Source organism: Dactylosporangium maewongense (assembly GCF_039531485.1).
Lineage (GTDB): Bacteria > Actinomycetota > Actinomycetes > Mycobacteriales > Micromonosporaceae > Dactylosporangium > Dactylosporangium maewongense.
In genome coordinates, this window is sequence record NZ_BAAAQD010000010.1 from 288,357 (window position 1) to 344,749 (window position 56,393).

General features: G+C 72.4%; 56 protein-coding genes (2 of these 56 cut by a window edge). 31 read left to right on the forward strand and 25 right to left on the reverse strand.

Annotated elements, in window-relative coordinates; all coding sequences use genetic code 11:
- Both ABD332_RS25735 and ABD332_RS25740 read left to right on the forward strand, forming a co-directional pair.
- Nucleotides 1-166, forward strand: the 3' end of a protein-coding gene (locus ABD332_RS25735) for a dihydrofolate reductase family protein (protein WP_344504671.1). Its footprint begins 416 nt before the window's first position; the window shows 166 of its 582 coding nt (coding positions 417-582); the start codon falls outside the window, past its left edge; its stop codon occupies nt 164-166.
- Nucleotides 163-1,137 carry a GNAT family N-acetyltransferase gene (locus tag ABD332_RS25740; RefSeq protein WP_344504672.1) on the forward strand — a complete coding sequence of 325 codons (975 nt, stop codon included), beginning with the start codon at nt 163-165 and terminating at the stop codon, nt 1,135-1,137. Before ABD332_RS25735 ends, ABD332_RS25740 begins: the two co-directional genes overlap by 4 nt.
- 348 nt (nt 1,138-1,485) lie before the next feature.
- Here the strand turns inward: ABD332_RS25740 and ABD332_RS25745 are convergent, their stop codons facing one another.
- From ABD332_RS25745 to ABD332_RS25805, 13 genes are all read right to left on the reverse strand, one after another.
- On the reverse strand, nt 1,486-1,959 hold the full coding sequence (locus ABD332_RS25745) for a hypothetical protein (RefSeq protein ID WP_344504673.1): 474 nt from the start codon (nt 1,957-1,959) through the stop codon (nt 1,486-1,488).
- 11 nt (nt 1,960-1,970) lie between these two features.
- Complete coding sequence (locus ABD332_RS25750) at nt 1,971-2,282, reverse strand: hypothetical protein (RefSeq protein WP_344504674.1); 312 nt, start codon at nt 2,280-2,282, stop codon at nt 1,971-1,973.
- A complete protein-coding gene (locus ABD332_RS25755) occupies nt 2,279-2,962 on the reverse strand; it encodes a hypothetical protein (RefSeq protein WP_344504675.1) in 684 nt (227 codons plus the stop codon). The genes ABD332_RS25750 and ABD332_RS25755 overlap by 4 nt, the downstream gene beginning before the upstream one ends.
- Before the next feature lie 726 nt (nt 2,963-3,688).
- Nucleotides 3,689-4,660 carry an L-histidine N(alpha)-methyltransferase gene (gene egtD, locus ABD332_RS25760; protein WP_344504810.1) on the reverse strand — a complete coding sequence of 324 codons (972 nt, stop codon included), beginning with the start codon at nt 4,658-4,660 and terminating at the stop codon, nt 3,689-3,691.
- Nucleotides 4,661-4,662: 2 nt separating this feature from the next.
- On the reverse strand, nt 4,663-5,403 hold the full coding sequence (egtC, locus tag ABD332_RS25765; protein WP_344504677.1) for an ergothioneine biosynthesis protein EgtC: 741 nt from the start codon (nt 5,401-5,403) through the stop codon (nt 4,663-4,665).
- Nucleotides 5,403-6,698, reverse strand: a complete 1,296-nt coding sequence (gene egtB, locus ABD332_RS25770; RefSeq protein ID WP_344504678.1) for an ergothioneine biosynthesis protein EgtB — start codon at nt 6,696-6,698, stop codon at nt 5,403-5,405. The genes egtC and egtB overlap by 1 nt, the downstream gene beginning before the upstream one ends.
- 72 nt (nt 6,699-6,770) lie before the next feature.
- Nucleotides 6,771-7,973, reverse strand: a complete 1,203-nt coding sequence (gene egtA / locus ABD332_RS25775) for an ergothioneine biosynthesis glutamate--cysteine ligase EgtA (protein WP_344504679.1) — start codon at nt 7,971-7,973, stop codon at nt 6,771-6,773.
- A gap of 149 nt (nt 7,974-8,122) precedes the next feature.
- The gene (locus ABD332_RS25780) at nt 8,123-8,806 is read right to left on the reverse strand and encodes a TetR/AcrR family transcriptional regulator (RefSeq protein WP_344504680.1); all 684 of its coding nucleotides are present in this window, start codon (nt 8,804-8,806) and stop codon (nt 8,123-8,125) included.
- Nucleotides 8,784-9,173 (reverse strand): thiol-disulfide oxidoreductase DCC family protein, encoded by a 390-nt coding sequence (locus ABD332_RS25785; protein ID WP_344504682.1) that lies wholly within the window; start codon nt 9,171-9,173, stop codon nt 8,784-8,786. Before ABD332_RS25785 ends, ABD332_RS25780 begins: the two co-directional genes overlap by 23 nt.
- Nucleotides 9,170-9,697 (reverse strand): hypothetical protein, encoded by a 528-nt coding sequence (locus ABD332_RS25790; RefSeq protein ID WP_344504683.1) that lies wholly within the window; start codon nt 9,695-9,697, stop codon nt 9,170-9,172. The genes ABD332_RS25785 and ABD332_RS25790 overlap by 4 nt, the downstream gene beginning before the upstream one ends.
- An 81-nt stretch (nt 9,698-9,778) precedes the next feature.
- On the reverse strand, nt 9,779-10,936 hold the full coding sequence (locus ABD332_RS25795) for a hypothetical protein (RefSeq protein WP_344504684.1): 1,158 nt from the start codon (nt 10,934-10,936) through the stop codon (nt 9,779-9,781).
- On the reverse strand, nt 10,929-11,423 hold the full coding sequence (locus ABD332_RS25800; protein WP_344504685.1) for an RNA polymerase sigma factor: 495 nt from the start codon (nt 11,421-11,423) through the stop codon (nt 10,929-10,931). The genes ABD332_RS25795 and ABD332_RS25800 overlap by 8 nt, the downstream gene beginning before the upstream one ends.
- A 42-nt stretch (nt 11,424-11,465) precedes the next feature.
- Nucleotides 11,466-11,903 carry a DUF3307 domain-containing protein gene (locus tag ABD332_RS25805; protein ID WP_344504686.1) on the reverse strand — a complete coding sequence of 146 codons (438 nt, stop codon included), beginning with the start codon at nt 11,901-11,903 and terminating at the stop codon, nt 11,466-11,468.
- 558 nt (nt 11,904-12,461) lie between these two features.
- On the opposite strand from ABD332_RS25805, the gene ABD332_RS25810 reads away from it, so the two are divergent.
- Together ABD332_RS25810 and ABD332_RS25815 are read left to right on the forward strand one after the other, a co-directional pair.
- A complete protein-coding gene (locus tag ABD332_RS25810; RefSeq protein WP_344504687.1) occupies nt 12,462-13,121 on the forward strand; it encodes a hypothetical protein in 660 nt (219 codons plus the stop codon).
- A gap of 11 nt (nt 13,122-13,132) precedes the next feature.
- Nucleotides 13,133-15,304, forward strand: coding sequence for a GmrSD restriction endonuclease domain-containing protein (locus tag ABD332_RS25815; RefSeq protein ID WP_344504689.1), 2,172 nt, complete (start codon nt 13,133-13,135; stop codon nt 15,302-15,304).
- Nucleotides 15,305-15,371: 67 nt separating this feature from the next.
- Here ABD332_RS25815 and gndA read toward each other — a convergent pair whose 3' ends face one another.
- Together gndA and ABD332_RS25825 are read right to left on the reverse strand one after the other, a co-directional pair.
- Nucleotides 15,372-16,808, reverse strand: a complete 1,437-nt coding sequence (gene gndA, locus ABD332_RS25820; RefSeq protein WP_344504690.1) for an NADP-dependent phosphogluconate dehydrogenase — start codon at nt 16,806-16,808, stop codon at nt 15,372-15,374.
- Nucleotides 16,809-16,985: 177 nt separating this feature from the next.
- Nucleotides 16,986-17,411: a hypothetical protein gene (locus ABD332_RS25825; RefSeq protein ID WP_344504691.1), complete on the reverse strand. Its 426-nt coding sequence runs from the start codon at nt 17,409-17,411 to the stop codon at nt 16,986-16,988.
- Between the two features lie 73 nt (nt 17,412-17,484).
- On the opposite strand from ABD332_RS25825, the gene ABD332_RS25830 reads away from it, so the two are divergent.
- The 5 genes from ABD332_RS25830 to ABD332_RS25850 all read left to right on the forward strand — a co-directional run bounded on the left by ABD332_RS25830 (nt 17,485) and on the right by ABD332_RS25850 (nt 24,757).
- A complete protein-coding gene (locus ABD332_RS25830) occupies nt 17,485-18,453 on the forward strand; it encodes a sulfotransferase (RefSeq protein ID WP_344504692.1) in 969 nt (322 codons plus the stop codon).
- Nucleotides 18,454-18,484: 31 nt separating this feature from the next.
- Nucleotides 18,485-19,591: an LCP family protein gene (locus ABD332_RS25835; RefSeq protein ID WP_344504693.1), complete on the forward strand. Its 1,107-nt coding sequence runs from the start codon at nt 18,485-18,487 to the stop codon at nt 19,589-19,591.
- A 98-nt stretch (nt 19,592-19,689) separates the two neighbouring features.
- Complete coding sequence (locus ABD332_RS25840; protein WP_344504694.1) at nt 19,690-21,015, forward strand: pectate lyase family protein; 1,326 nt, start codon at nt 19,690-19,692, stop codon at nt 21,013-21,015.
- Nucleotides 21,016-21,207: 192 nt separating this feature from the next.
- Nucleotides 21,208-23,892 carry a glycoside hydrolase family 3 N-terminal domain-containing protein gene (locus ABD332_RS25845; protein ID WP_344504695.1) on the forward strand — a complete coding sequence of 895 codons (2,685 nt, stop codon included), beginning with the start codon at nt 21,208-21,210 and terminating at the stop codon, nt 23,890-23,892.
- Between the two features lie 196 nt (nt 23,893-24,088).
- A complete protein-coding gene (locus tag ABD332_RS25850) occupies nt 24,089-24,757 on the forward strand; it encodes a hypothetical protein (RefSeq protein ID WP_344504696.1) in 669 nt (222 codons plus the stop codon).
- Between the two features lie 6 nt (nt 24,758-24,763).
- Here the strand turns inward: ABD332_RS25850 and ABD332_RS25855 are convergent, their stop codons facing one another.
- Nucleotides 24,764-26,008: an outer membrane protein assembly factor BamB family protein gene (locus ABD332_RS25855; protein WP_344504697.1), complete on the reverse strand. Its 1,245-nt coding sequence runs from the start codon at nt 26,006-26,008 to the stop codon at nt 24,764-24,766.
- A 10-nt stretch (nt 26,009-26,018) separates the two neighbouring features.
- Nucleotides 26,019-27,332: an MFS transporter gene (locus tag ABD332_RS25860; RefSeq protein WP_344504698.1), complete on the reverse strand. Its 1,314-nt coding sequence runs from the start codon at nt 27,330-27,332 to the stop codon at nt 26,019-26,021.
- Between the two features lie 62 nt (nt 27,333-27,394).
- On the opposite strand from ABD332_RS25860, the gene ABD332_RS25865 reads away from it, so the two are divergent.
- The 7 genes from ABD332_RS25865 to ABD332_RS25895 all read left to right on the forward strand — a co-directional run bounded on the left by ABD332_RS25865 (nt 27,395) and on the right by ABD332_RS25895 (nt 34,541).
- Entirely contained in the window at nt 27,395-27,775 is a 381-nt protein-coding gene (locus ABD332_RS25865; RefSeq protein WP_344504699.1) for a MerR family transcriptional regulator, read from the forward strand.
- Between the two features lie 31 nt (nt 27,776-27,806).
- Complete coding sequence (locus ABD332_RS25870) at nt 27,807-28,307, forward strand: SigE family RNA polymerase sigma factor (RefSeq protein ID WP_344504700.1); 501 nt, start codon at nt 27,807-27,809, stop codon at nt 28,305-28,307.
- Entirely contained in the window at nt 28,304-29,149 is an 846-nt protein-coding gene (locus tag ABD332_RS25875) for a hypothetical protein (RefSeq protein ID WP_344504701.1), read from the forward strand. The genes ABD332_RS25870 and ABD332_RS25875 overlap by 4 nt, the downstream gene beginning before the upstream one ends.
- Nucleotides 29,146-29,706: a GNAT family N-acetyltransferase gene (locus ABD332_RS25880; protein ID WP_344504702.1), complete on the forward strand. Its 561-nt coding sequence runs from the start codon at nt 29,146-29,148 to the stop codon at nt 29,704-29,706. The genes ABD332_RS25875 and ABD332_RS25880 overlap by 4 nt, the downstream gene beginning before the upstream one ends.
- Nucleotides 29,707-29,997: 291 nt before the next feature.
- The gene (locus tag ABD332_RS25885; protein WP_344504703.1) at nt 29,998-32,106 is read left to right on the forward strand and encodes a discoidin domain-containing protein; all 2,109 of its coding nucleotides are present in this window, start codon (nt 29,998-30,000) and stop codon (nt 32,104-32,106) included.
- Nucleotides 32,103-33,404, forward strand: coding sequence for a DUF1996 domain-containing protein (locus ABD332_RS25890; RefSeq protein WP_344504704.1), 1,302 nt, complete (start codon nt 32,103-32,105; stop codon nt 33,402-33,404). Before ABD332_RS25885 ends, ABD332_RS25890 begins: the two co-directional genes overlap by 4 nt.
- A gap of 96 nt (nt 33,405-33,500) precedes the next feature.
- Nucleotides 33,501-34,541: a LacI family DNA-binding transcriptional regulator gene (locus ABD332_RS25895; RefSeq protein ID WP_344504705.1), complete on the forward strand. Its 1,041-nt coding sequence runs from the start codon at nt 33,501-33,503 to the stop codon at nt 34,539-34,541.
- A 13-nt stretch (nt 34,542-34,554) separates the two neighbouring features.
- Here the strand turns inward: ABD332_RS25895 and pdxR are convergent, their stop codons facing one another.
- Nucleotides 34,555-35,940, reverse strand: coding sequence for a MocR-like pyridoxine biosynthesis transcription factor PdxR (gene pdxR, locus ABD332_RS25900; RefSeq protein WP_344504706.1), 1,386 nt, complete (start codon nt 35,938-35,940; stop codon nt 34,555-34,557).
- A 46-nt stretch (nt 35,941-35,986) separates the two neighbouring features.
- Between pdxR and ABD332_RS25905 the strand changes: the two genes are divergently transcribed.
- Entirely contained in the window at nt 35,987-37,279 is a 1,293-nt protein-coding gene (locus ABD332_RS25905) for an FAD-binding oxidoreductase (RefSeq protein WP_344504707.1), read from the forward strand.
- Between the two features lie 8 nt (nt 37,280-37,287).
- Complete coding sequence (locus ABD332_RS25910; RefSeq protein WP_344504708.1) at nt 37,288-39,567, forward strand: HEAT repeat domain-containing protein; 2,280 nt, start codon at nt 37,288-37,290, stop codon at nt 39,565-39,567.
- A gap of 172 nt (nt 39,568-39,739) precedes the next feature.
- Here the strand turns inward: ABD332_RS25910 and ABD332_RS25915 are convergent, their stop codons facing one another.
- On the reverse strand, nt 39,740-40,228 hold the full coding sequence (locus tag ABD332_RS25915) for a GNAT family N-acetyltransferase (protein ID WP_344504709.1): 489 nt from the start codon (nt 40,226-40,228) through the stop codon (nt 39,740-39,742).
- 178 nt (nt 40,229-40,406) lie between these two features.
- Here ABD332_RS25915 and ABD332_RS25920 point away from each other — a divergent pair, with 178 nt between their 5' ends.
- The 10 genes from ABD332_RS25920 (at nt 40,407) to ABD332_RS25965 (ending at nt 49,407) form a co-directional block, all read left to right on the forward strand.
- Entirely contained in the window at nt 40,407-41,774 is a 1,368-nt protein-coding gene (locus ABD332_RS25920) for a TrpB-like pyridoxal phosphate-dependent enzyme (protein ID WP_344504711.1), read from the forward strand.
- Entirely contained in the window at nt 41,771-42,769 is a 999-nt protein-coding gene (locus ABD332_RS25925) for a DMT family transporter (protein ID WP_344504712.1), read from the forward strand. The genes ABD332_RS25920 and ABD332_RS25925 overlap by 4 nt, the downstream gene beginning before the upstream one ends.
- Complete coding sequence (locus tag ABD332_RS25930) at nt 42,766-44,250, forward strand: AMP-binding protein (RefSeq protein WP_344504713.1); 1,485 nt, start codon at nt 42,766-42,768, stop codon at nt 44,248-44,250. The genes ABD332_RS25925 and ABD332_RS25930 overlap by 4 nt, the downstream gene beginning before the upstream one ends.
- Complete coding sequence (locus ABD332_RS25935; protein WP_344504714.1) at nt 44,247-44,528, forward strand: hypothetical protein; 282 nt, start codon at nt 44,247-44,249, stop codon at nt 44,526-44,528. Before ABD332_RS25930 ends, ABD332_RS25935 begins: the two co-directional genes overlap by 4 nt.
- 4 nt (nt 44,529-44,532) lie before the next feature.
- Nucleotides 44,533-44,907 (forward strand): ectoine synthase, encoded by a 375-nt coding sequence (locus tag ABD332_RS25940; protein WP_344504715.1) that lies wholly within the window; start codon nt 44,533-44,535, stop codon nt 44,905-44,907.
- 1 nt (nt 44,908) lies between these two features.
- Nucleotides 44,909-46,066: an acyl-CoA dehydrogenase family protein gene (locus ABD332_RS25945; RefSeq protein WP_344504716.1), complete on the forward strand. Its 1,158-nt coding sequence runs from the start codon at nt 44,909-44,911 to the stop codon at nt 46,064-46,066.
- The gene (locus ABD332_RS25950; RefSeq protein ID WP_344504717.1) at nt 46,063-46,734 is read left to right on the forward strand and encodes a transglutaminase-like domain-containing protein; all 672 of its coding nucleotides are present in this window, start codon (nt 46,063-46,065) and stop codon (nt 46,732-46,734) included. The genes ABD332_RS25945 and ABD332_RS25950 overlap by 4 nt, the downstream gene beginning before the upstream one ends.
- Nucleotides 46,735-46,833: 99 nt before the next feature.
- Nucleotides 46,834-47,838, forward strand: a complete 1,005-nt coding sequence (locus tag ABD332_RS25955) for an ABC transporter ATP-binding protein (protein ID WP_344504718.1) — start codon at nt 46,834-46,836, stop codon at nt 47,836-47,838.
- A complete protein-coding gene (locus tag ABD332_RS25960) occupies nt 47,835-48,620 on the forward strand; it encodes an ABC transporter permease (protein ID WP_344504719.1) in 786 nt (261 codons plus the stop codon). The genes ABD332_RS25955 and ABD332_RS25960 overlap by 4 nt, the downstream gene beginning before the upstream one ends.
- A gap of 1 nt (nt 48,621) precedes the next feature.
- Nucleotides 48,622-49,407 (forward strand): ABC transporter permease, encoded by a 786-nt coding sequence (locus ABD332_RS25965; RefSeq protein ID WP_344504720.1) that lies wholly within the window; start codon nt 48,622-48,624, stop codon nt 49,405-49,407.
- Here the strand turns inward: ABD332_RS25965 and ABD332_RS25970 are convergent.
- Nucleotides 49,386-50,066, reverse strand: a complete 681-nt coding sequence (locus ABD332_RS25970; protein WP_344504721.1) for an NUDIX hydrolase — start codon at nt 50,064-50,066, stop codon at nt 49,386-49,388. The genes ABD332_RS25965 and ABD332_RS25970 overlap by 22 nt on opposite strands.
- Before the next feature lie 79 nt (nt 50,067-50,145).
- Between ABD332_RS25970 and ABD332_RS25975 the strand changes: the two genes are divergently transcribed.
- The 3 genes from ABD332_RS25975 to ABD332_RS25985 all read left to right on the forward strand — a co-directional run bounded on the left by ABD332_RS25975 (nt 50,146) and on the right by ABD332_RS25985 (nt 53,424).
- A complete protein-coding gene (locus tag ABD332_RS25975; RefSeq protein WP_344504722.1) occupies nt 50,146-51,261 on the forward strand; it encodes an SPFH domain-containing protein in 1,116 nt (371 codons plus the stop codon).
- 169 nt (nt 51,262-51,430) lie between these two features.
- Nucleotides 51,431-52,336 (forward strand): hypothetical protein, encoded by a 906-nt coding sequence (locus ABD332_RS25980; RefSeq protein WP_344504723.1) that lies wholly within the window; start codon nt 51,431-51,433, stop codon nt 52,334-52,336.
- A gap of 26 nt (nt 52,337-52,362) precedes the next feature.
- Nucleotides 52,363-53,424: a hypothetical protein gene (locus tag ABD332_RS25985; RefSeq protein ID WP_344504724.1), complete on the forward strand. Its 1,062-nt coding sequence runs from the start codon at nt 52,363-52,365 to the stop codon at nt 53,422-53,424.
- A gap of 58 nt (nt 53,425-53,482) precedes the next feature.
- Here ABD332_RS25985 and ABD332_RS25990 read toward each other — a convergent pair whose 3' ends face one another.
- From ABD332_RS25990 to ABD332_RS26010, 5 genes are all read right to left on the reverse strand, one after another.
- Entirely contained in the window at nt 53,483-54,109 is a 627-nt protein-coding gene (locus ABD332_RS25990) for an FMN reductase (RefSeq protein WP_344504725.1), read from the reverse strand.
- Nucleotides 54,106-55,194 (reverse strand): LLM class flavin-dependent oxidoreductase, encoded by a 1,089-nt coding sequence (locus ABD332_RS25995; protein WP_344504726.1) that lies wholly within the window; start codon nt 55,192-55,194, stop codon nt 54,106-54,108. The genes ABD332_RS25990 and ABD332_RS25995 overlap by 4 nt, the downstream gene beginning before the upstream one ends.
- 112 nt (nt 55,195-55,306) lie before the next feature.
- Nucleotides 55,307-55,489 (reverse strand): hypothetical protein, encoded by a 183-nt coding sequence (locus tag ABD332_RS26000; RefSeq protein ID WP_344504727.1) that lies wholly within the window; start codon nt 55,487-55,489, stop codon nt 55,307-55,309.
- 81 nt (nt 55,490-55,570) lie between these two features.
- A complete protein-coding gene (locus ABD332_RS26005) occupies nt 55,571-56,068 on the reverse strand; it encodes a shikimate kinase (RefSeq protein WP_344504728.1) in 498 nt (165 codons plus the stop codon).
- Nucleotides 56,069-56,111: 43 nt separating this feature from the next.
- Nucleotides 56,112-56,393, reverse strand: the 3' portion of a protein-coding gene (locus ABD332_RS26010; protein WP_344504729.1) for an Mth938-like domain-containing protein. It continues 87 nt past the right edge of the window; 282 of the gene's 369 nt are visible here — the last part of the coding sequence; its start codon lies off the right edge, out of view — the gene reads right to left on this strand; it ends in the stop codon at nt 56,112-56,114.

The following is a 56,393-nucleotide window of genomic DNA, read 5'->3' on the forward strand; positions in this document are numbered from 1 at the left end:
GGTCGGCGAGATCGACGAGCTGATCCTCAAGGTCAATCCGGTCGCGATCGGTTCCGGTGTACCGCTGTTCGCCGCGCCGTTCAAGCCCATGCCGTTCCGGCTGGCGGGCACGCGCACGTTCGACACGGGTGTCGCGTTCATGACCTATGAGAGGGTGACGCCATGATCCGAGCCGCCACGCCCGACGACATCGACCGGGTCGCCGCAGTCGTCGTCGACGAGCCGGTCGGCTGGATCAGCGCCGAGCGCTTCCGGGCCGACCTCGCCGCTCGGATGTACCGGCCGGAGTGGACCTGGATCGCCGAGCGCGACGGCCACTTCATCGCCAGAGCACTGTGGTGGGGACGGGCCGGGGACACCCATCCGGTCGCGCTCGACTGTCTCAGCGTCGACCCGTCGGTGCCAGACCGTGCGGCGCTTGCGGCGGCGCTGCTCCGCGCGGGGATGTCGGCACTGGGCGCGCCGGTGGCGCCGCAGTTCACCGTGTCGGTCGCAGCGGGCTGGCGGGACGACCCCGCGACGGCGGCGGCCGTCGGCTGGCGGCGGGACGCGGCGATCGCCGCCGGACTGACCGACGAGGTGGAGCGGCTGCGTTTCGAGTGGACGCCCGGGCCGGTCGCCTCGGGAGTGGCCGGCCGGGAGCGTGACCGCCTGGTGTTCCAGGAGGCGAGCGACGAGGAGTTCCTGCACGCGTTCCGCCTGGTCGCGTCGGGCAGCCTCGACGTGCAGACGCGACGCAGCGTCGCCGCGGACGGCATCGACGCCGCCGCACGCGCCGAGATGGACTTCTATCTCGGGTGCCCGGGGGACCGTTCGTGGTGGCGGATCGTCACGACGGGGGACGGGGCGCTGGTGGGGCTGGCGGTGCCGTCGGCGACGCCGTACCACCGCAATGTCGGGTATCTCGGCGTCGTGCCCGAGATGCGAGGCCACGGGTATGTCGACGACATCCTCGGCGAGATCACGCGCATCCATGCCGCCGACGGCGCCCAGGTCATCACCGCGACGACCGACGCGACCAACGCACCGATGGCGGCCGCCTTCGTCCGGGCCGGGTATCGCACCACCGAGATCAGGGTCGTGTATTCCGCGCCGGTGGCGGGCGAGGCGCTCGGCTTACAGCCCTCGACCCCGTGAGGCCGTGACCTGCTGACGCGGTGATGCTGCTTGATCGCAGGCTGCCCGCGGACTGAAGTCGCATCGACCGCGGTCCGCGGACCGGTGCCGGCAGACACCCGTCCGGTGGTGCCGGCCGACCGTCTGTGGGCGGTGCGCCGGAGGTGTCTGCTGGGTCACTGTGTTCGGCGTTTGCGGGCGGCGGCCGCTGGGTCACTGCCTGCGGTGCCAGGTTCGTGGGTGCCAGGTGCGGCGGAGGCGCTCGCGGCGGCACCAGGTCCTGCGGTGTGGGCCGGGCCGTCGTGGGTGGCATGGCGGCGGAACAGTCGGAAGCCGGTGCATGTGGTGGTCCTTTCGGTGGGTGGAGGGTCAGCCGGAGGCGAGCACGTGCGCGAACCGGGGCGACAGCCCTGACGCGTCGGAGTGGCTCTTGAGGAGGGGGACGAGCGTGCCGTACGTGGGAAGGCCCAGCACCCGTGACAGCATCCGCAGCGTTCGGCGGCCCGGGTCGGTCACCGCGGTCTGGCAGCCGAGGAGCCGGACCGCCACCACGTCGTGGCGGTCCAGGATCCGGTCGGCGGCCAAGTGGGTGAAGAACCGGGCCACGTCGCGTTCGAGCATGTCGATCGGGGTGCGACCGAGCCGCAGCAGGTGCTGCCCACGGGTCGAGTGGCCGATCAGGTCCAGGTGCACCGGTCCTGCCGGCCACGCCGCCGTCGTCAGCACGTCACGCAGCTCGGCGAGGGAGGCGGCGTGATGCAGCTGCACGCACCTGGCGACACGGCCGGCGAAGAACGACTCGGAGCAGTCCGGCGAGGCGACGTTCAGCGAAGGGAGGGACACCGGTCAGCCGGTCAATCGCCGAGCGCATCCGGCCACTTGATGGACTGCAGCGATCCGGCCCGCGCCGAGATCGCCACCGACGTGCGCCGGAGTGTTGCCGCCGCCGTGCCGCCGGAGGGTGAGGCCGTGCGCGCGGCGCCGGAAGGTGAGGCCGTGCGCGCGGCGCCGGAGGTCAGGGCCGGCGAGTGGCTGGCGGTCGCGGTCAGACGCGGGTCGGCGGACAAGGCCGACGGTGCGAGGCGGCTGGGGCCCGCCCACGGTGGGAGCTTCGGGGCGATCGCGCTCGTGGGGACGGTGGTGCGCAGTAGCTGATGGTTCGTCATTCGGTGCTCCCGTTGGTAGTCGAAGGGGAAGGGACACGGCCGGCGATCAGGAACAAGGGGCCTCGGGTCACCGGGCCGCCGATGGTGGTGAGGCTGGCTGGGCCGGCGTCGCAGTGTTCCGGGGAAGCGAGGTCGAGCCACATCGTGACCGGGGACGTGGCCGGGTCGGTGGAGCGGCCCGGCGGGAAGACGGCGACGCGGGCGAGGGTGCCTCGCTGCTCGAGGATCTCGGCGCAGTGGCCGGCGTAGCGGTTTCCGGCCCGCGGGTCGGGGGTGCCGGGCCAGTACACGACGGACTGGCACTCGTACTCGGCGCCCGTGAAGCCGGTGGAGGCCGGGGTGGGGCGCAGTGAAGGAGGGAGGCGGTCGATGAAGGCGGTGGCCAGGTAGACGGCGCCGGTGAGGCGGAGCTCGGGCCACGCGGGGCCGAGGGTGGACCCGCCGGTGTCGCCGTCCGGGGCGCTGAAACAGTCGTCGACGTCGACGTCCGCCCAGGAGATCTCCTCGGCGACGGCGGCGGATGGAGCACGGGCCAGGTCCACGCTGATCAGACGGGCGGGGTCGAAGTCGTGCTCGACGGGTTCGGTGGTCCAGAAGGCGCAGCGGGTCACGCCGTCGATCCGGCCGAGAAACGCCGGCGTGCCGACGAAGACGGTCCGTGCCGGGGGCGATGCGGTCATGCCAGCAGCATGCGGCGGTCCGCTGAAACGGCGCTGAAGCGGCGCTGAGCAGCCGGACCTGAGCAGCCGGACCTGAGCAGCCGGACCTGAGCAGCCGGACCTGAGCAGCCGGACCTGAGCAGCCGGACCTGAGCAGCCGGACCTGAGCAGCCGGACCTGAGCAGCCGGACCTGAGCAGCGGCGCCCGAGGACGGGCAGGCGCCGCAGGCGGGATGACCGATGGAGTTGGGATCGCAGGGTGATGGCCTCGGGCGGACCTCAGCTAATCGGCGAGCCAACGGGCCGCGGAGAGCGGAATCCACCGAGAAGACCGGGGCGGGTAGGAGGGTGGATCGAGCGGGGCCGTGGCTGCGGTGCGGGATGCCCGCAGGGACACGGGGGAGACACGGCGGCCACCGCGGGACAGGAGTGCAGCGCCGCGGCGACTGCGGGATGGGGTGAGCATCCGAGGTGCGGCCGTGGAGAAGAGCGTCCTAGCGGTGGCCGGTGGCGAGGAGCGTCCCGGCGGCGGCCAGAGAACAGGACTTGCTGCGCTGCGGGGCCGGAGAGCATCCCAGGGACAGGAGCGTCCCGGCGGTGGCCGTAGAACAGGACCTGCGGCGGGTCGGGTCGGGGTGGGAGAGCATTCCAGGGACAGGGGCGTCCCGGCGGCCGCGGAACGGGAGCGCTACCCCCGCGGCCGCGGGACAGGAGTGTGTCTCCGCGGCCGCCGAGGGGTGGGAGTGGTTACGCCGCAGTGGCCAGGGTCAGGGCGAACCGTTGCGCGGGGTCGGTCCACCAGTGGCGGACGGAGAAGCCGGCCGCGGTGAGTTCGGCGGTCAGGCCGGACTGGTGGAACTTGGCGGAGACCTCGGTGCGGAGCTCCTCGCCGGCGGCGAAGGTGACCGTCAGGTCCAGGGCGGCGACGTGCACCTGCTGCGCGGTGGTGGAGCGCAGGCGCATCTCGATCCATTCGTTGGCGGGGTCCCAGAGGGCCACGTGCTCGAAGGCGGCGACATCGAAGTCGGCGTCGAGGGTGCGGTTGAGGACGTGCAGGACGTTGCGGTTGAACTCGGCGGTGACGCCGGCCGCGTCGTCGTAGGCGGGGACGAGGACCGACGGGGACTTGACGAGGTCGGCGCCGAGGAGGAACCACTCGCCGGGGTTGAGGCGGGCGCGGAGCGCGGCGAGGAAGGGGGCGCGTTCGGCGGGGGTGAAGTTGCCGATCGTGCCGCCCAGGAAGGCGACCAGACGGTCGCCGGTGTCGGGCAGGGTTTCCAGGTGGTTGACGAAGTCGGCGACGATGCCGTGGATGTGCAGGTCAGGGTATGCGGTTCGGAGGGTCCTGACGGCGTCGCGGAGAGCGGAGGCCGACACGTCGAGCGGGGCGAAGGAGCCCAGCGTCCCGGCGTCGCGCAGCGCGTCGAGCAGCAGACGGGTCTTCTCCGAGGAGCCGGAGCCCAGCTCGACGAGGGTCTTCGCGCCGGTGATGCGGGCGATCGACGAGGCCCGGTCGGCGAGGATCGAGCGTTCGGCGCGGGTCGGGTAGTACTCGGGCAGGCGGGTGATCTCCTCGAACAGTTCGCTGCCGCGGGCGTCGTAGAAGTACTTCGGCGGGAGGGTCTTCGGGGTGGCGGTGAGGCCCGCCCGGGCGTCGGCGCGCAGGGCGGCGGTGAGGTCGGCGTCGAGCAGGTACACGTCGAGGTCGGGATCGTGCAGTGTCACGAGAAGGCACCTTCCGTTATGTGTACCGCGGACAGGTCCGCGACGAGCAGGGAGAAGTCGGGGACGGCGCGCCAGCCGGGGTCGTCGTCCAGCGGTTCGGACGCGACGAGCACCCCGCCGTCGGGGGCAGCGCGGACGGACAGCGCGTGGCCGTACACGGAAGCGGCGATGGACCGGCCGTCGGTGAGCAGCAGGTTGAGCCGCGAACCGGGCGCCGCGGCCGCCACCGAGGTGACGACCGAGGACACCGCGTCGCTGAGGGACGAGCCGGCCCGCAGGCGCGCCCGGACGAGGGCCCACAGCAGCGCGCTGTCGGTGGGGGCGTCCAGGGTGATCAGGTCGCGCACCGGCAGCTCGGACGCGAGCGCGGCGACGCTGTCGGGCCACCCGGCGACGCGCCCGTTGTGGCTGAACAGCCAGGACCCGGAGGTGAACGGCGCGGCCGCGGACTCGGTGACGGGCATGCCGACCGTGGCGGAGCGCACCGCGGCCAGCACCGCGCCCGACGAGGTCGCCGAGGCCAGCGCGGGCAGTGACGGGTCGGTCCACAGTGGACGGGCCGACCGGTACACCACGGGGCCGGGGAACCAGCCCAGCCCGAAGCCGTCGGCGTTGATGGTGCCGCCGCCCCGCATGTCGCGCGGCGCCCACGACTGGTGTGACAGGCCGTGCGGCGCGTCGAAGAGCAGGCGCGACAGCGGGATCGGCGGACCGAGGTACGCCAGGTGACGGCACACTAGGCGGGCCCCGAGGAGGAGGCCGTGCGGAAGCCGCTGAAGATCTGGCGGCGGATCGGGTGGTCCCAGTTGCGGAACGTGCCCCGGCACGCCGCCCGGTCGGTGCCGAACGACCCGCCGCGCAGCATCTTGTAGTCGCCGCCGAAGAACACCTCGGAGTACTCGCGGTACGGGAAGGCGCTGAACCCCGGATAGGGCAGGAAGCCGCTGTCGACCCACTCCCACACGTCGCCGATGAGCTGGTGGACGCCGAGCGGCGACGCACCGTCCGGGTAGGCGCCGACGGATGCCGGCCGCAGGTGCCGCTGGCCCAGGTTGGCGTGGCGCGGCGTCGGGTCGTCGTCGCCCCAGGGGTACCGCCGGGATCGGCCCGTCGCGGGGTCGAACCTGGCCGCCTTCTCCCACTCGGCCTCGGTCGGCAGCCGCCGGCCGGCCCAGGCGGCGTACGCCGCGGCCTCGTGGAAGCAGACGTGCACCACCGGCGCGTCCGGCACGATCGGAGCCGTGCGGCCGAAGGTGGTGGCGTGCCAGTCGCCGCCGTCCCGCGTCCAGTGCAGCGGCGCTTCCAGCCCGGCCGCAACACGGTGTTCCCAGCCGGCGGCGGACCAGAAGCGCGGCTGGTCGTAGCCGCCGGCGTCGATGAACGCCGCGTACTGCGCGTTCGTGACGGGGGCGGCGTCGATCCAGAAGGCGGGCACGTCGACGCGGTGCGCGGGACGCTCGTTGTCCAGGGCCCACGGCTCGGTCGACGTGCCCATGTCGAACGGTCCGGCCGGCACGTGCACCTCCCCGCCCACGGCGACGACCGCGGACGGTGGCGGGTCTGCCGCCAGTACCGGCGAACCCGCCCGCAACTGGTGGGTGGCGAGCATCGTCTCGTCGTGCTGCTGCTCGTGCTGCACGATCATCCCGAACGCGAACCCGTCCCGCAGCAGCGGCCGCGCCGGGTCTGAGGGCAGGCGGTCGACGACGTCGAGCACCTTGTCGCGGACGGTCGAGACGTACGCGCGGGCCTCCGCCGGGCCGAGCAGCGGCAGCTGCGGCCGGTCCCGCCGGGCGTGCTTGAACGCGTCGTAGAGGTGGTCGATGTCCTGCCGGACGGGTTCGCGGCCGCCGACGTCACGGACGAGCCACAGCTCCTCCTGGTTGCCGATGTGCGCCAGGTCCCACACCAGCGGCGACATCAGCGGCGAGTGCTGCCGGACGAGGTCGGCGTCGTCGACGGCGTCGGTGAGGATCTCGGACCGCCGGCGGGTGCGTTCCAGCTCGGCGGCCACGCGCTCTCTCAGACTCATGCCGTCACCTCCGCGGCGCTCCGGCGAGCCGCGCTCCAGCGAGCCGCGCTCCGGCGACGGCCGGACCAGACGCTACGCTTCGAACCGTTCATGGCGGGTGCTCCCTTCGATGACGTCGAGCAGCAGGTCGTCGGGCAGGTCGAGCCGTGACAGGGCCAGGTCGCGGACCGCGGTCGCGGCCCGAGCCAGGGCCGGGTCGGCCATGCCGAGGCGGGCGGCCAGGGCCCACTCGCCGGCGACGGGCGCGCACAGCTCACGCACCCGGTCGACGGTCGGCTCGTCGGCGAGCAGCGCGGTGAGGATCGCGGCCGGCGCGAACCAGTCGGGGCCCCGCAGCGTGTCGAGGTAGCGCACCTCGAGGTAGCCGCGCGGGCGCACCGGCGGGAACAGCGTGCTCAGGTGGTAGTCGAGGTCCGCCCAGGTCGGCGGCTCGCCCAGCGCGCCGCGGATCCAGTCGGCGAACGTGACCCCCGCCGGCGCGGTCCACGGCCCTTCGGCGCGCCGGACGCAGAGCAGCTGCGCGTCCAGGGCGTAGCGGGCCCACTCGCCGGCGGGATCCTCAAGAAAGGGGACCGGGCGGGTCCTGGACGGGTCGATCGCCAGCCACGTGCGCATCCGCGCCGACGCCCAGCCGGTGTCGTGCCCGGCGTGGCGCCGCGAGTTGGCGAACAGGGCGATGAGCGGCGGCCCGAGGTCGTGCACCGCGGCCCAGCGTGACGGCGGGCCCGCGTCGAGGCAGACCTGCAGGCCGGCGGTGCTGCACATCATGGTGCGCCCGGCGTCGTTGCGGCGCGCGAACGCCGACGCCATCGCGTCGTACCGGGGAGTGGAGAGCATCCGCCGCGGCCGGCGGTGCGGGTCGATGCCGGTGCCGCCGAGCTCCAGCCCGGCGCGGGCGAGTCGCCCGGTGAGCTCCGCGAGATCGGCGCTGACGGCCTCGTGGAGGTCCGTCAGGGAGCGTTGCGGGACGGTGGAGAGCTCCACCTGGCCACCCGGTTCGAGGGTGACGGCCGACCCGTGCCGCAACGGCAGGTGTGCCGTGCCGGCGTGCAGGGCGGGTGGTGCGTGGTCGCCGAGCGCCTGACACATCCGATCGGGATCGACATATGTCGTCGGGTCAGCGCTGGCATGGACGGTGTACTCGAGCTCGACGCCGACCGTCTCCGGTGGTCCCGTCTTGAAGCAGATCGATGCAATGTAGCCCTCGGCCTGCTCAATGGCGCAGATCACCGCATCGGAGTCGGCGGCCGTGCGGTCGATACGCAAGGTCGCCATGCGAGCCGACGCTACCCGAGGATCCGGCCGTCGGCGAACGTTCACGTTGAACAAGTGGTTACCGATCCGTTACGTACACGCGTTCGAACTGGGCGAACACCTGCTGGTCGTGAACCGTAGATGTACCCGCCCGAGTGAACGCCGACACCTCAGCGCAGCAACCGGTACAGGCCGAGGATCTCCCGCGTGACGGGCTTGAACATCCGGAAGCGGGACATCGCGACCAGCCGGTCGATCAGCGGCGCGGACCGCTCGACCAGCAGCCGGGTCTTCTCCTGCCCGGGGGAGGTGTCGTGCACCCAGTACAGCGTGACACCCATCTGCGCGAGCCACAGCAGCTCCGGCAGCTCGGCCCGCAGCTCGGGGTCGATCTTCGTGGTGGCGCCGTCCACGACGGACCGGAACATCCGCACCGACCGCTCCCGCGCCGGCGCGGACTCGGTGCTGAACGGGCTCAGCGGCGAGCCGGGCTCGGCGGCCGTCTTGAAGAACGTGCCGGCGAAGCCGTGATAGGGCGCCATCGTCTCCACGCCGGCGAGCATCGCGGCGCGCAGCCGGTCGACGAACGTCCCCGGCGCGGCCAGGAGCTGCTCGCACGCCTCGGCGTGGGCGTCCTGGACCGTGGTGTAGAACGCCTGGACCAGGTGATCCTTGGACGGGAAGTAGTAGTACGCGTTGCCGACCGAGACGCCGGCGGCCGTCGCGATCGCGCGCATCGTGGTCTTGTCGTAGCCCTGCTCGCCGAAGAGCCGGACGGCGGTGTCCACGATCAGCCGCCGGGTCTGTTCGCCTTTCGCGGTCGGCTCGGTGTCAGACGTCGCAGGTTCCACCACAGTCCGCACCATATCCTTGTGGCGTCGTCCCCCGGCGTACGGCGGCCGCCGCGGCCACCATCCGCCGCGCCGTCGGGCGCAGATCTGGCCGGGCAAGGCGCGCCGCCAGCCCCCGATAACCTTCCAGCGCCCACAGGCAGATGATCCATGCCGCGTCGCCGGTGTAGATGCCGCCGTCGTCGGCGACCACCGTGATGTCGGCCAGGGTCTCTGCCGGATCGAGCGCCGGATACCGGCGGCGCGCCTCATCCGAACCCGCCGGAACGAACTCCAGCGGCACCAGTTGCGCCCGCGACGCGAGCCACGCCCGTGCCGTCCGGCACAGTCCGCAACCCGCGTCGTAGAGCACGGTGAGCTTCGTGATCATTGCGGTGGCAGCGGCTCGTCGGGCTGGGTCTCCGGCCGCGGCATCTGCTGCGGTACCGGCTGCGAGATGGGCTTCGGGTAGCCGTGCGGGGCGGCCGGGCGCGGCGACATCCCGTACGGCGGCAGCGGCGGATACGGAGCCGGCATCATCCTGGTCGGCGGGACGGGCGGCGGCAGCTGGTCCAGAATCCGCCGCCGGCGGAACCGGCTCAGCACGAACAGGTTGAAGAAGTGCAGCCCGCCGAGCACGAGCAGCACCAGGCCCAGCTTCCACGCCAGGGCCTCCATCGCCGAGCTGCCGTCCGGCAGCCGCTGCCCGATCTTCAGCGCCACCGCCACGTAGCCGAGGTTGAGCAGGTAGAAGCCGACCACCAGCAGGTGGTTGACCGACTTGGCGAGCCGCTCGTCCGTGAGCGCGTCGTCGAGGAACACCTGGCCGTTCTTGAGCAGCGTCCGCGCCACCCAGACGGTGAGGACGATGCTCACCGCCAGATAGATGAGGTACGTGCCGAGCTTGAGATCCATGACCGGCCCCTTCTTGAACGTGTTCAACTCACGGTAGACCCGTTCTTGAACGCGTTCAATTGTGGGCCCGGTCTCAGCCAGTCACGGGTAGCGGATCCAAGTGCCGCCGATCGTGCCCACCGTCGTCCGGCCGTCGCCATCCACGACGGCCACCGCGCCGTCGTCGAGCACCTGCAGCGGCGGGTCGCCCACCGACCTCACCGGCACGGGGATCACCTCGGGGGCGTTCGCGGCGGTCCAGAGCCGCAGACCGTCCCGGCCGGACAGCAGCAGCAGACGACCCCCGCCGATCGCGACCACGCTGGTGTCGTCCAGCGGCGGCACGGACGGCTGCTCGACCGCCACGCCGTTCCCCAGCAGCGCCAGGGCGCCGGTCCGGATGACCGCGAACCAGACCTCGGTGCGGTCCGGCGAGGACAGCAGCCGCGCCTCCGCCGACTCCCGCACGTCCTTCCACGTCGTGCCGTCGGCCGAGTGGAGCAGCAGCGTCGGGCTCGGGAACTGCACATTGTGTCTCAGCGTGGCCCAGAGGGCGCCGCTGGCGGTGCGCACAACCGTGTCCAGCGACCAGCCGGTTCGGACGGGGGCGACGCCGATGTCCCCGACACCTTCCATCTGCAACCGGCCGGGGACACAGGTGGCGTCGGCGCCCCTCGGGTCGTCGCAGACCCTGATCGGGTCCGGCGAATTCACCCATCCCGGCCGCCCGAACCGGTGCTCCATGGCCCAGGTGTCGCCGCCGTCGGTGGACACCCAGGAGAGCTTGTAGGCGTCGAGCTGGAGGGTCCGCTTGCCGGGCCAGGCCAGGCGCGCCAACGGCCATTGGCTGCTTCCGTTGCCGAGGTCCGGCAGCGTCCGGGGGCGCCAGGTGAGGCCGCCGTCGTCGGTGCTGCCCAGCCTCGGGGCACACTTCCCGGCACTGTCGCAGTTGCGGAAGAGCACCCAGCCGTGCCGCCGGTCCCGGAAGACGACCTGGTGCGGGCCGGTACCGCCGGCCAGCACCACCGGCCGCTCGACCAGGCGGAACCCGGTCGGCGGCGGCGGGGGCCGGTCGCTCCAGGCGGTGCGCAGCGCTACCCCGCCGCCGGTCGTGAGCGCTCCCACGACGATCGCGGCCAGCCACACCCGCAGCCGGCGGTGCCGGTGCCGCCGCGGCAGGGCGTCGAGCGGCAGCGGCCGGAAGATCCCGGCGGCCTCCTCCGCGAACCGGGCGAACTCGTCCTGCACCGTGTCACGCATGCCACGCCTCCCGGTCGTCCAGTCGTGCTGCGAGGACCGCGTGGCCGCGGCTCAGCCAGGACCGCACCGTGCCTTCGGCGACGCCCTCCTGCTCGGCGATCTCCGCCGTGGTCAGCTGGCCCAGATGCCGCAGGACCAGGGCGCGCCGCTGTACCGGCGGCAACGTCGCCAACGCCTCCAGCAGGACGATCCGGTCCGGCGACGGGCCCGGCACCGGGTCGGGGACGCGCTGGCGTTGCAGGAAGCGCACCGGGTGCTGCAGCCGGCGCAGCCGGCTCGTCGCCAGGTTCCACGCGACGTGCCGCACCCACGCGGCCGGGTCGGTGTAACCGGACACCGCCGGCCAGCGCTCCAGGGCGCGGCAGAACGCCTTCTGGGTCAGGTCCTGCGCCTCGGCATGGTCGCCCAGGTACGCGTAGAGCTGCACAGCGATCCCGGCGAACCGGGTCCCGTACAGCTCCGCGAAGTCCTCCGGAGGGCGTGGCATGCCGGTATCACGCCTGGACCCGCCGAAGTGTTGCACCCCGATTTACAAGCCGGCCACGAGCAGCGCCGAGATCAGCAGCGAGACCTGGTGCAGGGCCTGGTCGGCGACGTACATGCCGCAGACCGGGCTGGTCGTGTCGGCGAACCGCGGCGAGCCCGTCGCCCGCAGCACCGCCCGCACCGGCCAGCGCCGGTCGAGCAGGCCGTGGGTCAGGGCGGAGAACGCCACCCCGGCGCCGACCCCGGCCGGCGACAGCGGCAGGCGCAGCGCCGCGCAGGTCAGCAGCAGCGCCGCGGTGATCGTCACGTGGTACGTCAGCAGATGGCCAGCGAGGGCCCGCCAGCCGGCGGCGCCGCGGGTCGCCTTGTGCGCCGCCTGCCGGTCGGTCTGCGCCACGTGATCACCGAGCGAGTGCCCGACGAGCAGGACCACGAGCGTCACCACGAAAACGACGGACCGGCTCAGCGTCTCATAGGACATGATGGAGGGGCTCCTCACGGGGAGCAGCGGGACGGTTCGGTCTTGGAGGATGGGGCCGTCCCGCCGCATCGACATTGATGGAGCCGCCATCATCCGCCCGCTCCGCACCCGACTTCTACGTCGAACGTGGCAGAACACATGTGTCGTGAGTCGCGTGATCCACTCCCACGCAGAGGTTCCCCGGCGGGCATGAGCGGTGGCATGGTGGACCCGTCGGACCACCCGCCCGGGCTTTCTCCCCGTTGCACGCCGGGCCGGTCGGGGAGAAAGCCGACTGGGTTCGCCTCTACATTCGGCCACCACCGGCACCCCGACGCTGCGGGGATCCTGTTGCCGGCGTCGGCGCCTGCCGCGATCGCTTCCCTGGTCATGGCCCTGGCCGGATCGGTCAACATCCGCCCTGCCAAACCCGGCATCGAATTGTCCAACCTCTATACGCTAAGCATGAAAATGATCGGAATAGAAATACCTTGTCGCATAGCGGACAGTGTTGTCGCCATCTTGCGTGATTAGCATCTGGGAATACGTGAATCGAGCCGCGGGCGGTGGGTTGTGGAGATGAATTCCCTGGTCAAGCAGTTCGGAAAAGATCAAGGATTGGTCTTTGTTGAGATCATCCGTGCTTCACCGAAACCGATCCGTGCGCAGGAAATCAAGCAACAGTTGATCGACGCCGGTGTGAAGAAGGCCGATGTCGACCGCCACTGGACGCGAGTTCAGCGTGTGATCAAGCTCCACCCGCAGATCACCATGGTGAGCACCCGGTACGAGTGGTCGACCGAACGGCAGCCCGCCCGGAATTCACTGGACGTGCTGGCCGGCAACCTCCTTGCAAAGCTGCCGGCATGGCTGGCGCGGGCGTTGGTGCAGAACGTGACCGACGCGCTCGCCAGCGCCGGGACCGCTGACGCCGGGTGGGTCGACCAGGAGTTTGAGAAGGCCAGGCTGGTCGCTGATCTCGCCGTGGCCGTCGAGGTTCTCCAGACTCGCGGTGACACGATCACCGGGGTCGTCAAGCTCTTCACGGAGGAGGCGAGGCGCAAGCGACTGTGGCCGCTGGGCCAGCCGGGCGAGACCGTGCCCTTCGATCCGGGATCGCACGATGCTGAGGCGCAGGCTCCCGAACCCGGGACTGCCGTTCGGATCGCTCGCTCCGGCTACGTCTGGCGCGGTGGCGGTGAGCCGATCGTGGCGGCCAAAGCGATCGTGGCCGTCTAGCGAGGGCTGTCGTGGCAAGGGGTCGCAACAACACCAAGAAGCTGGTCACCGCCCGCGAGCAGTCCGTCGACGCGCTGTTCAGCACGGGGCCTTTCGCCCTCGACTACTACCAGCGTGCATATGTCTGGGAGGAGCCCCAAGTCGCGCGACTGATGGCTGACCTTTCCAGGAAGTTCTTGGATCAGTACAAAGAACACCACTCGCTGCAGGACGTGAGTTCGTACGACCCGTACTTCCTCGGACCGTACATCATCTGCACCGCGGAAGAACAAACCTCCCTGGTTGACGGTCAGCAGCGCATTATCACGCTCCTGCTCCTGCTGATCTACCTACAGCGGCAAGCGGCGGCGATCCCAAAGGCGGGCACCAGGGCCGGCAGGCTTTCCACGTTGATCATGTCCGAACGGTTTGTCCGGCGGACGTTTCGGGTGGACGTCGAGGAGTACGGCAGCTGCTTCGACGCTCTCCTGAACGGGCGCGGCTTCAACGTGGCCGACGCTCCGCTCAACGTCCGGCGCATCTGGCAGGCGTACCAGTACATCGACATCCACTACCCGGCAGAACTCCACGGCGACGTCCTGGTCATGTTCATTGACTGGTTGCTCTTCCGGGTGTCCCTGGTCGTGATGGACGCCGGGGACCGCGATCGCGCCGAGGAGATGTTCCAGTCGATCAATGACTGTGGTGTGCGCCTCTCGCCTATGGACCACCTCAAGCGATTCCTGCTCAGTGACGCCGGATCCGATCCGCGTGAGCTGGAAGGCAAGTGGACCACGATGGTGTCGGCTCTGGAGAGTACGGAACAGGGCGCCGCATTCGCCTACCTGAGGACGGTCTTCCGGGCCAAGTTTCCTGACGTCGCGCAAAAGCCCGGGCCGAGTCTGGCCGATGCGACCCACGAGTGGGTGCGTTCGCACGAGGAGGAGATCTGGCCCAACCAGAAGAACGGCGACCGGGCTCGCCTGCTCACCGAGGTGCTGTATCCGCTTCATAGCAGCTACGTCGCGCTGCTGTGTGCGCGTTCCGAGCTGAAACCGGGTCTCAAAGCTGTGCGGTACAACGCTTTCAACGGCATGGCCGAGCAGTTCGATCTGACCATCGCGGCCCTGCGACCAGGTGACTCGGAGGCGGTCCGGGAGCAGAAGGCGCGGATGGTGGCCAACTTTCTCGACCTCTTCTACGTGACGCAGACGCTGGACGACGAACCAGTGGAGCAGAAGCACATCGATGGGCTGGTCTCGACGGTCTTGCCGGCAGTACGGCTGACCGAGTCAGCCGAGGAACTGAGCCGCGCGCTCGGGGAACACGCCGCCGACTGGACGACCCGGTTGGAGCGCATCCCGGATCTGACCTATGACGCCAAGCGAAGGTTCGTGCACTATGTGCTGACAAGGCTCACCGCGTGGGTGGAGATGGGCGCTACCAACGGCGAGGAAGACCCCACGGATCGGCTCCTCAAGCGTCGATCCAATGACCGCGACTTCGAGATCGAACATCTCTTCACCAGCACGGCGTCGAGGTACGCGCACAAGGTGCCGGATGAGCGCTACTACGGCTACCTGCGCAACCGGATCGGGGCCCTGCTGCTCCTGGACGGACGGGACAACGGAACCTACGGGGGGATGCTCCTCGAAGACAAGCTGGTGCGCTATCGGAAAGACACCCTGCTGGCTGGGATGCTCAATCCGGACTTCTTCGAGCGGAGCAACGTCCGGCTTCGGGAGTTCCTACGTGGTCACGGTCTGCTTCAGATGGTCGCCACCTACGACGCGAGTACCAAACTGGAACCGTTCATCGACGCGCGCGGCCGCTTCTACCTCGAGATCGCAAAACGGATCTGGAGCCTGGACGCAGTCGGACTGGCGTCGCCGGTGACGCCAGGACCGGGGGTAGCCGGGACGCGCACCCGCTACGGGGTCCGGTTCAAGGATCTGGTGCAGGCGGGCTTCATCGTCACCGACGATCGGCTCATCGGGCGCCGGCGTGACCGGCTGCACTACGCGCGCGTCCACCCGGACGGCACCATCGAGACCGCCTCCGAGGCCAGGGCTACCTCACCCACCAAGGCCATGGAGCACGCGGTCGGCGTGGCCAGCAATGGCTGGGCCTTCTGGCAGGTCGAGCGGACCCGCGAGCGGCTCGACACCGTGCGGCAGCGCTACCTCGATCATTTCGAGCGGTAGGGCTGCCGCCGAGGGCCGTCACGCCGAGCCGGAGGCGCAGCGTGGCGGCCGCCAGGTCGAGGGTGGGTCAGGCGGTGTGTTCCTTCTTGTCGCCGGCCCACTGGGTGTGGAAGGAGCCGTCGCGGTCGGTGCGGCGGTAGGTGTGGGCGCCGAAGTTGTCGCGGAGGCCCTGGATCAGGGCGGCGGGCAGGCGCTCGGCGCGCAGGCCGTCGAAGTAGGCCAGCGAGGATGAGAACGCGGGGGTGGGGATGCCGGCCTGGGCGGCGGCGACCACGACGCGGCGCCAGGAGGGGACGCCGGAGTTCACGGCGTCGGCGAAGTACGGGGCGACCATGAGGCTCTTCAGCGACGGGTTCTCGTCGTAGGCCTCGCGGATACGGTTGAGGAAGCGGGCGCGGATGATGCAGCCGCCGCGCCAGATGGTGGAGACGGCGCCGCGGTCGATGTCCCAGCCGAACTCGGCGGAGCCGGCCTCGATGTGGTCGAAGCCCTGCGCGTACGCGACGATCTTCGAGGCGTAGAGGGCCAGGCGCACGTCCTCGATGAACTGGTCCCGGTCCTCGACCTGGAGCCCGCCCGAGGTCGAGGGGAAGGCCGCACGGGCCGCGGCGCGCTGGTCGGCGTGGCCGGACAGGGAGCGGGCGAAGGTGGCCTCGGCGATGCCGGTGATCGGCACGCCCAGGTCGAGGGCGCTCTGCACGGTCCAGCGGCCGGTGCCCTTCTGCTCGGCCTGGTCCAGGACGATGTCCACGAAGGCCTGGCCGGTCTCGGCGTCGACGTGGCCGAGGACGTCCGCGGTGATCTCGATGAGGAAGGACTCGAGGTCGCCGGTGTTCCAGGTGCGGAAGATGTCGGCGATCTCGGCCGGGGTGGCGCCGATGCCGGCGCGGAGCAGGTCGTAGGCCTCCGCGATGAGCTGCATGTCGGCGTACTCGATGCCGTTGTGGACCATCTTCACGAAGTGGCCGGCGCCGTCGGGGCCGACGTGCACGCAGCACGGGGTGCCGTCGACGACCGCGGCGATCTTCTCGAACATGGGGCCGAGGGTCTGGTACGACTCGGGTGAGCCGCCGGGCATGATCGAGGGGCCGAGCAGCGCGCCCTCCTCGCCGCCGGAGACGCCGGTACCGACGAAATGCAGACCGGCGGAGCGCAGCGCCTGCTCGCGGCGGCGGGTGTCGGCGAAGTGGGCGTTGCCCGCGTCGACGATCATGTCGCCGGGCTCCAGGAGCGGGATCAGCTCGTCGATGACGGCGTCGGTGGGGCCGCCGGCCTTCACCATGATGATGACGGCCCGCGGGCGTGCGAGGGACGCGACGAAGTCGGCCATCGACTCGCTCGGCACGAACGTGCCTTCGTGCCCGAACTCGTCCACGAGGCGGCGGGTCCGCTCGTAGGAGCGGTTGTGCACGGCGACGGTGTAACCGTTGCGGGCCAGGTTGCGGGCCAGGTTACGTCCCATCACCGCGAGACCGGTCACGCCGATTTGAGCAAGGTCGGACATCGGAACCTCTCCAGTCAAAGACGATCTCGCCCCGACCGGCGATCACTACCCCGGGATCTCGGTTCGAAGCGCGCGTCGGACCAGGCTACCCGCCTGCTGTTGCGCCCCGGCACGGCACGGGCGGCGGGTTCCAGGATCCAGGAGAGCCGCTGCCGGGGTGATGAGGGAAGGACCGCCTCACCCGTACTGCTCCAGGAACACCGACAGGCGTTCGGTGAGCGCCGGCAGCGCCCCGACCTCGGTGGGTTCGGCGGCGGTGTCGCCGAGGCGCCGCATGCTCTCGGTGAGCATCGGGGCGAGCTCGTCGCGCAGCGCGCGCATGTCGTCGTCCGGCGGCGGCAGGTGGGCGAGCTTGTCGATCCGGGTGGCGGTGCGCCTGGTGCCGCCGTCGAGCAGGACGGTCACGTAGAGCGTCGTCACCCGGCCTTGCCGCAGCTCGGTGCCGGCGGCATACGCGGACTCGAGGGCGTCGTGCGCCGACTGGGCGGCCTCGACCGCCGTCGCGCGGAACTCGTGCCGGCCCGGCGGCTGGGTCGAGGCGAACGCACCCCAGCCGAGGACCACGGTGAGGACCACGGCGGCGATGACCAACCCGCGTCGCATCACGACGTGGTACCCCCGATCCATGGCGGGTCAAACGCCCCGGCAAAACGGTCCAACCAGGTCGTAACCCGCGATGGCGGCGCAACGTTGGACGAAGGTGCACACCGACGAGCCGCCGACCACCCGCGTGCTGTACCTCGCCGGGTGGGGCCGCAGCGGCAGCACCCTCGCGGAGGGAATGCTGGACCAGGTGCCCGGCCTCGTCGGCGTCGGTGAGATCAAGTTCCTCTGGGAGCGCGGCCTGCTGCAGAACCGGCGGTGCAGCTGCGGCACGCCGCTGCGCTCGTGCGAGTTCTGGGTGGAGGTCCTGCACGAGGCGTTCGGCCGCATCCCGGACGACGACGAGCTGCGCGAGCTCGACGAGGCGTCCCGCCGCTTCCGGACCCGGCACCTGCCGGGGCTGGTGCTGCGCCCGACCCGGCCGCCCGGCGCGGACGAGCTGCGCTGGTACTACCGGGCCCTCGCCGACCTGTACCGGGCCGTGGCGAAGGTCAGCGGCGCCGACGTCGTCGTCGACTCCTCGAAGTTCCCGTCCTACCTGACGGCGCTGCTGCAGGCGCCCGGCCTGGACGTGCGGGTGGCGCACATCGTCCGCGACCCGCGAGCCGTCGCGTACTCGTGGCAGCGGCACAAGAAGGACCCGGACGCGCCGAACGGCGAGCTGATGCCCCGCATGCACCCGGCGTCCACGGCGCTGTACTGGTCGGCGTGGAACCTCGCGACGGAGCGGATCACCCGCCGGGCGGGCCTGCCGTACCTGCGGTTCCGGTACGAGGACCTGGTCGCCGCGCCGGACGCGACGCTGCGGGCCGTCACCCGGCTCGGTGGCGTCCCCGCCGCGGCGGTGCCGGTCGGCGACCGCGGCGAGGTGTTCGTGCGCCCCACCCACCAGGTCTCCGGCAACCCCGTCCGGTTCCGCTCCGGGGCGGTCCACCTGCGGCTCGACGACGAGTGGACGAGGGGGATGGCGCCGCGGCACCGCCGGTTGACCGGGGCCTTCACCGTGCCGTTGCGGCGCCGGTACGGGTACCGCGACTCCTAACATCCGCGCCCTGCCCGCCGATGCTTCCAGTGTGTGGCGCGGGATGATCGTCACCGCCGTCGCGCTGGTCTCGCTGGTCGGCGGGGGCACCGTGGCGTGGCGGCACTACGAGGGCGCCGTCGACCAGGTGGACCTGCTCGGCGAGGCGGCGCGGGACCGCCCGCCCCCTCGGCAGATCACCATCGAGTCGGCGCCCCGGTGGAGTCCGCCGCCGGCGTCGGCGCAGCCGGGGCGCAACATCCTGCTGGTCGGGATCGACGCGCGGCCCGGCGAGGACCAGGCCGGCGCCCGCGCCGACTCGATCATCGTGCTGCACGTGTCGGCGGGCGGCGACCGGGCCTGGCTGGTGTCGCTGCCGCGGGACACCCGGGTCGAGATCCCCGGGCACGGCACCGACAAGCTCAACGCCGCGTTCGCGGCCGGGTCGCAGGGCGGCGGCGGGCGGGCCGGCGGGTTCGCGCTGCTCGCCACGACCGTGCGGCAGCTCACCGGCCTCGCCTTCGACGCCGGCGCGATCATCGACTTCGCCGGGCTGCGCCGGGTCGTGGACGCGGTCGGCGGCGTCGACCTGTGCGTCGACGTGCGGACCGTGTCCGTGCACATCGGGTGGGACGAGCAGGGCCGGCAGACCGCGCCGTTCCGCCTGATCCCGCCGACGTTCCGCCCCGAGCGGATCCCCGGGGTCAGGCCGCAGGTGTACGAGGTGGGCTGCCGCCACTTCGCCGGCTGGGAGGCCCTCGACTACGTGCGGCAGCGGGAGCTGCTGCCGGACGGCGACTACGGCCGCCAGCGCCACCAGCAGCAGCTGCTCACCGCGCTCGGGCGCCGGGTCACCTCGGCCGGCGTGCTGGGCAACCCCCTCGCGCTCGACCGTACGCTGACCGCGGTCGGCGAGTCGCTGACCTTCGACGGCAACGGGCGGTCCGTCACCGACTGGATGTTTCAGCTGCGCGGGCTGCGCCCCGACGCGGTGACGATGCTGCGGACCAACGGCGGGCAGTTCAACGCCGCGACCCGCAACGGCACGGCGTTCGAGCAGCTGGACCCCGTGACGCTCGACCTGTTCGCCGCGGCCTGTTCGGATTCCTTGGACGCGTTCGCCCGGAAGCATCCGGACTGGGTCATCCAGCCGTCCTGACTGCAACAATCCTGCAAACGCAGAGCATTGACTCCGCTCTGTACCGGGTGGCACGTTGGCGCTAGGAATGCGCTTTCCTCGCCTCTTTTGGAGTCTGCATGCGCAAGACCACCGTCGTGGCCGCCGCCGTCGCCAGCGCGGCACTGCTCGCGGGCGCGGCCGTCAGCGCCCCGATCGCCTTCGCAGGCGCCGGCACACCCCCCGCCGCCCTCGCATTAGCCCGTCAGGCCCTGCCCGCCGGCGACGGCTGGGCCTCGGACACCACCGGCACCACCGGCGGCGCGCTGGCCGACGCCGACCACGTCTTCACCGTCCGCACCCGCGACGAGCTGGCCGCGGCCGTCGCCGGCGACACCCCGAAGATCGTCTTCGTGTCCGGCGGGATCGACGCCAACGCCGGCCACACGTGCGCCGACTACGCCGACCCGGCGTACAGCCTGGACGCGTTCCTCGCCGCGTACGACCCGGCCGTCTGGGGCCGCGCCACGAAGCCCACCGGCCCGCTCGAGGACGCCCGGGCGCGGTCGGCGAAGAACCAGGGCGCGCGGGTCAACATCAAGGTCGGCGGCAACACCACGATCGTCGGCCTCGGCGGCTCGAAGATCACCGGCGCCAACCTGCTCGTCGAGAAGGTCGACAACGTCATCCTGCGCAACCTGCGCCTCGAGGACGCTCACGACTGCTTCCCCTCGTGGGACCCGACCGACGGCGCCCTGGGCAACTGGAACTCCCTCTACGACACGGTGACCGTCACCGGCTCCACCCACGTCTGGGCCGACCACAACAACTTCAGCGACGGCAACAACACCGACGAGACGCAGCCGCTGTACTTCGGCCGCCCGTACCAGGTCCACGACGGCGCCCTCGACGTGATCCGCGCCTCCGACCTCGTCACCATCTCGTGGAACAACTTCTTCGACCACGACAAGACGATGCTCATCGGCTCCTCGAACACCGTCGGCGCCGACGTCGGCAAGCTCCGCGTCACCATCCACCACAACCGCTTCGCCAACGTCGGCCAGCGCGTGCCGCGGGTCCGCTTCGGCCAGGTCGACGTCTACTCCAACTACTTCTACGCCACCGACGAGGACAGCTACAGCTACTCGTGGGGCGTCGGCGTCTACGCCTCGCTGTACGCGGAGAACAACTTCCTGCTCCGCAGCGCCGACATCCCGCTGTCGTCCGTCGTGTACGACTGGCGCGGCACCGCCCCCGGCACCATCACCGAGGTCGGCACCGCCACCCGGATCGGCACCGGCCCGGTCTCGGCCGTCAGCCTCGTCGACGAGTACAACGCCGGCCACGACCCCGACCTGACGGCCGGCACCTGGGTGCCGACCCTGCGGGCCGCGGCCCCGGACCCCGCGACGGCGGTCCCGGCCCTGGTGTCCGCGAAGGCGGGCGCGGGCAAGCTCGGCTTCTGACGCTTTGCTGGTTCGACACACCCCACCACCGCACCGGCCGACGGCAATCCGTCGGCCGGTGCGGCTTTGTAGCTTTCATTCCTGGCGGCGCGGTGAGCAGGGATTTCGTGCTCTTGCGGGAGCGGCGACCGGCGTACGGGGGCAGCCGCGGCTTAGCGTCGGAGCCCCCTGCCGCCGAGGAGGAACACCCGGATGCGCCGCTCCGCCATCACCTTCGCCGCCACCTGCGCTCTCGTCGCCGCGACGTTGACCGTCGCCCGGCCGGCGCTGGCCGCCGTGCCGTACGAGGACCCGTCGCTGCCGGTCGCCACCCGGGTCGAGGACCTGCTGTCACGCATGACGCTCGACGAGAAGATCGGGCAGATGACCCAGGCCGAGCGCGCGTCGATCACGCCGGCCGAGGTCACCCAGTACAAGATCGGCTCGATCCTCTCCGGCGGCGGCTCGGCGCCCTCGCCGAACACGGCGACCGGCTGGGCCGACATGGTCGACCGGTTCCAGAACGGCGCCCTGGCCACCCCGCTGCGCATCCCGCTGATCTACGGCTCCGACGCGGTGCACGGGCACAACAACCTCGCCGGCGCCACGATCTTCCCGCACAACATCGGCCTCGGCGCGACCCGCGACCCGGCGCTGGTGCAGCAGGTCGGCGCGGCCACCGCCGAGGAGGTGCAGGGCAGCGGCGTCGACTGGACCTTCTCCCCGTGCCTGTGCGTGGCCCGCAACGACCGGTGGGGCCGCACCTACGAGTCGTTCGGGGAGAAGCCCGAGCTGCCCGTGCAGATGGCCACGATCATCGACGGCTACCAGGGCAAGGGCGTGCTGGCCACGGCCAAGCACTACGTCGGCGACGGCGGCACGACCGGCGGCGTCGACCAGGGCGACACCCAGCTGTCCGAGGCGGAGCTGCGCGCCGTGCACCTGCCGCCGTTCACCGAGGCCGTGCGGCGCAACGTCGCGTCGGTGATGGTGTCGTACTCCTCCTGGAACGGCCAGAAGCTGCACGGCAACGACTACCTCATCACCACCGTCCTCAAGGGCGAGCTGGGCTTCAAGGGCTTCGTCGTGTCCGACTGGAACGGCATCGACCAGATCGAGGGCGGCACCGGGTTCACCGCCTCCGAGGTCCGCCGCGCGGTCAACGCCGGCATCGACATGGTCATGGTGCCCACCGAGTGGAAGTCGTTCATCACCACGCTGCGGGCCGAGGTGCAGGCCGGCCGGGTGACGACGGCCCGCATCGACGACGCCAACCGGCGGATCCTGACGAAGAAGTTCGAGTACGGGCTGTTCGAGAAGCCCCTCGCCGACCGCACGTTCACCCCGACCGTCGGCAGCGCCGCCCACCGCGCCGTGGCCCGCCAGGCCGTCCGCGAGTCGCAGGTGCTGCTGAAGAACACCGGCAACGTGCTGCCCCTCGCGAAGAACGGCGGGCGCTACTTCGTCGCCGGCAAGAGCGCCGACAACATCGGCAACCAGAGCGGCGGCTGGACGATCAGCTGGCAGGGCGCGAGCGGCCAGACCACCACCGGCACCACGATCCTGCAGGGCATCCGCGCCGCCGCGCCCGGCTCGACGGTGCAGTACAACGCGACCGGCGCCGGCATCGACGGCTCCTACACGGCGGCGATCGCGGTCATCGGCGAGACCCCCTACGCGGAGGGCCAGGGCGACCGGCCCGGCTCCCTCGGCCTGGACGCGACCGACCTGCAGGCGCTCAACACGCTCAAGGCGTCGGGCGTCCCGGTCGTGGTCGTCCTCGTCTCCGGCCGCCCGCTCGACATCGCCGCGCAACTGCCCGACTGGCGCGCCCTGCTCGCCGCCTGGCTGCCCGGCACCGAGGGCGCCGGCGTCGCCGACGTCCTCTTCGGCGACCACAACCCGACCGGCAAGCTGCCTGTCACCTGGATGCAGACCGCGTCCCAGGAACCCATCAACGACGGCGACGGCAAGACACCGCTGTTCCCGTTCGGGTTCGGCCTGACCTACACCGGCACCGTCGAGTCACCCGGCCAGCCTGGCACCCCGGTCGCGTCGGCGGTCACGTCGACGTCGGCGTCGCTGACCTGGACCGCGCCGGCCTCCGGCAGCACCCCGACTGGCTACCGGGTGTACCGCGACAGCACCCTGCTGAGCACGGTCACCGGCCTGTCGTACCAGCTCACCGGCCTCACGCCGGGCACGACCACCCGGTACACGGTCGTCGCGGTCGACGCCGCCGGCCGCACGGGTCCCGCCTCGGCCGCGGTGACCGTGACCACGCCAGGCGCCGTCGAGTCGCCCGGCCAGCCAGGCACGCCCGTCGTGTCGGCGGTCACCTCGACCTCGGCGTCGCTGACCTGGACCGCGCCGGCCTCCGGCAGCACCCCGACCGGCTACCGGGTGTACCGCGACAGCACCCTGCTGAGCACGGTCACCGGCCTGTCGTACCAGCTCACGGGCCTCACGCCGGGCACGACCACCCGGTACACGGTCGTCGCGGTCGACGCCGCCGGCCGGACGGGCCCCGCCTCGGCGGCCGCGACGGTCACCACCCCGGGTGGCACCGATCCGACCGCGACCTGCGCGGTCACGTACACGGCGAGCGAGTGGGGCGGCGGCGGCTTCGGCGGCGCGGTGACGATCCGCAACACCGGCGGCACCCCGCTGTCCGCATGGACCCTGGCGTTCACGTTCCCCGGCAACCAGCGCGTCACCCAGGGCTGGTCGGCGACCTGGTCCCAGACCGGCGCCGCCGTCACCGCCCGCAACGAGTCCTGGAACGGCGCCCTCCCCGCCGGCGGCACCGTGTCGATCGGCTTCAACGGCTCGTACACCGGCACAAACCCCCGCCCGACTGCCTTCACCGTGAACGGAGCCGCCTGCACCGTCAGCTGAGCACCCGCGGTCGCTCCCGCAGCCGCCTGCCCCGCCCCTCCCCGGACCGCCACGCCACCTTGGTCCACCGGCGTGGCGGTCCGGCGTTCTCACCTCGTGCCCAGCCGGCGCGCGTCTCCAGCCGGTGTCCGGTAGCAGCGCCGGCGGATCCGTTTCCTCGTCAGGCCGGTGGTTGGCGGCGGCTTACGATGCCGGGGTGACGGTGTACGACGCTGCCGGGCGGTTGCCTGCGGTTGAGGTGGTGCGGCGGCGGTGCAAGGCGCTGGCGGTGCTTGACGCCATCGTCGGGGGTGACCACTACACCTACGACCGTGCGTGGGGCGGTGACGAGGCGGCGGCGATGCGTAACGGGAGCGGTGAGGAGTACGACATCGTCTTCACCGCCGGCGGGGGTGCCTTCGTCCGGGGTGTCTACCACGAGTCGTCGATGTTCAGGTACACGGACGGCGGGCTGTGGCCGGGGCTGCTCGACGGGCTTCCCCAGGAGTTCGAGGCCATGGCGGCCGAGCCCGCCTTCAGCGGCCCGGGTGGCACGCTCGACGCCACCTTCGTCCTGTGGCGGCGCGCCGGTGACGAGCGGTGGCACGCGGGGGAGGACATCGACTTCTCGCCCGCGGACGACGACGAGGTGGACCCGGACGGCTCGTGGCTGCTGGACGTCCTCTTCGACGACATCGCCGAGCAGTACTGCACGTACGCCGAGGAGGTGCACGAGGTCGTCCTGCCCAGGGCCGCGGTCGGGCACGTCGTCGCGTTCCTGCCGCTGACCGATGCGGTGATCCGGGCGATCAACCCGGCGGCCGCACCGGGTCACGTCCGCGCGGCGGCCGAGAAGTACGGGTACCCCCTCGAAGCGGACCGGTAGCCGGCGTCACAGCTGCCAGACCGACACCCGCTCGCGGTGGCAGGCCAGCAGGGTGGCGGTGGCCAGGCACTTCGGCGGGGCCGGCCAGTGCTCGGTGCGGCCCAGGACGGTCACCGCGCCGGTGGTGAGGTCGAGGCGGGCGACCAGCGAGCCGCCGGGGTTGCGGCCGGTCACCAGGGCGGCGTGGCCCGGGAGCGCGGCGACGACGTCCCACGGGCCGAAGCGGCGCACGACCCGGCCGGTGGTGGCGTCGAGCACGACGGCGCCGAGCGCCGGGTCGGCGGTGTCGGGGGTGGGTTCGGTCGCCCACATGAGGCCGTCGCCGAACGGGCCGAGGTCGGTCCAGCCGGTGATGCTCCACCGCGGGTCGCCGGTGTCGGGGTCCACCACCGTGGTCCGGCCGACGGTGCCGGTGCACAGCAGGGTCCCGCACCACCACAGGCCGCCGGCGGCCGCCATGGCGGTGCGCTGCCAGAGGCGGCGGCCGGTCGTCAGGTCGTACACGGCGCTGTCCAGCAGCGTGGTGCGCTCGAAGTGGTAGACGAGCAGCCGGTCGCCGGCGACGTCGAAGCCGTCGACCGCGCCGAGGCCGGGCAGCGCGACCGTGCGCACGACCGCGGCCGAGCCGGCGTCGCGGATGAGCAGCGTGCCGTCGGGGTCGAGGTCGGCGATCTCCCGCCGGCCGCCGGCCGCCGCCAGGACGCGGCGGACCGAGGGCGTGCCGAGCTGCCAGCGGACCTCGCCGGTGCGGACGTCGAGGCCGAGGAGGCGCCCGTCGATCACGTCGTCCGCGCGGGCGAGCAGCAGCCCCGGCGGGCCTTCACCGGACGGCGGCGACGGCACGGACCCGTCGCGCCGCCAGACCTCGGTGCCCGTCGCGGCGTCGAGGCCGACGAGGGCGGCCGTGCGAGTCGCCGGCTCCTCGACGGCGAGGACCACGCGGCCGTGCGAGGCGGCCAGCAGCCGCGCGCCGGGCTCGACCGGGACGCTCCAGCGGCGGGTGCCGCCCGGCATCCGGTACGCCGCCATGGCGGTCCGCATCAGCAGGACCAGGGTGTCGCCGTCGGCGCGCATGTCGCCGATCCCGTCGCCCTCCAGCACCACCGACGGGGCCGGCGGCCCCGACGCGGGGTCGGCCGTCATCGGACCGCTGCCGGGCAGGACCAGCACCATGACGAGCAGCCCCGGCAACCACCAGGGGCGGCGTGCCGGCGCCGCCCGCACCGGGCCGGGCGCATCGAGGTCGATCACCGCATCAGTGTCACTCAGCACGGACCGCGCGGATACCGCGCGGCCGAAAGCCGGGCACGGCGGCGACGGCGATCAGGGCTCCCGCCGCGGCAGCCCCGGCGGTCAGCCCGAAGGCCCACGCGAACGAGCCGCTGGTCAGGACCAGGGTGAGCAGGGCGATCGTCACCGCGCCGGCCAGGTACTGGGACGTGGTCAGGACGGCGCCCGCCGAGGACTGGTGCGCCGCCGGGACGTCGCGGGCGCCGAGGACGAACATCGCGGTGTAGACCATGCCGTGGGCGAAACCGGTGACCAGCAGCCCCGGCAGGAGGCCGCCGGCGTAGGAGCCGCCGGCGAACACCGCCAGCCAGGCCAGGCCCGCGGCGGCCAGGGCGAAGCCGGCGGACAGGACGGCGGGGGAGCCGAACCGGCGCACCGCCCGGCCGGTCACGGCGCTGCCCACCGTGACCAGGGCGGCCAGGGGCAGGAACGCCAGGCCGGCGCGGAGCGGGGAATAGCCGCGGGACGTCTGCAGGAGCAGGGTCACGACGTAGAACTCCGCGCCGACGCTGGCCATGTAGAGCGCGGTCGCCGCCACGCCCACCCGCAGGCTGCGGATCCGGCGCAGCGCCAGCGGGATGAGCGGGGTGCGCGAGGTGCGCTCGTGCAGCGCGAAGCCGGCGCCGAGCAGCACCGCCACCACGGCGGAGAGCAGCAGCGCGGCGCCCGGGAAGGTCAGCGCCAGCACCGCGGCGAGGGCCGCGCCGGTGCCGAGCAGCGCGCCCGGCAGCGGGATCCGGGCGCCGCCGCGCGGGGAGGGGCGCAGCAGCCACGCGAGGCCGCCGAGGGCGCACAGCAGGGTCACCGGGACGTTGACGAAGAAGGTCCAGCGCCAGGACAGGCGGGTGAGGGCGCCGCCCAGCACGACACCCGCGGCGAGACCCGAGGCGCCGACGGCACCCCAGACGGACAGCGCCCGGGCCCGCGCGACGAAGAGGGTGCCGAGCAGGCCGAGGACCGCCGGTTGCAGCAGCGCGGCGGCGACCCCCTGGGCGAAGCGGGCGGCCAGCAGGACCTCGCCGTTCCCGGCGAGACCACCGGCGACCGAGGCGGCGCCGAACAGGACCGTCGCCGCGACGAAGAGGCGGCCCGCCCCGACCCGGTCGGCGAGCCGGCCGCCGAAGAGGAGGAAGCCGGCGAACGGCACCGCGTACGCGCTCACCACCCACTGCGCGGCCGTCAGCGACAGGTCCAGATCGGCGGCGATCGCGGGCAGCGCCACGTAGACGATCGAGTAGTCCAGGGCCAGGAGGAACTGCGCGAGGGACAGCAGGAGCAGTGGCATGCCCGCATCGTCGGAGGTTCACACTGATGTGAAGGTCAAGCGGAACGCGAGGGTGAGTGAGCATGCGCATAGGTGAGTTGTCCCGCCGGACGGGTATCCCGGCCCGCCTGCTGCGCTATTACGAGGAGCAGGGCCTGCTGACGCCGGAGCGGAAGGACAACGGGTACCGCGACTACGCCGAACACCTCGTCGACCGGGTGCAGCAGATCCGTGGGCTGCTCGACGCCGGCCTGCCGACCCGGGTCATCCGGGAGGTGCTGCCGTGCACCGACAACCCGTGCACGATCACGGTCTCCGACGCCAGCGACGAGCTGATCGCGCTGCTGACGGCCGAGCGCGACAGGATGGACGCGCGGATCGCGTGCCTGGCCCGCAACCGCGACGCCATCGCCGCGTACCTCAAGAAGGTGGAGGACAACCTTTCGCCGGGACGGCGTCGTTGACCGCAGGGGACCGCCCCGGGGGAGGGGACCGTTGGACGACTTCGAGGCGTACGTGAGCGCGGCCTGGCCGCGGCTGCTGCGCTCGGCCTGGCTGCTGACGCACGACTGGCACCGGGCCGAGGATCTGGTGCAGACCGTCCTGGCCCGGGCGTACGGGCGCTGGCCGCGGATCCGCGACGGCGCGCCGGACGCGTACCTGCGGGCGATGCTCGCCAGCACGTACCTGAGCTGGTGGCGCCGCAAGTGGCGCGGCGAGCTGCCGACGGAGCGGCTGCCGGAGCTGCCGGCGGGCGGGGGTGAGCTCGAGGGGGTGGAGCTGCGCCACCTGCTCGCCGGTGCCCTCGCCCGGCTGCCGAGGCAGCAGCGGGCCGTGCTGATGCTGCGCTTCCACGGCGACTTCACCGAGACCGACACGGCCCGCGCCCTCGGCCTGAAGCTCGGCACCGTCAAGTCGCACACGGCCCGGGCCCTGGCGGCGCTGCGCAACGATCCGCAACTGCTGGCACTGCTGAGCGAGGGGGTGCGCCGATGAGCGACGAGCAGGTCACCGACCTCTTGGAACGGGCGGTCGCCGAGGTGCCGCCGGCGCTGCTGCAGGCGCCGCACGCCGGGATCCGCCGCCGGATCCGCCGGCGTCGCATCGCCCGGTCGGGGGCCGTGGTGGCCGCCGCCCTCGCGGTGCTGGCGGGGTTCGCCGCCGTGCCCACCGGCGGGGCGCCCGACGTGCCCACCGGCGGACCGGCCGCGCCCACGGGCCGGGCGTGGGTGCCGCAGGTCCCGTGGGACGTGGCGCGGATCGACCGCTCCGGCACCCGGATCACCGTGTACGCGGCGCCGCTGCCCGGCAAGTGCGTCGAGCGGGACCCGGCGGACGACCGGGTCGAGTGGGCGGACAACAGGGTCACGCTGCACCTCGCCGGCTCGTACGCCGGCTGCGGCGACGACAGTCAGCCGGCGTCGCGGACGTTCGAGCTGCCCCAGGCGGTCGGCGGCCGGGGCATCGTGGACGGCCGGGAGCCCCTGGAGCCGCGGGTCCTGGTCCGCGCCGCGGACCTGCCCGACCTGGCGGCCGGCGGCTGGACCGAGCTCCCGGCCGTCCGGCTCCACAGCGTGCTGGTGTGGCGCTTCACCCGGCCCGGCGGCCCGGACCTGGCGCTGCGTGCCTACCGCCTGAGCCCGGGCGTCACCCTCTCGGAACCCGACCACACGCTGCGGCTCGGCAGCCGGACGGCGGCCGTCTACGACCGTCCCGGCGACCGGTCGGCGGGCTGGTGGTCCGACGACCACCAGGTCTGGTACACGATCACGGTCGTCGATCCGGCGATCGGAAAATCCGGGTTCGACGCCGTGCTGCGTGGTATGACCTGGGCGTGACCACACCCCTGACCCAGCCCGTCATCGAGGTGGCGACCCCCGCGCATCGGGACGCGGTGGTCGCCACCGTCGTCGCCGCGTTCGCCGCCGACCCCGCGTTCCGCTTCTTCTACCCGGACGACGCCACCTTCGAAGGCGACGCGGCGGCGCTCGCCGGCGGGCTCTTCGACGCGCGGGTCGGCCACGGCACCGTCTGGGTCGCCGACGGGGGAGCGGCCGTCGCGATGTGGGACGGGCCGGACGCGCCGCCGTCGGGTCACGTGCCGACCGGGCGGTTCGCCGTGTACGAGGACGCCGTCGCCGCCGTGATGCCGACGCACCGGCGCTGGTACCTCGGGGTCCTCGCCTGCCACCCGGAGCACCGCGGCCGGCGCCTCGCCCGGGCCGCGATGGCACCGGCCCTGCGGCGGGCGGCGGAGGACGGGTTGCCCGCGCTGCTGGAGACCTCCAATCCCGTCAACGTCGAGGTGTACCGCCGCGCCGGATTCGACGTCGTCGAGCACCTGACCGTCGACGGCCGGCTGCCGGTCTGGATCATGCGCCGCCCGCAGGCCTGACCTGGGGAGAGCGCTCCCCGCGCCACGCATATCAGGGTTCGTCACTACTCCACGCAGCGTTGACGGCCCGTGAGCTGCTGGTAGTCGATGTTTGGAGAGCGCTCTCCCATTCGCGCCGAAGCATTGACACGACTCGACCAAGGGTCCACAGTGACCGGATGAGAGAGCGCTCTCTCATCACCCCGTAACACACTGGTCACCCGAGCGACACGAATGGAGCTCCCTATGCCTTGGTCGGCACCCGCCCCCGGCCATCGACGTCTCTCACGATTTACGACCGGCCGGCGCGCCATGCGCACCGGCGCCATCGCCACCGCGGTGGCCGCGATGCTGTGCACCTACATCGTGCTGGTCGTGACCCGCGCCGACGCCGCGGAGACCCTGCTGTCGCAGGGCAAGCCCACCACCGCCTCGTCGACGGAGAACGCCGGCTCCCCCGCCTCCAACGCGACTGACGGCAACACCGGCACCCGCTGGTCGAGCGCGTTCAGTGACCCGCAGTGGATCCAGGTCGACCTGGGCTCCACGCAGACCATCACCCGCGTGGCGCTCAACTGGGAAGCCGCCTACGCCACCGCGTACCAGATCCAGACCTCCGCCAACGGCACGACCTGGACGCAGATCTACGCCACCACGACCTCCACCGGCGGCAACCAGAGCCTCACCGTCAACGGCTCCGGCCGCTACGTGCGGGTCAACACCACCGCCCGGGCGACGCAGTACGGCGTGTCGCTGTGGGAGTTCCAGGTGTACGGCGGCAGCACGCCGTCCGGCTGCGGCACCGCCAACGTGGCGCAGGGCAAGACGGCCACCGCCTCCTCGACGGAGAACGCCGGCACGCCCGCCGCGTCCGCGTTCGACGGCAACAACGGCACCCGCTGGTCCAGCGCCGCGTCCGACCCGCAGTGGCTGCAGGTCGACCTCGGCACCACCCAGGCCATCTGTGGCGTGACCCTGAACTGGGAGGCGGCCTACGCGACCGCGTTCCAGATCCAGACGTCCACCAACGGCACCACCTGGACGCAGATCTACGGCACGACCACCGGCACCGGCGGCGTGCAGGACCTGACCGTCACCGGCTCCGGCCGGTACGTGCGCATCAACGGCACCGCGCGGGCCACGCAGTGGGGCTACTCGCTGTGGGAGGTCCAGGTCCGCGTGCAGGGCGCGCCGCCCACCACGAACGACACCCCGAGCAGCAGCCCGAGCCAGAGCCCGAGCCAGCCGCCCGGCAACACGGTCCTGCTGTCGTACAAGAAGCCGGGCTTCGCGTCGACCTCGCAGAACGACAGCAACTGCAACCCGTGCACGCCGGACAAGGCGTTCGACAACGACCCGGCGAGCCGCTGGGCGACGAACCCGACCGGTGGCTGGGTCGACCCGGGCTGGATCTACGTCGACCTCGGCGCGACCGCGCAGATCAAGCAGGTCGTGCTGCAGTGGGACCCGGCGTACGCCGTGTCGTACCAGATCCAGACCTCCAACGACGCCGCCAACTGGACGTCGATCTACAACACCACGACGGGCAAGGGCTTCAAGGAGACCCTGAACGTCACCGGCACCGGCCGCTACGTGCGTATGTACGGCACGCAGCGCTCCAACGGCTACGGCTACTCGCTGTGGGAGTTCAAGGTGTACGGCACCGGCGGCCAGCCGGTCCAGCCGCCGGCGAACCCCGCCGACCCGATCTTCCCGGCGACGAACCTGGTGTGGTCCGACGAGTTCAACACCGGCACCAACGTCGACACCTCCAAGTGGACGATCGACCCCGGCACCGGCCAGAACGGTGAGATCCAGTACTACACGAACCTGGAGAACACCAGCATCCAGGGCGGCTCGCTGGTCATCGAGGCCCGCAAGCAGACCCTCGGCGGCCGCGACTACACCTCGGGCCGGATCAACACCAGCAACAAGTTCTCCACCCAGTACGGCCGGGTCGAGGCCCGGATCAAGGTCCCGAAGGGCAACGGCCTCTGGCCCGCGTTCTGGATGATGGGCACCGACTTCCTGACCGGCCGCCCCTGGCCGTACAACGGCGAGATCGACATCATGGAGATCCTCGGCAAGAACACCAACGAGATCTACTCGACGCTGCACGCGCCGGCCTACAACGGCGGCGGCGGCTACGGCCAGAAGATCTCCACGGTCGACCTGTCGCTGGACTACCACGTCTACTCGACCGAGTGGGACAGCAAGCACATGACCTTCCGCGTCGACAACCAGGTCATCCTGGTCGCCGACAAGGACACGGTCGAGACGACCCGCGGCCCGTGGGTGTACGACCACCAGTTCTACCTGATCCTCAACCTCGCGGTCGGCGGTGACTTCCCGGGCCCGATCGACGCCACCACGCCGTTCCCGTCCCGGATGTACGTCGACTACGTGCGGGTCTACAAGTGAGCGCCCGGGTCCTGGGGAGGGGCCTGACCAGGAAGTTCCTGATCGGGCTGGCGCTCACCGCACTGGTTGGCACGTACGCTTCGGTCCGTGCGTTCTCCGCGGACGCCGCTGAGATCCCGATTTCCCAAGGGAAGCCGGTCACGGCGTCGTCCGTGGAGAACGGGGGCGCCGCCGCCGCGAACGCGGTGGACGGCAACGGGGGCACCCGGTGGTCGAGCGCGTTCAGCGACCCGCAGTGGCTGCAGGTCGACCTGGGCGCGCCCGCCACGATCACCAGCGTGGTGATCAACTGGGAGGCCGCGTACGCCCGCGACTTCACCATCCAGACGTCGGCCAACGGCACCTCGTGGACGACGATCAACACCACCGTCAACGGCACCGGCGGCGTGCAGACGCTGAACGTGTCCGGCTCCGGCCGGTACGTGAAGCTGAACACGACCCGGCGGGCCACGCAGTACGGCGTGTCGCTGTGGGAGTTCCAGGTGTTCGGGACCGGCGGCAGCACGCCGACGAACAACCCGACCACCATCCCGCCGGGCGCGGTCCGGGTCGCGGAGTTCCTCGCCGACTGCCCGTTCAGCCACCGGCTGCCGGACGACCCGATCGTCTTCCCCGGCCTGCCCGGCGCGTCGCACATGCACAGCTTCTTCGGCAGCACCGTCACCAACGGCAACTCGACGGTCAACGACCTCGCCAACGGCCCGAGCAACTGCAACCCGGCCGTCGACAAGTCCTCGTACTGGGTGCCCACCCTGTACCAGGACGGGGTCGCGAAGGAGCCGGTGATCACCACCTTCTACTACCTCGGTGAAGGCGTCAGCGACGCCGTGCGGGAGCAGACCCAGCCGCTGCCCTTCGGGCTGCGGATCGTCGCCGGCAACGCGAAGGCGACGGCACCCGACGCGACCACCATCTCCCGCTGGTCCTGCCTGCACCACAACGAGTCCGGCGCGGGGAAGGACTTCATCAACTGCCCGGCCGACTCGATGCTGGAGTCGTACCTCGACTTCCCGCAGTGCTGGAACGGCCGCGACCTCGACTCCGCCGACCACAAGAGCCACATGGCCTACCCCGTCAACGGCGCCTGCCCGTCCACCCACCCGGTGCCGGTGCCCAAGCTGCGGCAGGTCCTGCGGTACCCGGTGAACGGTGACCCGTCGAGGATCCGGCTCAGCTCGGGTGCCGGGTTCACGATGCACGGCGACTTCTTCAACGCCTGGCCGCAGGCCGAGATGGAGCGCCGGGTCGCGTACTGCATCCGCCTGAAAGTCAAGTGCGGCGCCAACGGCACCGCGTAAGTTTCTGAATCTGGCCGTGGATGGACGAGACGCAAGCGCCGTCCATCCACGGCTCCCTTTTCCCACCGCGCGGGGGCACGATCTACCGTGAGAACCATGACGGGCAGCGACACGCGACCACCGACGCTGGAACAGGTCGCCAACTACGCCGGGGTCTCCCGCGCCACGGTCTCCCGCGTGATCAACGGGGTGCAGACCGTCGACCCTGAGCTGCGGCGCACCGTCGAGCGGGCGATCGCCGCGACGGGCTACGTGCCCAACCTCGCCGCCCGCTCGCTCGTCACCCGCCGCACCGACTCGATCGCGCTCGTGGTGTCGGAGCCGGAGAACCGCGGCTACGAGACGCCGTTCCTCACCCGTACCTTCACCGACCCCTACCTGGGCCGGGTCACCGCGGGGGCGCAGGAGGTGCTCCGCCCGCTCGGCATCCACCTGGTCATCTTCCTGGCCGACCCGCCCGCCCGCGAGCACGTCATGCGGTATCTGCGGCAGGGCCACGTCGACGGCGCACTGCTCATCTCCAGCCACGTCGACGACCCGCTCCCGAGCCAGCTCGTCGACCTCGGCGTGCCCTGTGTCCTGTCGTGCCGGCCCGGCCGGCCCGTCCACACCAGCTTCGTCGACGTCGACCAGCGTGCCGGCGTCCGGCTCGCCGTGGACCGCCTGGCCGCCCTGGGCCGCCGCTGCATCGCCACCATCACCGGCCCCCTCGACATGCCCGCCGCCCAGGACCGCCTCGCCGGCTTCCACGCCGCCGTCGCCGCCCACGGCCAGGCCGACGCCCCCCACGTCGAGGGCGACTTCACCCGCGGCGGCGGCGAGCGCGCCGCCCGTGCGCTGCTGGCCTCCCACCCCGACGTCGACGGCATCTTCGTCGCCAACGACCTGATGGCCGACGGTGCGCTCCGCGTCATCCAGGAGTCCGGCCGCACCGTCCCGGACGACGTCGCGGTCATCGGCTTCGACGACAGCACCGCCGCCCTCGAGTGCCACCCCCAGCTGAGCACCGTCCGCCAGCCCGTCGAGGAGATGGCCGGCGAGATGGCCCAACTCCTGCTCACCCGGATCCGCGAACCCGGCCGCTCCCCGCGCTCGGTCATCTTCAACCCGGAGCTGATCCTCCGCGCCTCCGCCTGACCCGCGCGGGCCGTCAGGTCAGGTCGGACAGGGCGGCGGCGAGGATGGTGACGCCCTCCTCGATGGCGGGCTCGGAGAGGTGGCCGTAGCCGAACAGCAGGCCCGGCGGGCCGGGGGCCAGGCGGAAGCGGCCGACGCCGTACACGGTGAGCCCTCGCGCCAGCGCGGCGGCCTCCACCGCTTCCTCCGGCAGGCCGGGCGGAAGCCACGCGACGAGGTGCTGGCCGGCCGCGATCCCGACGGGGCGGAGCCGGGGCAGGTGCCTGGCGAGGGCGGTCAGCAGGGTGTCGCGGCGGCGCCGGTACAGGGGGCGCATCCGCCGCAGGTGCCGGTCGAACTCGCCGCCGGCGAGGAAGTCCGCGAAGGTCAACTGGTCGATCGCCGGGGAGCCGCGGTCGGCGAGCACCTTCGCCTCGACGACCGGGGCGACGAGGTGCGGCGGCAGGACCATCCAGCCGAGCCGCAGGCCGGGCGCGAGGGTCTTGCTGGCGGAGCCGACGTACGCGACGCGGTCCGGGGCGAGGCCCTGCATGGCGCCGACGGCGGCCCGGTCGTAGCGGTACTCGGCGTCGTAGTCGTCCTCGATGACCAGCGCGCCGGTGGCGGCCCACCGGATGACGGCGGCGCGGGCGGCGGCGGGCAGGACACCGCCGGTCGGCCACTGGTGCGACGGGGTCAGCACGAGCGCGTCGGCGGCCACCCCCGCGAGGGCCGTGACGTCGACGCCGTCGGGGCCGACGGGGACGCCGGTTACGGTCATGCCGGACGCCAGCGCCAGGGCGCGGGCGTCGTCGTCGGAGGACGGGTCCTCGACGGCGAGGCGGGTGGCGCCGGCCGCGCGGAGCACCTGGATCAGCAGGTTCGCCGCCTGCGCGTAGCCGCCGCAGATCACGATCGTCTCGGGGCGGGCGTCGGTGCCACGGACCCGGTTGAGGTAGTCGGCGAGGGCGGCCCGCAGCTCGGGGGTGCCCTGGCCGCTGGTGTAGCCGAGCCGGTCGGTGGGCGCGGTCGTCAGCACCCGCCGGACGGAGCGCAGCCACGCGGCGCGGGGGAAGCGCGACACGTCGGTGCGCCCGTAGCCGAAGCTGATCCGGGCCGGCGGCTCGACCTGGCGTGGCGGCGCGGCCGTGGGAGCCGGTCCGGTGGCGATCGTGGTGTACCCGCCGGACCGGCTGGTCAGGTACCCCTCGGCGGTCAGCTGCTCGTACGCCGTGACGACGACCCCACGGGAGACACCGAGCGACGCGGCGAGCGCCCGGCTGGACGGCAGCGCGCTGCCCACGGCGAGCCGGCCGCCGCGGATGCCCGTCCTGATCGCCGTCTCCAGCTGGCGGTGCAGCGGCCCGCCGGCGGGGTCGAGCGCGACGAGCAGCTCCGGATTGGTCCTCTCACGAGCCACAAGAACGGACCTTACCGCGGGGTCCAATCGGCGGGAAGCTCGACGCATGACGACAGGGACAGCAGAGGTGCTCCGGCCCGGCGACCGCGGTTACGACGACGCCCGGCAGGTGTGGAACGCGATGTTCGACCGCCGGCCCGCGATGATCGTGCGGTGCCGGACGGTCCAGGACGTGGCCGGCGCGGTCCGGGTCGCCCGCGAGCGGGACCTGGAGATCTCGGTGCGGTGCGGCGGGCACAGCGCGGCCGGGTTCGGCGTCACCGACGGCGGCCTGATGATCGACCTGACGCCGATGGGGCGGGCGAGCGTCGACCCGGCCCGGCGCCGCGCGTACGTGCAGGGCGGTGCGCTGCTGGGCGCCCTCGACGACGCGGCGCAGCGCTACGGCCTGGCCACCACGGCGGGCAACGTGTCGCACACCGGCGTCGGCGGCCTCACACTCGGCGGCGGCATGGGCTGGCTCGCCCGGCAGCACGGTCTCGCCTGCGACAACGTCGTCTCCTACGAGCTCGTCACGGCGGACGGATCCGTCGAGCGGGTCACCGACGGGGAGCTGTTCTGGGGGCTGAAGGGCGGCGGCGGCAACTTCGGGATCGTCACCGGGTTCGAGTTCGCGCTGCACGACACGGGCACCGAGGCGCTCGTCGTGGAGGCGACGTTCACCGGCGCCGCCCGGCACGCGGCGATGCGCCGGTGGCGCGACGAGCATCTCACCGCGCCGCGGCAGGCGACGTTCACCGCGTGGAGCGCCCCCGGCACCCTGACCCTCGGCTATGTCTGGGTGGGTCCGGGTTCCTTCTCCCCGGCGTTCCTCCAGGGTGGCGCCGTGACATGGCAGCCCATGTCGTACCTGCAACTGCAGCGCCGCGAGGACAGCTCGGGCCGGCACGCGCTGCGCCGGTACGGGCGCTCGCACTACCTCAAGTCGATGCCCGACGCGGCGGTCGACGCCTTCATCGCCGCCGGCGAGCACTGCGGCGCGGGCCTGCAGGGGTACGGCGGCGCCATCGCCGACGTCGCCGAGGACGCCACCGCGTTCGGCCACCGGGACACCATGTTCGAGTTCGGCGCCGGCTCCTCGTGGACCGACCCCGCTCAGGACGGCGCCCGCCGGGCCGCGGCACGGGCCGCGGCGGCGCTGCTCGAGCCCTTCGCCGGCGGCGTCTACGTCAACTCGCTGGGGGACGAGGGCGCGGCGGGGGTGCGCCGCGCGTACCCGCCGGCGAAGCTGGCCCGGCTGACCGCGCTGAAGGACCGCTACGACCCGGACAACGTCTTCCACCTGAACCAGAACATCCCGCCGTCTGCCGCCCGTTTTTGTCGTACCCCGCCGGCATGATGACCGGCATGACACCCGACGTGCGGGAATCGATGACCGCGCTGCTCGCCCTTCCCTCCCCGACGCCCGACGACGTCGACTGGGCCGGGTTCGAGCACTTCTATGGCAGGGCCGATGACGTGCCGGCGCTGCTGCGGGGCCTGCTGGACCCCGATCCGGAGACGGCTGAGCGCAGCCTCGCCACGCTGGGGAACAGGGTGTGTCATCAGGGTGGCAGCAGCGCGCCGGCGGCGCTGGCGGTGCCGTTCCTGATCCGTGCGGCGGCCGGTCCGGGCGTCCACGGCCGGGAGGGTCTGCTGCTGCTGGCGGCTCAGGCCGTCCGCTCCGACCGGTCGGGGCAGGCCTTGCGTTCCGACCTGCTCCGGGTCGCCGACGACGGCGACAGCTTCGGCGGCCCGTCACCCGAGGCGGCCCGCGCCGCCGTGCTCGCCGGCGTGCCTTCGCTGCTGCCGTTGCTCGACGACGCCGGTCCCGGCAGCCGGTCGGCGGCGGCGTTTGCGCTGGCCACGGTGTCACCGGTCGGCTCGCCCGAGGTGGCGGCGGCACTGCGCGGGCGGCTGGCGGTGGAGGCCGACCCGGTGGTGCGGATCTGCCTGGTGCTGGCCGTCGCGCAGCTGGCCCTCGACCACGGCGACGCTGCGGAGGTCGTCGCCTGGGCCGGGGATCTGTTCGGCGGCGAGGTCCATCCGCTCGACGTGCGGTTCGCCGCCGGGCTCGCCTGGCTGTGCGCGACCCCGGCGGCGCCGCCGGAGCCACTGCTGCGGCTGCTGCTGGCCGGAGCCGGCGCGGCGGAGGCCTGGATGCGGCGGGTGCCATGGGTGAGCCAGCAGCTGGACCACGGCATGGGCGCGTGGCTCGTGGCGTTGCTCGGTGACATGCACGAGTTCCCGCTGCGGCCGGATCCGGTGGGCCGGCCGGCGGCGGAGGGGCGCGAGGCGGCCGGCCGGTTCACGGCGGCGCTGACGACGCACGAGGATCCGGCGGTCGTGGTGTCGGCGTGCGAGGCGGCGGCACGGCAGGTCAGGATGTGGCGGGACGAGACGGGGGCGATGCTCGAGCTGCTCGCGGAGTGTCTCCATCACCCGAGCCGCGCGGTGCGGTCGGCGGCCGGCTCGCGCCTCGCGCGGTGCGGCGCCGTCCCGGACCGGGTCGCCGACCGGGTCGCGACCGTGCTCGACCACGACGACGATCCGGAGCTGCGGGGATGGGCCGCGCTCACCCTCGCCCACCGCGGCGACGCCCGCGCGGTCGCGCCGCTGATCGACCTGCTCACCGCCGGCACCTGCGCGCTGCCGGAAGGGTGGATCTGGATGGACAGGACGCCACAGCGGCTGCTGGACCTGATGCGGCCGCACGCGGCCGCGCTGCTGCCCGCGGTCGTGCACCGGCTCACCGCCGGCGACACCGACGGCTGGCGGCACGTCCGGCAGGACCTCGTCGCCGGGCTGTCCAGCTGGCGGGAGGACGCCGCGGGCGCCGCCGAAGCGCTCGCCCGCCTGCTCGGCGACGCGGAGTTCGACCGGACGGCCGGCCATGCGTCCGGGCACAAGGCCGTGGCCACGGCGCTCGGCAGGATCGGGCCGGCGGCCGGCGTCGCGGTGCCCGCGTTGGATCGGCTTGCCGCTGGCGTCGCGGTGCCTGCACTGGATCGGCTTGCCGCTGGCGTCGTGGTGCCTGCACTGGATCGGCTTGCCGCTGGCGTCGTGGTGCTTGCGTTGGATCGGCTTGCCGACGGCACGGCGCCGGACTCCCTCGGCACCCTGCTCTGGGCGCGGTGGCGGATCACCGGTGAGGAGACCAGCGCGACCGCGGCGGCCCTCGCCCGGCTCGCCGCCGTCCCACTGGCCGACGTGACGGCGCTGTCGCTGCTCGCGGACATGGGTCCCGCCGCCGCGGGGCACGAGGCGGTGATCCGCGGCAGACTCACCGACTCCTTCGAGTGGGCCCGGGCCGAGGCAGCGAACGCCCTCTGGCGGTGCACCGCGGACGCGTCCGGCGCGCTGCCGGTTCTGACCGAGCTTGTCGACGGGGTTCCGTGGGCGCCGCTGTTCGGGGCCGGCCACGGGACGGTCGTCGGGTGTCTGGCCGACATCGGGCCGGCGGCGGCGCCGGCGGTCCCGGCGATGGTCGCGTTCCTTGACCGGGACCGCAGGCCGGGCACCGACGGGCCGCGGCACGACCCGGTCAGCTGGGACCAGCATGCGGTCGCCACCGTCAGGTCCGCCGTCCACCAGATCCGTGGCGGGCCGGCGCCGCGCGAGGTGCTCGCGGCCGCCGACGGCGGTTGACGTGGTGGACGGCAGCGTTCGGTAGCAGGGCGTGGCAGGCGCCGGACACGACGGGCCACCGGCCGTGCCGGTGGCCACGCGGCGGAGGTTGCGTAAGGGCAGGTCCCCGGAGCCCCGTCCAGGTCGTGGACGGCCTCGGTCTCTTGGCGACGGTCTGCGTTGATGGGCGGGGTCAGGCCTGCCTGGCGAGGTCGGCGAGCGGCGCGCCGGTGAGCCGGTAGATGGCGATGTCCTCGCCGAGCACGGAGGGGATCTCGGCGCCGATCGAGCGGTAGTAGGCGTCGACCGGGTCGTTGGTGGGCCGGCCCCACCACTGCATGTGGCGGTAGCCCCGCTCGGCGCAGACCGCGGCCACGGTGCTCAGCAGGGCGGTGTCGACGCCGGTGCCGACGGCGTCCTCGCGGATGTAGATGTCGTCGACGTGGATCGCGGTGCCGCGCCAGGTGCTGTAGACCAGCGCCCACAGGGTGTACCCGACGACGTCGCCGGTCTTGTCGTCGATCGCGAGGTGGGCCCAGGCGACGGGTGCGGGGCCGAACAGGGCGCGGCCGAGCTCGGCCTCGTCGGTGCTGATCTGGTCGGTCGCCTCCTCGCTGGCGGCCATGTCCAGCACCAGCGAGTGGAGCAGGCCGAGGTCGTCGGCGGTGACTTCACGAATCATGGCGGTCACGGTCGCACGTGTCCGGCCGGGGGGCACTGGGGCTTCCCCTAAACATCGGCCGCAATCCCTACCTTCGCGGGGGGTTCGGTGCCGACCATGGGTCATCGGCGGCGACTTCGGGGGCGTGGCCACCGCAACTCAGTGTCCACTGTGTCCACTGTGCGGAGAGGCGGCCTCGATGGAGGCGGTACGTTTCGATCTCAGCCCCTCGGAGATACCCGAGACCTGGTACAACATGGCCGCCGACCTCGACTACGTGGCGCCGGCGCTGAGCCCGGCGACGGGCGAGCCGGTGACCCGTGACGACATGCTGCGGACGATGCCGGAGGCGCTGGTCGACCAGGAGCTCAGCCGGGAGCCGGAGTTCGAGATCCCGGGTGAGGTGCGGCAGTTCTACGCGCAGTGGCGGCCCACGCCGCTGATCCGGGCCCGCAATCTGGAGAAGGCGCTGGACACGCCGGCGCGGATCTACTTCAAGTACGAGGGCGTGGGCCCGACCGGCAGTTTCAAGCCGAACTCGGCGATCCCGCAGGCGTACTACAACAAGCGGGCCGGCAAGTCGGGTCTGATCGCCGAGACCGGGGCCGGGCAGTGGGGCAGCGCGATCTCGTTCGCGGCGTCGCTGTTCGGCATGGCGGCCAAGGTCTTCATGGTGCGGGTGAGCTTCCAGCAGAAGCCGCACCATCGCTCGCTGATGCAGATGTTCGGGGCGAGCTGCACGCCGAGCCCGAGCACGGAGACCGAGGCCGGGCGCGCGGTGCTCGACGAGAACCCCGACTTCCCGGGCAGCCTGAGCGTCGCGAAGTCGGAGGCGTTGCAGGTCGCGTTCGCCGACCCGCGGTGGGGCTACACGCGCGGCAGCGCGCTGAACCACGTGTGCGCGCATCAGACCGTCATCGGCCAGGAAGCCATCGTGCAGATGGAGCGGGCCGGCGACTACCCGGACATCGTGGTGGCGTGCGCGGGCGGCGGCAGCAACCTCGCCGGCCTGGCGTTTCCGTTCCTGCGCGCGCGGCTGCACGGCGGGCCGGACGTGCGGCTGATCGCGGCGGAGCCGGCGGCGTGCCCGTCGCTGACGCAGGGCCGGATCGCCTACGACTACTCCGACACCGCCGGGCTCACCTCGCTGACCCGCACGCACACGCTGGGTCACAGGTTCGTGCCGCCGCCCGTGCACGCGGGTGGCCTGCGGGCGCACAACATCGCGCCGCTGGTCAGCCGGGTCGTGGAGGAGGGCCTGATGGAGGCGGTCGCGTTGCGCCAGCGGGACTGCTTCGAGGCGGGGGTGCTGTTCACCCGGACCGAGGGCATCGTGCCGGCCCCCGAGTCGACGCACGCGATCCGCGCCGCGGTCGACGAGGCACTGCGCGCCCGCGAGGAGGGCGTGACCAGGACGATCCTGTTCGGGCTCTCGGGGCACGGCAACTTCGACCTCAGCGCGTACGAGCGGTACCTCGGCGGCACGCTCGCCGACGACAGCATCGACCCGCAGGCCCTGGAGATCGGGCGCAACAGCATCCCGGTGCTGGCCGGAGCGGCGTCGTGAAGGGGCTCAGCGCGCTGCAGTTCGTCGCCCTGGGGATCATCTGGGGCTCCAGCTACCCGCTGATCAAGCTTGCCGGCGAGGAGCTGAGCCCGGGCCAGCAGGTGCTGGGCCGCCTGGTCCTCGGATCGGCGGTCCTGGTGCTCATCGCCGCGGTCACCCGGTCCCGGCTGCCACGGTTCGGGTTCGTGTGGGTGCACATCACCGTGACCACCGTGCTCGGCATGGTCGCCCCGTTCCTGCTGCTGGCCTGGGGCGAGCAGCGCACCAGCGCCTCGATGGCCGGCGTGCTCACCGCGGCCACCCCGCTGCTGACCCTCGCACTGGCCACCGTGCAGCTGCGCAGCGAGCGGGCGACGGTGCGGCGCACGGCCGGGGTGATCCTCGGGTTCGCCGGGATCGTGCTGGTGATGGCGCCGTGGTCCGAGCTGGGCGGCACGATCGGCGGCCAGCTGGCCTGCCTGGCCGTCGCCGGGATCTACGCCGCGCACGCCGTGTTCGTCCGCAAGTTCCTGTCCGACCGGGGCATCCCGCCGATCTCGTCGGCGACGGCCCAGACCCTCGTCGCGACGGTGCTGCTCGCCGTGCTGCAGCCGTTCCTCGGCTGGCACACCCCGTCGTCGGTCGGCTGGCACGTGGTGCTGAGCATCGTGTCGCTCGGCGTGTTCGGCACCGGCCTGGCGTACGTCCTCTACAACCGGCTGATCGCCGACATCGGCGCGACCGGCGCCTCCGCGGTGAACTACCTGGTCCCGTTCATCAGCCTGATCCTCAGCGCGGTGTTCCTCGGCGAGGCGATCACCTGGAACGTGCTGGTCGGTGGCGTGGTGATCGTGGCGAGCATCCTGCTCGGCGAGGACCAGCTGCGGCCCGGCGCCTGGCGGACCCAGTCCGGTCACGCGGAGGCCGCCGGTGATGCGACGCCCTCCGGTGGGGAGCCCTCCCGCGGCGGGGAGCCGGTCGCGGAAGCCGCACCCGCAGGCCGGGAGGCCTCATGACCGGGCGTGCGCTGGCCGACGCCGTGTACGCCGCGGCCCGGCTCGCTCCGGAGCGCACCGCCGTGTCGTACCGCGGCGGCGGGACCACATTCGCCGAGCTCATCGCCGCGAGTGAGACCGCCGTGGTGGCGCTGGACAAGCTGGACCTGCCGGCGGGGCAGCCGATCGCGGTCCACGCGGCGAAGTCGCCGCAGACCATCGCCCTGATCCTGGCCTGCTTCGCCGCCGACCGGCCGGTGCTGCTGCTCTCCGTCGACCTCGGCGCGCAGGTGGCCGGCAGCCTGGTCCAGCGGGCCGGGTGCGCGGGCGTCGCCGAAGCGACCGGCGACGGCGCCTTCGACTGGTCCCCAGCGCCGGTCCCGGGCGATGCGCCGGCCCTGCCGCCGGACACGTGCCTGATGCTGACCACGTCCGGCTCGACCGGCGTACCGAAGATCGTCCCGCTGGGCGGGCCGGCGCTGGGCCGCTTCACTGGCTGGGCCGCCGACACGTTCGAGCTGGGCGCCGGCACCCGGGTCCTCAGCTACGCACCGCTGAACTTCGACCTGAGCCTGCTCGACGTGTGGGCCACCCTCGGGCACGGCGGCACCGTCGTGCTCGTCGACCCCGATCGGGCGGCCAACCCCGCGTACCTGCTGGACCTCGTCACCACCGCCCGGCCGCACGTGGTGCAGGCGGTGCCGATGTTCTACCGGCTGCTCCTGGACGCCGCAGCCGCAGCCGCAGCCGCCGCAGCCGCCGCAGTCGCCGCCGCGGACGGCGGGGACGCGGTGCCAGACGTGCGGCACGTCGTGCTGACCGGCGACCACACGCCGCCCGCGCTGCGCGCCGCCCTGCCGGACCTGTTCCCCGCGGCGGTCCTGCACAACGTGTACGGCTGCACCGAGACCAACGACAGCTTCATCCACACGTTCGGCGCGGACGAGGCCCGGGACGGCGAGCCGCTACCGCTCGGGGCACCGCTCCCCGGCGTGCGGGCTCACCTGGCCGGCGACGACGGGGAGCCCTTCGACGGGCCCGGCACCGGCGAGCTGGTGGTGTCGACGCCGTTCCAGGCCGTCGGGTACCTGGCCGGCGACCGTTTCCCGGTCCGGGACGGCCACGCCTGGTACCGCACCGGCGACCTGGTCACCCGCGACGACCGCGGCCGGCTCGTGCTGGTCGGGCGCACCGACTTCCAGGTCAAGGTCCGCGGCGTGCGGATCAGCCTGGAGGAGGTCGAGCAGGTCCTGCTCGCCCACCCCGACGTCGCCGAGGCGGCCGTGGTCGCGCTGCCCGACGCCGCGGCCGGGGCCAGGATCACCGCCGTCGTGCGCCCCCGCTCCTCCGGGCTGACCGGCCTGCAGGTGCGCACCTGGTGCGCGCAACGCCTCACCCGCGCCGCCATCCCCGCGGTCTTCGACCTGCGCAGCGTCGCGCTGCCGGTCGGCGTCACCGGCAAGGTCGACCGCGCCCGCCTGAAGAAGGAACTGACCGTATGAGCAGCCACCAGCGCGAGATCAGCGAGTACCTCGTCACGCGGTACCTGCCCGGGACCCCGGCCACCGAGCTGCCGGGCGACTACGACCTGCTCGACAACGGAGTCGTCGACAGCCTCAGCCTGCTGGAGCTGGTCGGCTGGGTCAGCGAGCGGTACGCCGTCGCCCTCGACCAGATCGACCTGAACCCCGACGACTTCCGTTCGGTGGCGGCAGTCGACCGCTTCATCGCCCGCAACACCCGGGTCCGCGACGCCGCCTTAGCGGCAGAGAAGGAGTGACTCCATGATCGTCCGGGACCAGAGCCAGGCCAAGACGGTCGACTGGGGCAACGGCCTGAGCCGCCGGTACCTGCTGGAGGCCGACAAGATGGGCTTCACCGTCTGCCACACGACGGTGCGCCCGGGCACCAAGTCGCGGCTGCAGTACCGCCGGCACCTTGAGGCGTGCCTGTGCATCCGCGGCACGGGGCGGGTGGTCACCGCGGACGGCCAGGAGTTCGAGATCACCCCCGGCGTCATCTACGCCCTCGACGCGCACGACGCGCACTTCCTGATCGCCGACCCCGACAGCGAGCTCGAACTGATCAGCGTCTTCAACCCGCCGCTGATCGGCGACGAGGTCCACTCGCTGGACTCCGACGAGTACTCCCAATACTGAGATGGCCTGGTCCCGGGAACAACAGGAGCTGCACGACGCCGTGCTCGCGGTCGCCGCGACGCTGGGCACCGACCACGTCGAACGCGACGCGGCGGGCACCTTCGACACCGAAGGCTGGAAGAAGCTCGCCGAGCTGGGACTGTTCGGACTGCCGTTCGCCGAGCAGTACGGGGGACTGGCCCAGGACCTGCCGACCACGATGTACGCGCTGGAGGCCCTCGGCACGGCGTGCCGCGACGGGGGCCTGAGCTTCTCGGCGGTGACCCACCTGGTCAGCACCGGGGTGGCCCTGCACCGGTTCGGCTCGGCCGAGCTCAAGCGGCGGTACCTGCCGGACGTCTGCGCCGGCAGCGTCATCGGGGCGCACGCCGTCACCGAACCGGCGGGCGGCTCGGACATCACCCCGATGCGCACCACGGCGGTGCCCGACGGCGACGGCTTCGTCCTCAACGGCAGCAAGGCGTTCGTCAGCAACGGGCCGATCGCCGACGTCATCCTCGTCTACGCCCGCACCGGCAAGCTCGGCAACCCGGCCGCGATCAGCACGTTCCTGGTGCCGCGCGGCACCCCCGGGCTCAGCGTCGGCCAGCCGGTGGACAAGATGGGGCTGCGCACCTCGCCGCTGGCCGAGCTGTTCCTCGACGACGTCCGGGTGCCCCGCGCGAACCTGGTCGGCTCGCCGGGCGCCGGCCTGCTCATCCTCGACGCGGTGATGAAGTGGGAGATCCTCTGCGGCTTCGTCGTCAACCTCGGCGAGATGCGGCACCGGCTCGACCGCTGCGTGCAGTACGCCCGCACCCGGCGGCAGTTCGGCCAGCACATCGGCCACTACCAGTCGATCTCGCACCGGATCGTCGACATGGGCACCGACGTGGAGACCGCTCGCATGTGGCTCTACGGGACCGCCCGCAAGCTGGCCGCGGGCGGCAACGTGACCACCGACATCGCCCGCACCAAGCTGATCGTCAGCGAAAGCAACGTGCGCTCCGCTCTCGCGGCCGTGCAGATCTTCGGCGGCTACGGGTACACGACGGAGTACGGGCTGGAGAAGGAGCTGCGCAACTCGGTGTCCGGCACCATCTACTCCGGCACGTCGGAGATCCAGCGGGAGCGGCTCGCCGCCCTGATGGGCCTGCACCGCCCCTTGGAGGTGTCATGACGGCGAACCTGACCGGGCTCACCCGGCCCACGTACTTCCTGGACCACGACCACCCCGTCGTGGCCGGCTTCGCCGCCAAGGCCCTGGCCGGCCTGGACGAGGGCGCCACCGACGTCGACAAGGCGGTCCGGCTCTACTACGCCGTGCGCGACGGCATCCTGTACGACGTCTACCACGCCGACCTGAGCCGCGCCGGCCTGACCGCCAGCGCCGTCATCGGCCGCGGCCGCGGCTTCTGCCTGCACAAGTCCATCGTGTACGCGGCCGTGGTGCGCGCGGCCGGCATCCCCAGCCGCATCACCTACGGCGACGTGCGCAACCACCTCGCCTCGCCGCGGCTGCGCGACCTCGTCGGCGGTGACGTGTTCTTCCACAGCCTGACCACGGTGCACCTGGACGGGCGGTGGGTCAGGGCCACGCCGGTGTTCAACAAGCTGCTGTGCAGGCTCTACGGGATGGCGCCGCTGGAGTTCGACGGCCGCGCCGACAGCCTCTACCACCCGTTCGACGGAGACGGCAACCGGCACATGGAGTTCCTCAAGTTCTACGGCGACTTCGACGACGTGCCGTTCGACCTGGTCATCTCGACCATGCGCAGCAAGCACCCCAAGTTCCTGTCGAGCGCGTCCACGACCCCGTCCGGTTCGCTGATCGCCGAGGCGCCGTAGGGACCACGGCCGGCACCAGGGAGAAACAGCGACGGGCGCCACAGTCCGCCGGTGGAAAACGGGTTAATCCGGATCGCGAAGAAATACTAGGCTCCGGCGATGGCACTTGTGGAGGCTCGAGAACTGACCAAGGTCTTCCGCAGGCCGGACAAGGATCCGGGGCTGCGGGGGGCCGTCAAACATCTCTTCGTACGGCGGTTCGTGGACAAGACCGCCGTCGATCACGTCGACCTGACGATCGAGGCCGGTGAGGCCGTCGCGTACGTGGGGCCGAACGGCGCCGGGAAGTCGACGACCGTGAAGCTGCTCAGCGGGATCCTGATGCCGACCTCCGGTGAGGTCCGTATCGACGGGTTGTCGCCGCAGAAGGACCGGATCGCGATGTCGCACCGGATCGGCGTGCTGTTCGGGCAGCGGACGCAGCTCTGGTGGGACCTGCCGGTGTCGGAGTCCCTGGCGGTGCTGCGCGACGTGTACGGCATCGACCACGGCACGTTCCGCAAGCGCATGGCCAGGTTCGAGGACGTCCTGGAGCTCGGCGAGGTGCTGCCGGTCCTGGGCCGGAAGCTGTCGCTCGGGCAGCGGATGCGGGCCGACCTCGCCGCGGCGCTGCTGCACGACCCGCCGGTCGTGTACCTGGACGAGCCGACGATCGGGCTGGACCTCGCCGTGAAGGACCGGGTCCGGGAGTTCTTCCGGACGGTCCGCGACGAGGGCACCACGGTCATGCTGACCAGCCACGACCTCGGCGACATCGAAGGGTTCTGCCGGCGGCTCGTCATCATCGACGAGGGCAGGATCATCTTCGACGGGGACCTGGAGGCGGTGAAGGACGCGTTCGCCCGCGAGCGGATCCTCAACGTGCAGACGGAGACGGCGGTGCCGCTGGACGACGTCCGCGCCGCGCTGCCGGGCGCGACGATCGAGCCGGGCGAGGCGCCATCGCAGTTCGCGGTGCGGTTCGACCGGTTCGCGATGACCGCGGGACAGGTCGTCACGGCGCTCGCGCCGCTGGCGAACCTCGTCGACTTCGGTGTCGACGAGCCGTCCATCGAGGATGTCATCCGGCGGGTGTACAGCGGGGAACTGGTGCTCCAGTCATGAAGCCCTATCTCGCCCACGCCCGGGCGACGGCGTTGAGCGCGCTGGCGTACCGCGCCAACTTCCTGCTGTCGCTCGGTGGCGTCGCGTTCCAGCTCATCGCGCTGCTCGCCGTCTGGCGGGTGCTGCTCGCCGACGGCCCGGTCGGCGGGTTCGCGTGGCCGCAGATGCGCGCGTACCTGGTGGTCGCGTTCGCCTCCGGCGCCCTCGTCGGCGCGTTCGTCGACTTCCGCATGTCGCACCGGATCCGGTCCGGGCTCGTCGCGCTGGACCTGGTGAAGCCGGTGGACTACCAGCGGGCCAGGTTCGCCGAGACGGTCGGCGGCGTGTGGATCGAGGTCGTGGCGGTGGTGGTGGTCGTCGCGGTGACCGTCGCGGTCGGCGGGGCGCTCGACACGCCGCCGGGGCCGATGCTGGCGCTGTTCGCGGCCAGCATGGTGCTGATCGTGCCGCTGAAGTTCGCCGTGTCGTACCTGAGCACGCTCGCCTGCTTCTGGACGGAGAACTTCGTCGGCGTGATGTGGGCCAGGCAGGCGCTGACCGGGCTGCTGTCCGGTGCGCTGGTGCCGCTGGTGTACTTCCCGGGCTGGCTGGCCACGGCGGCGCAGTGGTCGCCGTTCGCCGGACTCACCTCCACGCCGGCGCTGATCTTCATCGGGAAGGCGTCCGGGTCGCACGCGGTCCTGCTGGTCGCCACCCAGCTCGGCTGGGTCCTCGCGATGTGGTTCGGCGCCCGGCTGCTGTTCCGGCGGGGGCTGCGCCGGCTGACCGTGAACGGGGGTTGAGATGCGCACGGTCCGGCTCTACGTAAGGCTGCTCGGCGCGCACCTGCGCTCGCTGCTGGAGTACGAGAGCGACTTCTGGATCATGATGGCCGGCACGGTCGTCATGCAGGTCGTCAACGTCGCGTTCCTGGCGGCGATCTTCGCCAAGGTGCCGCACATCAACGGCTGGTCGTTCTGGGCGGTCGTGGCGATGTTCGCGATGGTGGCGATCGCCGAGGGCGTCGGCTCGCTGTTCTTCGAGGGCATGTGGAACCTCGCCTGGCAGATCAACCAGGGCGACCTCGACTACATGATGGTCCGCCCGTACCCGATCGTCCTGCAGGTCAGCAGCATGCAGATCGGGATCAACGGGCTGTCCAACATCGTCACCGGCGGGCTGATGCTCGGCGGGGCGCTGACCCACCTGGACATCGACTGGACCGCCGGCCGGGTCGCGGTCGCCGTCGTGGTGCTGGTGTCCGCCATCGCCATCAAGGTCGCCATCAACCTCGCGACCAACGCGGTGTCGTTCTGGATGCAGAGCCCCAGCCCGCTGTTCGCGTTCGCCGTGCACCAGGTCGGCGACCTCGCCCGCTTCCCCCTGTCCATCTATCCGCTGGCGCTGAAGGCGGCGCTGGGCTTCGCCCTGCCGTTCGCGTTCGTCAGCTTCTTCCCGGTCAGCCTCCTGCTCGGCGGTAGCTCCGCGTGGGTGGGCCTGCTGACGCCGCTCGTCGCCGCCTACTGCCTGACGGTGGCGTGGTTCGTCTTCTCGCGCGGCCTGCGCCGCTACGAGAGCGCCGGCAACTGACCCTTCCGCAGCAGCGGAGGGTGGAGCACCGGGGCCGTCCCGCGCGTGAACAGCTGCGCGGGGCGGCCCCGCTCACCGGCCGTGCTGCGACCCGTCGCCTCGACGAACCCCTCGGTCGACGTGACCTTGCGGTGGAAGTTGCGCGGGTCCAGCCTGGTGGCCCACACCGCCTCGTACACCTGCCGCAGCTCGGCGATGGTGAACTCGGGCGGGCAGAAGGCGGCCGCGAGGGGCGTGTACTCGAGCTTGGCCCTGGCCCGCTCGACCCCGTCGGCCAGGATGCGGTCGTGGTCGAAGGCCAGGTCCGCCAGCCCTTCGAGGGGCACCCAGTCCGCGGCGGCGGCGTCGCTGCCGGCCCGCGGCGCCGGCGCGTCGGGCAGCAGCGCCAGGTAGGCGACGGTGACGACCCGCCCGCGCGGGTCCCGGCCGGGCGCGCCGTAGCTGCCGAGCTGCTCGAGGTGCCCCGCACCGCGCAGGCCCGTCTCCTCGACCAGCTCCCGCTCGGCGGCCTCGCCGAGGTCCTCGTCCGGCAGCACGAAGCCGCCGGGCAGCGCGTACCCGCCCTGGAACGGGGGGATCGCCCGGCGGATGAGCAGCACGCTGAGCGCGCCGTCGCGGATCGTCAGCATCACCAGATCGACGGTCACGGCGAACGTCATGTATTAATCACCACATTGACGAGAAAGGGCGACGACGGTTATTGTCAAGACGACGATAACTCATCCTGGGAGTGCCGACATGGCCGACGTGACCACCCGCTTCTTCCTGCGCCACCTGCGTGGCGCGCCGACCTCGTGGGTCCGCCACCACGTCAAGGGAAAGGTGCGGCACGAGGGCATCGGCCAGTCGTTCTACTACCGGCCGCTGACCGCCGTGCTGTCCGAGGTCCCCGTCGACGACCGCGAGCTGCCGCTGCTGTTCCACGCCCGCACCGCCGACTTCGCCGACGTCACGGTGCAGGCGACGGTCACCTACCGGATCAGCGCCCCCGACGTCGCCGCCGCCCGCCTCGACTTCTCCGTCGACCCGCGGTCCGGCGCGTGGCGCGGGCAGCCGCTCGACCAGGTGGCCACGCTGCTGGCCGAGCTCGCCCAGCAGCCCGCACTGGACCTGCTGGCCCGGCTGCCGCTCACCGACGCCCTGACCGCCGGGATCGCGCCCGTCCGCGAGGCCGTCAGCCAGGCGCTCGGCGGCGACCCGCGCCTCACCGACACCGGCGTCAGCGTCGTCAGCGCCCGCGTCGTGGCGATCCGCCCCGAGCCCGACCTGGAGCGGGCCCTGCAGACGCCGACCCGCGAGGCCGTGCAGCAGGAGGCGGACCGCGCCACGTACGCCCGCCGCGCCCGCGCCGTCGAGCAGGAGCGCGCGATCGCCGAGAACGAGCTGCAGAACAAGATCGAGCTGGCCCGCCGCGAGCAGGCGCTCGTCGAGCAGCACGGCGCCAACGCCCGCCGCAAGGCCGAGGTCGACGCCGCCGCGGCGCTCGTCGCGGCCCAGGCCGTCGCCGAGCGCGAGCAGGTCGCGGCCACCGCGGCGGCCGAGCGCTCGAAGATCACGGCCCTCGCCGACGCCGAGCGCCTGAAGGTCACGGCGGCCGCGGACGCGGACGCCGACCGGGCTCGCACCGAGGCCCGGGCCGAGGGCGTCCGCGCCGTCGGGCTCGCCGAGGCCGAGGCGGAGGCCGCGCGCCTGGCCGCCTACCGGGACCTCGCACCCGGCGTCCTGCAGGCCCTGGCGCTGCGCGAGCTCGCCGGCAACCTGCCCGAGATCGGCCAGCTCACCGTCACCCCCGACGTGCTGACCGGCCTCGTCGACCGCCTCGGCGGCGGCCGCTCCCTCGGCGGCCCGGCGTGACCGCCGTGTCGAGCCGGACGGTGATGGCCCGCCGCTGGTCCGCGTCGCACCGGATCCTGCGGCCCCGCCGCCGCCGCCTCGTCCGCCGCCGCATCGTCGCATCGGGCACCGGCTGAGCCGCCGGCCCCGCACCGCTTGCCAGCATTGGAGAGGGGCTCGTCATGAGCGCATGGGCAGGGCCATCGTGAGCACGCTCGCGCCACGGGTGGTGCTGGTGTCGCGGCGCAGCGAGCTCGACGAGCTGCTCGCCCGGCACGGCACCCGCGCCGCCGCCGCGTACTTCCTGCGGCAGCGGGGCAGGGACCTCGACGAGGTCGCGGCCCGGCACGCGGCGCAGCAGGCGGCGCTCACCGTCGCCGGCGCGGCCGTCCCCGCGGACTGGCGGCGGGGGCACCTCGACCGGGGCGACCTGTCGCGGTTCCTGTTCTCGCCCGAGGACGTCGTCGTCGCCGTCGGGCAGGACGGTCTCGTCGCCAACGTCGCGAAGTACCTCGACGGGCAGCCCGTCATCGGGGTCGACCCGGCGCCGGACAGGAACCCTGGCGTGCTCGTGCGCCACCAGCCGCAGGCACTGAAGCGGCTGCTGCGGGACCTGCCCGGCCTGCCGGCGCAGGAGCGCACGATGGTGTCCGCGGCGCTCGACGACGGCCAGGAGCTCCTCGGCCTCAACGAGGTCTACTTCGGGCACGTCACCCACCAGTCGGCGCGCTACACACTGTCCACATCGGACGGAGCGCGGGAGCGGCACTCGTCGTCCGGCGTCGTCGTCGGGACGGGTACCGGCGCCACCGGATGGTGCTCCTCGATCGCCCGGCAGCGGGCGGACGCGCCGGCGAGCCCGGCCCCCGGCGAGGCGGCCCTGACCTGGTTCGTGCGCGAGGCGTGGCCGTCGCCGGCGACCGGTGTCACCTTGACCAGTGGCCGCCTCGACGGTGCCGAGACCCTGGAGCTGGCGAGCGAGGGCGAGGGTCTCGTGGTGTTCGCCGACGGCCTGGAGGCCGACCGCCTGGAGCTGTCGTGGGGGCAGCGGGTCACGATCGGCGTCGCCGCCAGAAAACTGCGTCTCGTCATGTGACCTGTGGTGTGACACCATCTGCGGGCATGATCCGTGAACGGCTCCACGACCACGCGGTCCTGTTGCACCGCCAGGGCAAGGACGACCCGCTGCCCGCAGGCGGCGAGCCGTTCCCCGACGACCAGCGCCCCCGCACCGGCATCGGCCGCGACGCGCGGCGGGTCGGCGCGGACGTCGCCGCGATCCTCGACGCGCACTTCGCCTCGCCGGCCGCGGCGCCCAGGGCGCTCGTCGGGGCGTTCGACGAGGTGTACGTCCCGACCGCCGACAACGAACACGTCGCCGCCGCGGCGCTGCGGGCCGGGCGCAAGCGCGTCCGCCGGACCGGCCGGTGGCTGGTGCGCTTCGGCGTCGACCGGCGCGAGGTGGCCGTCGGCCTGGCGCTGCTCGGCACCGAGGCGACCACCTCGGACAAGGACATCGAGCTGATCCGCACGATCGGGCTGCTGTCCGCGGAGTTCGGCGAGCTCGCCGCCGAGTCGCTGCGCCACCGCGGCCCCGCCGGCATCGAGGCGCTGCTGTGGCTGGCCGCCCGCACCTCGGGCTGGGGCCGGGTCCACGCCGTCGAGGCCCTGTGCACCGTCGCCGTCCTGCCCGAGGTGCGCGACTGGCTGCTGCGCCACGCGTGCGCCGGCGACGACCTCGACGCGGTGACGGCCGGCGCCGTCGCGACCGCCGCGCACCTGCACGCCGCGATCATCGCCGACGAGGTGGACGACGCCCTGCTCGACCACGCCGGCGCGCTGCTGCGGGCGATGGCCGACGGGTCCGGCCAGGGCATGACGCTCGCCGACTACCCGCCGGCGCGGTTCGTGCTGGCCGCCTACGCCCGCCACCTCGCCCGGCGCAAGCCCACCTGGGCCCGCTACGCCACCGCCGCCGTCATCGCCGACCGGATCGCCCACCTCGAGCCGGAGGACCTCGGCTGCACGAAGAAGGAGCGCGAGCGGCTCGTCGAGCGGTTCGAGAAGATCCTCCGCCAGCGCCGCTGGCAGGCCACCGTCCCGCGGCGCAAGGCGAAGAAGGCCAAACCGGCCGCCGCCACCCGGCGCCGGACCGCCCGGCGCCGGGGCAAGGCCAAGGGCTAGCGCCGCAGACCGTCGGCGGCCGTGCGGTCCTGACCTTGGCCTTCGCCCGGGGCCGGGGTCAGCGCCGCAGGTCGTCGGTGACCGCGCGGCCCTGGCCCGACAGCAGCGCGTCGAACGAGGTGGTCAGGGCGAACGGGTCGGCGACCACCGGCGACTCGCGCCGGCCGGCGAGCTCGGCCAGCTCGCGGCCGGCCCGGTCGATGCGCCGGTGCAGCGTCGCGTCGCCGCCGCCGGCCCAGTCCTCGGTCGCGGCGAAGACCGAGGTCGGCGCCACGACCGCGTGCAGGTAGGTGAACATGGGGCGCAGCGCGTGCTCCAGGGCGAGCGAGTGCCGGGCGGTGCCGCCGGTCGCGCCGAGCAGGACCGGCTTGTCGGCGAGCACGTCGTCACCGAGCACGTCGAAGAACGACTTGAACAGGCCGCTGTACGAGGCGTTGAAGATCGGCGACACGGCGATCACGCCGTCGGCGGCCGCGACCGCGTCGAGGACGTCCTTGAGCGCGGGCGCAGGGAAGCCGGTCAGCAGGTGGTCGGTGATCGCGTGCGCGTGGTCGCGCAGCTCCACCACCCGCACGTCGGTGTCCACCCCCAGCTCGCGGACGGTCGCGGCGGCGAGCCGGTCCGCGAGCAGGCGGGTCGACGACGGCTGGCTCAGCCCGGCGGAGATCACCACAAGGCGCTTCACGCGTCCACCTTCTCGGTCTGCCGCGCCTTCAGGGCGGCGTGGGTCGGGGCGTCCGGCACGTGTGCGGGCCGGCCGACCGCGAACTCCTTGCGCAGCACCGGCACGACCTCCTCGCCGAGGATGTCGAGCTGCTCCAGGACGGTCTTCAGCGGCAGGCCCGCGTGGTCCAGGAGGAACAGCTGGCGCTGGTAGTCGCCCACGTACTCGCGGAACGACAGCGTCCGGTCGATGACCTCCTGCGGGCTGCCCACGGTCAGCGGGGTCTGCGCGGTGAAGTCCTCCATCGACGGCCCGTGCCCGTAGACGGGGGCGTTGTCGAAGTACGGCCGGAACTCCCGCTTGGCGTCCTGCGAGTTCTTCCGCATGAACACCTGCCCGCCGAGGCCGACGATGGCCTGGTCGGCGGAGCCGTGCCCGTAGTGCTCGAAGCGCTGCCGGTACAACCCCACCATGCGAGCAGTGTGCTCCTTGGGCCAGAAGATGTGGTTGGCGAAGAAGCCGTCGCCGTAGTACGCGGCCTGCTCGGCGATCTCGGGGCTGCGGATCGACCCGTGCCACACGAAGGGCGGCACGCCGTCGAGCGGGCGCGGGGTCGCCGTGAAGCCCTGCAGCGGGGTGCGGAACTTGCCCTCCCAGTCCACCACGTCCTCACGCCACAGCCGGCGCAGCAGCGCGTAGTTCTCCACCGCGAGGGCGATCCCGTTGCGGATGTCCTGCCCGAACCACGGGTACACCGGCCCGGTGTTGCCGCGCCCCATCATGAGGTCCACCCGGCCGTCCGCCAGGTGCTGCAGCATCGCGTAGTCCTCGGCGATCTTGACCGGGTCGTTGGTCGTGATCAGCGTGGTCGCGGTCGACAGCTGCAGCGTGCTGGTCTTCGCCGCGATCCACCCCAGCATCGTGGTCGGCGACGACGGCACGAACGGCGGGTTGTGGTGCTCGCCGAGCGCGAACACGTCCAGCCCGACCTCCTCCGCCTTGAGTGCGATCGTCACCATCGCCTTGACCCGCTCCGCGTCCGTCGGCACCCGGCCGGTCGTCGGGTCCTGGGTGACGTCACCGACGGTGAACACTCCGAACTGCATCTCGCACGCTCCAAGCTCCTGGGTCTGACGCGCAGTAGAACATAGCTGCCGAGTCAAACATTCCGCCGGTGAACTATCGCACGCCCCACCGCCCCGCGATGTAACGCACGCCTCACCGTCCCGTACGCCACCGCAGCAGCACCCCGTCGGCGATCCCCGCCAGCTCCCCGGTGCCCCGGTGCAGGCAGGTCGGCGCGAACCCGGCGATCGTGGCCGTGCGGTGGCCGGTGACCGGGTCCCACACGTGCGTCGCGCTGCCCTGCACCGAGTACAGCCGCCGCCCGTCGGACAGCAACGTCCCGGCCGGCCCGGCGAACGCGGTCAGCTGCGTCCCGGATGCCAGCGCCGTACCGGCGACCCCCTGAGCTGGCGGGGCCTAGGGCAGGAGGTGGGCGGCGTCCTGGTGGGCGGCGATGCGGATGAAGACGAGGTCCCTGCGTTCGGTGGCGGCCCGGGTGTAGCGGTCGCGGTAGACGTGGTGGCGGGTCCAGCACCAGCGCAGGAGGGATTTCTGGGGGTCGAGGCGGAAGAGGTTGCCGAGGGGCTCGCGGTTGCCGTTCCACAGCACCTGGCGGGTGACGGCGCGGCGGATTGTGCGCCACAGGACCTGGCGCATCACGGTGCGGCGGGGGAGGTCGAACCAGATGACGGTGTCGGCGCGGGCCCAGACGAGGTCGCGGACGGCGCTGTAGTTGCCGTCGATGACCCAGCCGTCGCCGTCGGCGAGCTCGCCGACCTGCTTGCGGAACGCGGTGACGTCGATCGGCTGCCAGCCGGGGAGGTGATGGATCGCGTCGAGCTCGACGAACGGCACCCCGAGGCGCGTCGCGAGCGCCTTGCCGAGCGTCGACTTGCCCGATCCGGAGTTGCCCACCACCGACACCCGCCGCACCCGCTGCCCCCGATTCGCTCCCGGCTCAACACGTGCTGTGGAACAACCCGCCGACCGCCGCCGACCCCACCAGACTGTTATACACGTCGATGGCTTCCCGGGTCTCCTCCACATGTACCTCGATGCCGCGCGCCTCGAGGGCGTCGACCGTCGCGTCGGGGACGCCGAGCTGCTCGTCCATGCCGAGCGACAGCACGACCACCGTCGCGCCGTGCTCCAGGAGCTCCTCGACGTCGGCGACCTGGACGCCGGGGGAGTGCCGGGTGCCCGTCTCGCCCCAGTCCCAGGCCCGGCCGCCACCCGGCCA

Coding starts and splice junctions, on each gene's coding strand:
- ABD332_RS25740 (WP_344504672.1), top strand. CDS start 163: ATGATCCGAGCCGCCACGCCCGACGACATCGACCGGGTCGCCGCAGTC.
- ABD332_RS25750 (WP_344504674.1), bottom strand. CDS start 2,282: ATGACGAACCATCAGCTACTGCGCACCACCGTCCCCACGAGCGCGATC.
- ABD332_RS25755 (WP_344504675.1), bottom strand. CDS start 2,962: ATGACCGCATCGCCCCCGGCACGGACCGTCTTCGTCGGCACGCCGGCG.
- egtB (WP_344504678.1), bottom strand. CDS start 6,698: ATGAGTCTGAGAGAGCGCGTGGCCGCCGAGCTGGAACGCACCCGCCGG.
- egtA (WP_344504679.1), bottom strand. CDS start 7,973: ATGGCGACCTTGCGTATCGACCGCACGGCCGCCGACTCCGATGCGGTG.
- ABD332_RS25785 (WP_344504682.1), bottom strand. CDS start 9,173: ATGATCACGAAGCTCACCGTGCTCTACGACGCGGGTTGCGGACTGTGC.
- ABD332_RS25790 (WP_344504683.1), bottom strand. CDS start 9,697: ATGGATCTCAAGCTCGGCACGTACCTCATCTATCTGGCGGTGAGCATC.
- ABD332_RS25795 (WP_344504684.1), bottom strand. CDS start 10,936: ATGCGTGACACGGTGCAGGACGAGTTCGCCCGGTTCGCGGAGGAGGCC.
- ABD332_RS25800 (WP_344504685.1), bottom strand. CDS start 11,423: ATGCCACGCCCTCCGGAGGACTTCGCGGAGCTGTACGGGACCCGGTTC.
- ABD332_RS25805 (WP_344504686.1), bottom strand. CDS start 11,903: ATGTCCTATGAGACGCTGAGCCGGTCCGTCGTTTTCGTGGTGACGCTC.
- ABD332_RS25810 (WP_344504687.1), top strand. CDS start 12,462: ATGAATTCCCTGGTCAAGCAGTTCGGAAAAGATCAAGGATTGGTCTTT.
- gndA (WP_344504690.1), bottom strand. CDS start 16,808: ATGTCCGACCTTGCTCAAATCGGCGTGACCGGTCTCGCGGTGATGGGA.
- ABD332_RS25825 (WP_344504691.1), bottom strand. CDS start 17,411: ATGCGACGCGGGTTGGTCATCGCCGCCGTGGTCCTCACCGTGGTCCTC.
- ABD332_RS25830 (WP_344504692.1), top strand. CDS start 17,485: ATGGCGGCGCAACGTTGGACGAAGGTGCACACCGACGAGCCGCCGACC.
- ABD332_RS25840 (WP_344504694.1), top strand. CDS start 19,690: ATGCGCAAGACCACCGTCGTGGCCGCCGCCGTCGCCAGCGCGGCACTG.
- ABD332_RS25845 (WP_344504695.1), top strand. CDS start 21,208: ATGCGCCGCTCCGCCATCACCTTCGCCGCCACCTGCGCTCTCGTCGCC.
- ABD332_RS25860 (WP_344504698.1), bottom strand. CDS start 27,332: ATGCCACTGCTCCTGCTGTCCCTCGCGCAGTTCCTCCTGGCCCTGGAC.
- ABD332_RS25865 (WP_344504699.1), top strand. CDS start 27,395: ATGCGCATAGGTGAGTTGTCCCGCCGGACGGGTATCCCGGCCCGCCTG.
- ABD332_RS25875 (WP_344504701.1), top strand. CDS start 28,304: ATGAGCGACGAGCAGGTCACCGACCTCTTGGAACGGGCGGTCGCCGAG.
- ABD332_RS25885 (WP_344504703.1), top strand. CDS start 29,998: ATGCGCACCGGCGCCATCGCCACCGCGGTGGCCGCGATGCTGTGCACC.
- ABD332_RS25895 (WP_344504705.1), top strand. CDS start 33,501: ATGACGGGCAGCGACACGCGACCACCGACGCTGGAACAGGTCGCCAAC.
- ABD332_RS25905 (WP_344504707.1), top strand. CDS start 35,987: ATGACGACAGGGACAGCAGAGGTGCTCCGGCCCGGCGACCGCGGTTAC.
- ABD332_RS25910 (WP_344504708.1), top strand. CDS start 37,288: ATGACACCCGACGTGCGGGAATCGATGACCGCGCTGCTCGCCCTTCCC.
- ABD332_RS25915 (WP_344504709.1), bottom strand. CDS start 40,228: ATGATTCGTGAAGTCACCGCCGACGACCTCGGCCTGCTCCACTCGCTG.
- ABD332_RS25920 (WP_344504711.1), top strand. CDS start 40,407: ATGGAGGCGGTACGTTTCGATCTCAGCCCCTCGGAGATACCCGAGACC.
- ABD332_RS25930 (WP_344504713.1), top strand. CDS start 42,766: ATGACCGGGCGTGCGCTGGCCGACGCCGTGTACGCCGCGGCCCGGCTC.
- ABD332_RS25935 (WP_344504714.1), top strand. CDS start 44,247: ATGAGCAGCCACCAGCGCGAGATCAGCGAGTACCTCGTCACGCGGTAC.
- ABD332_RS25940 (WP_344504715.1), top strand. CDS start 44,533: ATGATCGTCCGGGACCAGAGCCAGGCCAAGACGGTCGACTGGGGCAAC.
- ABD332_RS25945 (WP_344504716.1), top strand. CDS start 44,909: ATGGCCTGGTCCCGGGAACAACAGGAGCTGCACGACGCCGTGCTCGCG.
- ABD332_RS25950 (WP_344504717.1), top strand. CDS start 46,063: ATGACGGCGAACCTGACCGGGCTCACCCGGCCCACGTACTTCCTGGAC.
- ABD332_RS25955 (WP_344504718.1), top strand. CDS start 46,834: ATGGCACTTGTGGAGGCTCGAGAACTGACCAAGGTCTTCCGCAGGCCG.
- ABD332_RS25960 (WP_344504719.1), top strand. CDS start 47,835: ATGAAGCCCTATCTCGCCCACGCCCGGGCGACGGCGTTGAGCGCGCTG.
- ABD332_RS25965 (WP_344504720.1), top strand. CDS start 48,622: ATGCGCACGGTCCGGCTCTACGTAAGGCTGCTCGGCGCGCACCTGCGC.
- ABD332_RS25970 (WP_344504721.1), bottom strand. CDS start 50,066: ATGACGTTCGCCGTGACCGTCGATCTGGTGATGCTGACGATCCGCGAC.
- ABD332_RS25975 (WP_344504722.1), top strand. CDS start 50,146: ATGGCCGACGTGACCACCCGCTTCTTCCTGCGCCACCTGCGTGGCGCG.
- ABD332_RS25980 (WP_344504723.1), top strand. CDS start 51,431: ATGGGCAGGGCCATCGTGAGCACGCTCGCGCCACGGGTGGTGCTGGTG.
- ABD332_RS25985 (WP_344504724.1), top strand. CDS start 52,363: ATGATCCGTGAACGGCTCCACGACCACGCGGTCCTGTTGCACCGCCAG.
- ABD332_RS25995 (WP_344504726.1), bottom strand. CDS start 55,194: ATGCAGTTCGGAGTGTTCACCGTCGGTGACGTCACCCAGGACCCGACG.